This window comes from Hydrotalea sp. (assembly GCF_049968455.1).
Taxonomy (GTDB): Bacteria; Bacteroidota; Bacteroidia; order Chitinophagales; family Chitinophagaceae; genus Hydrotalea.
Window position 1 is genome coordinate 1 of record NZ_JBMFQT010000014.1, and the last position, 57,671, is coordinate 57,671.

The 57,671-nt window shown below is 36.0% G+C and carries 42 protein-coding genes (1 of these 42 running past the window's edge); 27 read left to right on the forward strand and 15 right to left on the reverse strand.

Annotated elements, in window-relative coordinates; all coding sequences use genetic code 11:
* The 3 genes from ACP5P5_RS10490 to ACP5P5_RS10500 form a co-directional block, all read left to right on the forward strand.
* Positions 1-277: phosphatase PAP2 family protein (locus ACP5P5_RS10490; RefSeq protein ID WP_428286062.1), on the forward strand; the 277-nt coding region annotated here is incomplete at its 5' end.
* A 126-nt stretch (positions 278-403) separates the two neighbouring features.
* Positions 404-2,632 (forward strand): TonB-dependent receptor family protein, encoded by a 2,229-nt coding sequence (locus ACP5P5_RS10495; RefSeq protein WP_428286063.1) that lies wholly within the window; start codon positions 404-406, stop codon positions 2,630-2,632.
* A gap of 11 nt (positions 2,633-2,643) precedes the next feature.
* Positions 2,644-3,105, forward strand: coding sequence for a hypothetical protein (locus ACP5P5_RS10500; RefSeq protein WP_428286064.1), 462 nt, complete (start codon positions 2,644-2,646; stop codon positions 3,103-3,105).
* Positions 3,106-3,124: 19 nt separating this feature from the next.
* Here ACP5P5_RS10500 and ACP5P5_RS10505 read toward each other — a convergent pair whose 3' ends face one another.
* The 3 genes from ACP5P5_RS10505 to ACP5P5_RS10515 all read right to left on the reverse strand — a co-directional run bounded on the left by ACP5P5_RS10505 (position 3,125) and on the right by ACP5P5_RS10515 (position 7,462).
* Positions 3,125-5,077, reverse strand: coding sequence for an alpha-amylase family glycosyl hydrolase (locus ACP5P5_RS10505; protein ID WP_428286065.1), 1,953 nt, complete (start codon positions 5,075-5,077; stop codon positions 3,125-3,127).
* Positions 5,078-5,105: 28 nt separating this feature from the next.
* On the reverse strand, positions 5,106-6,062 hold the full coding sequence (locus tag ACP5P5_RS10510; RefSeq protein WP_428286066.1) for a carbohydrate kinase family protein: 957 nt from the start codon (positions 6,060-6,062) through the stop codon (positions 5,106-5,108).
* Between the two features lie 86 nt (positions 6,063-6,148).
* Complete coding sequence (locus tag ACP5P5_RS10515; RefSeq protein WP_428286067.1) at positions 6,149-7,462, reverse strand: MFS transporter; 1,314 nt, start codon at positions 7,460-7,462, stop codon at positions 6,149-6,151.
* Positions 7,463-7,796: 334 nt separating this feature from the next.
* Between ACP5P5_RS10515 and ACP5P5_RS10520 the strand changes: the two genes are divergently transcribed.
* The 9 genes from ACP5P5_RS10520 to ACP5P5_RS10560 all read left to right on the forward strand — a co-directional run bounded on the left by ACP5P5_RS10520 (position 7,797) and on the right by ACP5P5_RS10560 (position 21,046).
* Positions 7,797-10,715: an alpha-amylase family glycosyl hydrolase gene (locus ACP5P5_RS10520; RefSeq protein WP_428286068.1), complete on the forward strand. Its 2,919-nt coding sequence runs from the start codon at positions 7,797-7,799 to the stop codon at positions 10,713-10,715.
* A 36-nt stretch (positions 10,716-10,751) separates the two neighbouring features.
* Positions 10,752-13,748 carry a SusC/RagA family TonB-linked outer membrane protein gene (locus ACP5P5_RS10525; protein WP_428286069.1) on the forward strand — a complete coding sequence of 999 codons (2,997 nt, stop codon included), beginning with the start codon at positions 10,752-10,754 and terminating at the stop codon, positions 13,746-13,748.
* A gap of 33 nt (positions 13,749-13,781) precedes the next feature.
* Complete coding sequence (locus ACP5P5_RS10530) at positions 13,782-15,392, forward strand: RagB/SusD family nutrient uptake outer membrane protein (RefSeq protein WP_428286070.1); 1,611 nt, start codon at positions 13,782-13,784, stop codon at positions 15,390-15,392.
* Positions 15,393-15,504: 112 nt separating this feature from the next.
* Positions 15,505-16,359, forward strand: a complete 855-nt coding sequence (locus ACP5P5_RS10535) for a SusE domain-containing protein (RefSeq protein ID WP_428286071.1) — start codon at positions 15,505-15,507, stop codon at positions 16,357-16,359.
* 43 nt (positions 16,360-16,402) lie between these two features.
* The gene (locus tag ACP5P5_RS10540) at positions 16,403-17,779 is read left to right on the forward strand and encodes a SusE domain-containing protein (RefSeq protein ID WP_428286072.1); all 1,377 of its coding nucleotides are present in this window, start codon (positions 16,403-16,405) and stop codon (positions 17,777-17,779) included.
* A gap of 157 nt (positions 17,780-17,936) precedes the next feature.
* Positions 17,937-18,815: a YicC/YloC family endoribonuclease gene (locus tag ACP5P5_RS10545; protein WP_428286073.1), complete on the forward strand. Its 879-nt coding sequence runs from the start codon at positions 17,937-17,939 to the stop codon at positions 18,813-18,815.
* Between the two features lie 58 nt (positions 18,816-18,873).
* On the forward strand, positions 18,874-19,335 hold the full coding sequence (locus ACP5P5_RS10550; RefSeq protein WP_428286074.1) for a gliding motility lipoprotein GldH: 462 nt from the start codon (positions 18,874-18,876) through the stop codon (positions 19,333-19,335).
* Positions 19,332-20,309, forward strand: coding sequence for a sensor histidine kinase (locus ACP5P5_RS10555; protein ID WP_428286075.1), 978 nt, complete (start codon positions 19,332-19,334; stop codon positions 20,307-20,309). The genes ACP5P5_RS10550 and ACP5P5_RS10555 overlap by 4 nt, the downstream gene beginning before the upstream one ends.
* A gap of 29 nt (positions 20,310-20,338) precedes the next feature.
* Positions 20,339-21,046 carry a response regulator transcription factor gene (locus tag ACP5P5_RS10560; RefSeq protein ID WP_428286076.1) on the forward strand — a complete coding sequence of 236 codons (708 nt, stop codon included), beginning with the start codon at positions 20,339-20,341 and terminating at the stop codon, positions 21,044-21,046.
* Here ACP5P5_RS10560 and ACP5P5_RS10565 read toward each other — a convergent pair.
* Entirely contained in the window at positions 21,030-22,775 is a 1,746-nt protein-coding gene (locus tag ACP5P5_RS10565; RefSeq protein ID WP_428286077.1) for a BatD family protein, read from the reverse strand. The two genes, ACP5P5_RS10560 and ACP5P5_RS10565, sit on opposite strands and share 17 nt — an antisense overlap.
* Positions 22,776-22,883: 108 nt before the next feature.
* On the opposite strand from ACP5P5_RS10565, the gene ACP5P5_RS10570 reads away from it, so the two are divergent.
* From ACP5P5_RS10570 to ACP5P5_RS10580, 3 genes are all read left to right on the forward strand, one after another.
* Positions 22,884-24,020 (forward strand): formimidoylglutamase, encoded by a 1,137-nt coding sequence (locus ACP5P5_RS10570; protein ID WP_428286078.1) that lies wholly within the window; start codon positions 22,884-22,886, stop codon positions 24,018-24,020.
* A gap of 28 nt (positions 24,021-24,048) precedes the next feature.
* Positions 24,049-25,398, forward strand: a complete 1,350-nt coding sequence (locus ACP5P5_RS10575) for a D-alanyl-D-alanine carboxypeptidase/D-alanyl-D-alanine-endopeptidase (protein WP_428286079.1) — start codon at positions 24,049-24,051, stop codon at positions 25,396-25,398.
* A 235-nt stretch (positions 25,399-25,633) separates the two neighbouring features.
* Positions 25,634-26,233: a CPBP family intramembrane glutamic endopeptidase gene (locus tag ACP5P5_RS10580; protein ID WP_428286080.1), complete on the forward strand. Its 600-nt coding sequence runs from the start codon at positions 25,634-25,636 to the stop codon at positions 26,231-26,233.
* Between the two features lie 78 nt (positions 26,234-26,311).
* Here ACP5P5_RS10580 and mutL read toward each other — a convergent pair whose 3' ends face one another.
* Positions 26,312-28,156, reverse strand: coding sequence for a DNA mismatch repair endonuclease MutL (gene mutL, locus ACP5P5_RS10585; protein WP_428286081.1), 1,845 nt, complete (start codon positions 28,154-28,156; stop codon positions 26,312-26,314).
* 148 nt (positions 28,157-28,304) lie between these two features.
* Here mutL and ACP5P5_RS10590 point away from each other — a divergent pair, with 148 nt between their 5' ends.
* A complete protein-coding gene (locus ACP5P5_RS10590) occupies positions 28,305-30,035 on the forward strand; it encodes a M3 family oligoendopeptidase (RefSeq protein ID WP_428286082.1) in 1,731 nt (576 codons plus the stop codon).
* Positions 30,036-30,109: 74 nt separating this feature from the next.
* On the opposite strand, the gene ACP5P5_RS10595 is transcribed toward ACP5P5_RS10590, so the two are convergent.
* From ACP5P5_RS10595 to radA, 5 genes are all read right to left on the reverse strand, one after another.
* Entirely contained in the window at positions 30,110-31,438 is a 1,329-nt protein-coding gene (locus ACP5P5_RS10595) for a PSP1 domain-containing protein (RefSeq protein WP_428286083.1), read from the reverse strand.
* 308 nt (positions 31,439-31,746) lie between these two features.
* A complete protein-coding gene (locus ACP5P5_RS10600; protein WP_428286084.1) occupies positions 31,747-32,949 on the reverse strand; it encodes an ATP-binding protein in 1,203 nt (400 codons plus the stop codon).
* A 67-nt stretch (positions 32,950-33,016) separates the two neighbouring features.
* Positions 33,017-33,550 carry a glutathione peroxidase gene (locus ACP5P5_RS10605; protein WP_428286085.1) on the reverse strand — a complete coding sequence of 178 codons (534 nt, stop codon included), beginning with the start codon at positions 33,548-33,550 and terminating at the stop codon, positions 33,017-33,019.
* A 92-nt stretch (positions 33,551-33,642) separates the two neighbouring features.
* A complete protein-coding gene (locus tag ACP5P5_RS10610; protein WP_428286086.1) occupies positions 33,643-34,344 on the reverse strand; it encodes a ComF family protein in 702 nt (233 codons plus the stop codon).
* A 65-nt stretch (positions 34,345-34,409) separates the two neighbouring features.
* Complete coding sequence (gene radA / locus ACP5P5_RS10615; RefSeq protein WP_428286087.1) at positions 34,410-35,783, reverse strand: DNA repair protein RadA; 1,374 nt, start codon at positions 35,781-35,783, stop codon at positions 34,410-34,412.
* Positions 35,784-36,444: 661 nt separating this feature from the next.
* Here radA and ACP5P5_RS10620 point away from each other — a divergent pair.
* The 5 genes from ACP5P5_RS10620 to ACP5P5_RS10640 all read left to right on the forward strand — a co-directional run bounded on the left by ACP5P5_RS10620 (position 36,445) and on the right by ACP5P5_RS10640 (position 47,043).
* Positions 36,445-39,615: a SusC/RagA family TonB-linked outer membrane protein gene (locus ACP5P5_RS10620; RefSeq protein WP_428286088.1), complete on the forward strand. Its 3,171-nt coding sequence runs from the start codon at positions 36,445-36,447 to the stop codon at positions 39,613-39,615.
* A 23-nt stretch (positions 39,616-39,638) separates the two neighbouring features.
* A complete protein-coding gene (locus ACP5P5_RS10625) occupies positions 39,639-41,360 on the forward strand; it encodes a SusD/RagB family nutrient-binding outer membrane lipoprotein (protein WP_428286089.1) in 1,722 nt (573 codons plus the stop codon).
* 18 nt (positions 41,361-41,378) lie between these two features.
* A complete protein-coding gene (locus ACP5P5_RS10630; RefSeq protein WP_428286090.1) occupies positions 41,379-42,314 on the forward strand; it encodes a hypothetical protein in 936 nt (311 codons plus the stop codon).
* Between the two features lie 216 nt (positions 42,315-42,530).
* Positions 42,531-45,641 (forward strand): SusC/RagA family TonB-linked outer membrane protein, encoded by a 3,111-nt coding sequence (locus tag ACP5P5_RS10635; RefSeq protein WP_428286091.1) that lies wholly within the window; start codon positions 42,531-42,533, stop codon positions 45,639-45,641.
* Between the two features lie 40 nt (positions 45,642-45,681).
* Positions 45,682-47,043 carry a RagB/SusD family nutrient uptake outer membrane protein gene (locus tag ACP5P5_RS10640; protein ID WP_428286092.1) on the forward strand — a complete coding sequence of 454 codons (1,362 nt, stop codon included), beginning with the start codon at positions 45,682-45,684 and terminating at the stop codon, positions 47,041-47,043.
* An 82-nt stretch (positions 47,044-47,125) separates the two neighbouring features.
* Here the strand turns inward: ACP5P5_RS10640 and ACP5P5_RS10645 are convergent, their stop codons facing one another.
* The 4 genes from ACP5P5_RS10645 to ACP5P5_RS10660 all read right to left on the reverse strand — a co-directional run bounded on the left by ACP5P5_RS10645 (position 47,126) and on the right by ACP5P5_RS10660 (position 52,432).
* A complete protein-coding gene (locus ACP5P5_RS10645) occupies positions 47,126-47,446 on the reverse strand; it encodes a hypothetical protein (protein WP_428286093.1) in 321 nt (106 codons plus the stop codon).
* Positions 47,447-47,685: 239 nt separating this feature from the next.
* Complete coding sequence (locus tag ACP5P5_RS10650; RefSeq protein WP_428286094.1) at positions 47,686-48,333, reverse strand: flavin reductase family protein; 648 nt, start codon at positions 48,331-48,333, stop codon at positions 47,686-47,688.
* A 34-nt stretch (positions 48,334-48,367) separates the two neighbouring features.
* On the reverse strand, positions 48,368-48,952 hold the full coding sequence (locus ACP5P5_RS10655; RefSeq protein ID WP_428286095.1) for an FG-GAP repeat protein: 585 nt from the start codon (positions 48,950-48,952) through the stop codon (positions 48,368-48,370).
* A 99-nt stretch (positions 48,953-49,051) separates the two neighbouring features.
* Positions 49,052-52,432: a methylmalonyl-CoA mutase family protein gene (locus ACP5P5_RS10660; protein WP_428286096.1), complete on the reverse strand. Its 3,381-nt coding sequence runs from the start codon at positions 52,430-52,432 to the stop codon at positions 49,052-49,054.
* Positions 52,433-52,540: 108 nt separating this feature from the next.
* Here ACP5P5_RS10660 and ACP5P5_RS10665 point away from each other — a divergent pair, with 108 nt between their 5' ends.
* Entirely contained in the window at positions 52,541-53,482 is a 942-nt protein-coding gene (locus ACP5P5_RS10665) for an aldose 1-epimerase (protein ID WP_428286097.1), read from the forward strand.
* A gap of 1 nt (position 53,483) precedes the next feature.
* The gene (gene galK, locus ACP5P5_RS10670) at positions 53,484-54,650 is read left to right on the forward strand and encodes a galactokinase (protein WP_428286098.1); all 1,167 of its coding nucleotides are present in this window, start codon (positions 53,484-53,486) and stop codon (positions 54,648-54,650) included.
* On the opposite strand, the gene ACP5P5_RS10675 is transcribed toward galK, so the two are convergent.
* Positions 54,634-55,020 (reverse strand): RidA family protein, encoded by a 387-nt coding sequence (locus ACP5P5_RS10675; RefSeq protein WP_428286099.1) that lies wholly within the window; start codon positions 55,018-55,020, stop codon positions 54,634-54,636. The two genes, galK and ACP5P5_RS10675, sit on opposite strands and share 17 nt — an antisense overlap.
* A 79-nt stretch (positions 55,021-55,099) precedes the next feature.
* Between ACP5P5_RS10675 and ACP5P5_RS10680 the strand changes: the two genes are divergently transcribed.
* The 4 genes from ACP5P5_RS10680 to ACP5P5_RS10695 all read left to right on the forward strand — a co-directional run.
* Positions 55,100-55,714, forward strand: coding sequence for a 3-hydroxyacyl-CoA dehydrogenase family protein (locus tag ACP5P5_RS10680; protein WP_428286100.1), 615 nt, complete (start codon positions 55,100-55,102; stop codon positions 55,712-55,714).
* Positions 55,715-55,726: 12 nt separating this feature from the next.
* Positions 55,727-56,428, forward strand: coding sequence for a tRNA (adenosine(37)-N6)-threonylcarbamoyltransferase complex dimerization subunit type 1 TsaB (gene tsaB / locus ACP5P5_RS10685; RefSeq protein WP_428286101.1), 702 nt, complete (start codon positions 55,727-55,729; stop codon positions 56,426-56,428).
* An 81-nt stretch (positions 56,429-56,509) separates the two neighbouring features.
* Entirely contained in the window at positions 56,510-56,845 is a 336-nt protein-coding gene (locus tag ACP5P5_RS10690; protein WP_111295435.1) for an ArsR/SmtB family transcription factor, read from the forward strand.
* A gap of 150 nt (positions 56,846-56,995) precedes the next feature.
* Positions 56,996-57,671, forward strand: the 5' portion of a protein-coding gene (locus ACP5P5_RS10695; protein WP_428286102.1) for a rhodanese-like domain-containing protein. 14 nt of this gene lie beyond the right edge of the window; the window shows 676 of its 690 coding nt (coding positions 1-676); its start codon is at positions 56,996-56,998; the stop codon falls past the right edge of the window.

A 57,671-nucleotide genomic window follows, 5' to 3' on the forward strand; every position in this document is an offset into this window, starting at 1 on the left:
CACACAAATGAATCCTGCCATTAAAACATTAACAGGCATACCTAATTTTCCATCTTATATCTCCGGCCATTCTACATTTAGCGGTGCTGCTGCCACTATTTTGGCACATATTGTACCTGAACAGGCCGACAAATATTGGGCAATGGCCAATCAGGCTTCCATGTCAAGATTAGAAGGAGGTATTCATTATAAAGTGGATTGTGATACCGGATTAGTAGTGGGTAGTAAAGTAGGCAATTATGCTGTTTTGCGTGCAAAACAAGATGGAGCCGAATAAAAATATTAAATTTTTTCGATTAAGTTCATCTAGCGTACCCCCTGTGTTTCTACACGGGGGCTTTTAAAATTATTACTTAAAAATAAACTTTTTTTTGATAGTTCACTTTTAATATTTTGAATGGATATGAAAATTTTACGGTTTACGGTATTTTGTTTCTTTTTTGTAAGGATAAGTAGTTCTGTCACATTTGCTCAGGAAAATCTTCAAAATGCCAATAAAAAACTGGAATCCGATACTATTCCGGTAAATGTATTGCAGGAGGTTATTGTGAACACTACACTCCGCGATTCCATTCAATATTTACCCGAGGTAAAAGGGGTGTATGTTTTTGCAGGGAAAAAAACCAATATTGTAATCCCAAATTCAGCACAAGCCAATTTAGCTCAAAATAATGTTCGACAAATATTTGCAAAAGTACCCGGCGTTACTACTTGGGATATGGATGGTGCAGGAACCCAATTAAACATAGGTTCCCGAGCAGTTGATTCGCATAGAAGTATAGAAATGAATATGCGCCAAAACGGCTATGTCACCAATAGTGATATTTTTGGATATCCGGAAAACCACTATACGTTGCCATTAGAAGCCGTACAGGAAATTCAATATGTACGTGGTTCGGCAGCCTTGCAATATGGTAGTCAATATGGTGGTATGATGAATTTTATTATTAAGCAAGGTGATAGCACAAAACCTATTGCTGTTGAAAGTAATCAAACTGCAGGAAGTAATGGTTTTTTTAATTCCTATAATGCAGTTGGTGGAACAGTAGGGAAAATTAATTATTATGCTTATTACGATAATCGACATGGTAACGGTTGGCGTCCTTCACAAGCCTTCGACTATCAGGCTTACTATGCCAACATTGAATATCGGTTCAATAATAATGGAAGCATTGCTTTACAGTTTTCTCGCATGAATTATGTTCAACAAATTGCCGGAGGATTAACTGATGCACAATTTGATCAAAACCCCCGCCAATCTTTGAGAAATAGAAACTTTTTTAATCCCGAAATAAATATTCCCGCTCTTATATTTAAATATGCATTTTCACCTAATACTAAATTACAGGTAACTACAAATGCATTGTTTGGTCAACGCAATAGTGTTCAATACATCAATACACCCAATATTCCTGATACAGTTAATTTACAGTTGGGTACTTACAATCCACGACAAGTAGATAGAGATTATTATAGCAGCTTCAATACAGAAGCCAGATTGTTACATACCTATAAAATCGGGAAAACAACCAACTCGTTAGCTGCAGGTTTCCGCTTGTCATCAGAGGTTACTCGTCGCGATCAATTAGGAGTAGGTACAACAGGTAGCAATTTCGATTTATCATTAGTAGCGCCTTATGGCACAGTATTGCGTTTCCATACCAATAATGCTGCTGTATTTGCCGAAAATGTTTTCCAAATTACACCCAAATTTTCTATTACTCCCGGTTTTCGTTATGAACTCATTCAGTCTGATTATACGGGTTTAATTTCCCATGCAACTGTTCCTGTAGCTTATAATGGTAACAGAAGCTTCCCTCTATTTGGTACAGGTTTGCAGTATCAGCTTACCAAATCAACTCAATTGTATGGTAACATTTCGCAGGAATACAGACCTTATTTGTATTCGCAAATTACACCTGCGGATAGAGTAGATATTATTGATCCCAATTTAAAAGATAGCAAAGGTTATGATATTAGTGTAGGTTATCGTGGGAATATTAAAAATATACTACAGTTTGATGTGGATGTATTTCGTGTATTTTTTGGAAATAGGGTTGGATTAATTACTCAAAAAGATGCGAACAATAATCCTTATTTATTTACTACTAACATTGGAAATGCAGTAGCAAAAGGGGTTGAAGCATATGGTGAAGTTTCATTGGTTGCGCTGTTTAATGGCAATAATAAATTGAAAGATGTTAGGTTGTTTAATTCGTTAGCCTATACCCATGCCCAATATACAAGTGGGGAATTAAATGCAAATGGAAACAATATAAATTTAATTGGAAATTATGTAGAACATGTGCCGCAGTGGGTAGACAGAGCCGGTTTAACATTACTCTTCAGACAATTTACTACTACACTTCAATTTAGCTATACTGACAAAAGTTATAATGATGCTTTAAATACCATAACTAGTGCAAATGGAGTTACAGGAGTTATTCCATCATATGCATTGTGGGATTGGTCTATGGGATATGCTTTCTCAAAAAAGTATCGTATTACCGGTGGAATCAACAACCTGATGAACTTAAATTATTTTAGCCAGCGTATAACTTTTTATCCGGGACCTGGTATACTTCCAGCCGATGGCAGAACTTTTTATGTAACTTTTTCTATAAAAATGTAAACTATATTATTATGCAACAGCCAACTCTTTCTCCCAATTACTCAGCCAATAATTTCTCTTCCACTAAAGCATTGAATATTGTAATTTGGTTAAACCGATTAGCATTGGCCTTAGTTTTTATTTGGTTTGGCTACTTAAAAATTATTCATGTATCACCGGCCGAAGATTTGGTGCAGCATTTACATAATGTAACAATTGTTCACTATATTCCTATTAATGTTTTTATAACTTTATTAGGGATGATAGAAGTAGCAGTTGGTATTTTGTGGTTATTCCCTAAACTTACCAAGCTGGCATTTTTGTGTTTTATTGCACACATGTTCACAACATTTTTACCCCTGTTTTTTTTACCGGGCGATACTTGGCAGCATGCTTTTGTATTAACCTTAACAGGTCAGTACATTGTAAAAAATGTTGTATTAATTGCTAGTGCTGTTACTATATGGTTTATCAAAAGCAGTAGTTTGGCTTAAACATAACTACTGCTCTATGTTATACTGATAATGGTTCCATTATGGCAAACTCATAAGGGGCCAGTATTAAATATTCATAATCGGCACCAACGGTATACACCTGACTATTTACATGATTTATTAATTGTTTAGGAGTATCGCCATTTTCTTTAAAGGCATACCAAGTTAAATAGGCTGCTTTGTTGCTATAATTAAACAAAGCGAAAATTCGTTGATGAGCATTGTAACGTATAAAACCTGCCACATGAATATTGTGTGGAGTTAACCAAATAATATTGCTATAATCACTTAATACGGGTAATTGTTTGCGAAGTTGTAATAATTGTTTTGTCTTAGAGAAGATTTGTTGCTCTACACTTCCAACAATATTTCTTTTTTCATTTTTATTCCAATCAATTAATGGACGGTGCATCCACCTATTGTCATAACTTTTGGAAGCATCAGTTAAGTAAGTATAATCGTTGGTATAACCTACTTCATCACCATAAAACAACATGGGTAATCCACCAATAAAAAAAGAATGTGCTTGCATTAAAATAATTTTTGCAATGGATTCCTGAATTGCTACTTCATTTTGAATACTTTCTGCCATTTCTAATCCACATAGTGAAGCTAATGTGCCGCTTATACGAGCATCTTGTGTTTTAGGGTTTACTGAAAACAAGGCACCACGAGCAGGTGATCCCTCTGTATTTCCGGAGTAATAATTTTTTAAAAATCGTCTATGATCTAGTGGATTATAACCAGCTTTTTGTATGCTTGCATCTTCATAACCCAAGCCAATGTCGTCATGGCAACGTGTGTAGGTTATCCAACTAGTGCCAATAGGTTTTTTTATTAAATCCTCCTGTGCAGCTAACATTACTCTAATATCTTGTGTTGCTAAAGCATCCCATTGTAATGCCATTTGTGTAGCATTATAAGCAAAATCGCATTCGTGTGCAGTGTATAAGCCATTACCAAAGTATTGCATAATTTTTTTAGGTGCTACAATTGCTTCACCTAATAAAGCCATGCCCGGAGCTGCAACTTCTACACAGCATTTAATTAATTGTAATAGTGTATGTGCTTGTGGTAAATTTTGGCAGGTTGTTCCTAATTGTTTCCAAATAAAGGCAGGTGCATCAATGCGTAAAATATCAACGCCCAGATTGGCATAAAAGTATATATTATCCAACATGGCTAAAAATACTTCGGGATTGGTATAGTTCAAATCCCATTGGTATTGATGAAAAACAGTCATTACCCACTTGTTACATTCGGGAATGAATGTGAAATTACCTGGAGCAGATTCCGGAAAAATATCAGGCATTGTTTCATCATAACGGTCAGGCATTTGTCTATCGTTATACATGTAATAAAACTGCTGGTAATGCGCATCGCCTTGTTTTGCTTTTAAAGCCCATTCATGTTGGTTTGAGGTGTGGTTTAAAACAATATCCAACATTAAATACATGTTCTGCTGCTGCATATTTTGTTGCAACTGTTGCAACTGCTCTAGATTCCCAAAGCGCTTATCTATTTTTCTAAAATTTGATACCGCATAACCACCGTCACTTTCGTTTTCAGGGCTTTCAAACAAAGGCATTAAATGCAAAACATTTACTCCTAATTCAGCGAAGTAGGGTAGGTGATTATTCAAGTTTTCAATGTTGCCACAAAATCGGTTCACATATAAACTCATACCCGCTAATTCATTACTTACATACCAATAATCATCTTGCATTTTTTTGCTGTCTTTCTTTAATAAGTTGTTAGGCCTTTCTTGGTGGGTTTTAATAATAAGCTGTAACAGATTATTCCATACTATTAATGTATTTGGATGATTACCATATAATTGCTGATACAGTGATTCAATAGCAGTAGCATTGGCAATAAACCTTGTAAAAAATGCTTGATTTTCGGGAGTATTGTCCTTGAATTGTCGTTGTAATAATTCACTTATATGGTTGTGTAATTCTTTTTTAAACACGCCTCAAAAATTTTATTTGTTCAAAAAATTATGATTGAAAAATTTGGTTGCTTAAATGTTTAAATGCCTCCATAGCACCCATGTAAGTACAGGTTTTTGCGCCTGCTTTGTTGGCATTAAGCACCATTTGCTGCCATTCTTCAAACTTTAACTGGTTAAGCCGTTCAAAAGGTAGGCTGCTTAATTGGTAGAGTAACGCACCAACAAATGCATCGCCGGCCCCGGTTGTGTCCACCACATTAACAGGTATACTGGCAATTGTAATTTGTTGTTGTTTATAACTTAATAACGTACCCTCCTTGCCTAAAGTAATACAAAAGGTTGCTTGTGATTGTTGTGATAACCAATTGGCTGCTTCTGCAACTGTTGGCATACCCGAAATTAAAAGTGCTTCTTCATCACTTACTTTAAAAAAATGGCAGTGTTGTATAAACTGAATTGATTGTTTTATGAAGCTCTGTTGCTGGTGTGCAAATAATAAATGCCGGTAATTAGGGTCGAAGCTGATAAAATAATTTTTTTCTTTTGCTTCACTTAATAAGCTATGATAGGTTTGCTGTAAGTGACCGGGTAAAAAAGCTGTAGCCGAACCAAAGTGCACAATTCCGATACCGCTATGCAATAAATTTTTGGTTTCATCTATAGTTAAAAAACCATCTGCCCCACGGTTAAATACAAAATCGCGTTCTCCATCTTCTTTCAATGATACAAAAGCAAAAGTGGTAAACTGTTCTTTACTCGTAATCATAAATTTAGTATCGACACCAAATTCTTGCATGGTATGTATGAGCTGCATGCCAAAAGGATCGTTACCCACTTTGGCTGCAAGTTCAACTTTACCTCCCAGTGCAGCAATTGCAGCAGCAACATTAGTTGGGGCACCGCCGGTTTTTTTCAAAAAATGTTCACCTGCCTCTAATGTTTTGCCTTTATCGGTACAAATCATATCAATAAGGGCTTCTCCAATACAAGTTATTTTTTGCATAATGTGTTATTTTGTTATAAGCTGTTGTATTTCATGGCATCGCCTGTTGTGTCACTCACTGCATCGTTCCGAACAGAGCTGGACATTTAATGTCCTGCTGCTGCTAATGGTACACTGGTGTCATCAGTATTTGTTTTTGATGGTTTAATAAAGGTTGTGGCAAATGCTGCCAATAGCAATAATATACCCGCAAAGCCAATAGCGCTAGTAGGCTTACTATTTAATAGCCAGTGATATAAAAATCCAAACGTTGTAGTTTGTAAAATCATAGGAATAACAATCATCATATTAATAATGCCCATGTAAACACCATACCGTTCTTTGGGGATGCTTCCAACCACTATAATATATGGAACACCCATCATGCTGGCCCAAGCAATGCCAAAGCCTATCATTGGAACAAACAATAATTCTTTTTGGACAATATGCGGAAATATTAATAATCCTGCACCAGCCATTAGTAAACACAAAATATGTACATATTTTGCTCCAATTTTTTTTGCCAACCAAACCAATAAAAATGCAGATAAGAAAGTTACAATATTATAAAAGCCATTTACTTTTCCTGCCCAAACAACCGCCTGCTCATATAACCCCGGGTTGCTATCGGGTGTTGTATGGAAAATGGAATCTGCAATACTTAATGATACGAATTGCCAATAACAAAACATGGCATACCACTGAAAAAGATAGATGAGTGCTAACACCCACATTATTTTCGGCATATCTGCAATAGCAGCTAATATTTCTTTAATCGATGCGCCAAATCCGGTTTGTTTAGCTTTTAATTCAGCTAATTCCTCTTGTGTAGGTGGAATTTCAGGAGTGGTACTAACCGACCATACTACACTAACAATTGAACAAATAGCTCCAACAAAAAACGAACCAAACACCCAATAAGGAATACCCGAGCGCCCATCACTCGTAGTGCTTTCTCCTGTAATAATGTTCTTAAAAAAGCCTAATGATAAATTAGCTAATGTAATGCCTAAGCCGGTAAAAAAGCTTTGGGTTAAAAAGCCCATGGCTCTTTGTTTTTCGGGTAATTTATCGGCAATAAAAGCTCGGTATGGCTCCATGGCAGTATTGTTAGCGGCATCTAAAATCCACAATAATCCGGCTGCCATCCATAGGCTTTTACTGAATGGAAATGCAAAAAGGGTAAGGCTGCAAAAAATTGCGCCAATTAAAAAATAAGGTTTTCGCCTTCCCCATCGTGGATGCCAGGTTCTATCACTCATGGCACCAATTAATGGTTGAATTAATAAACCGGTCATGGGTCCTGCTAAATTCAGCAATGGCAACTCCTCCGGTTTGGCATGCAAAAAAGTATAAAGTGGGTTAATAGCAGTTTGCTGCAAACCAAAACTGTATTGAATGCCGAAAAAGCCAACATTCATGTTTATGATTTGCCAAAAGCTTAAAGTTGGTTTTGTAAAACGCATGGTAGGGCTTTAGATTTTTTTTGAGTTAAGCAGCAGCAATTTTTAAATCCATCAAGTATTTAAAGATAGTATTTACCGGGCTATGAAAAATTTGTGCCAAGAAACGCAATCGTTTGATGTTTACATTTTATGATTTGACCAGGAGGTTGCCTCGGTTTCTTCAAATTTTCTGTTTATTTAAAAAATTGTCTCAAAAAATTTTTGTATTGTGTAAAAAATACACAAATTTGTATAGAAATGTGTTTTTTATACACATTACCGCAAACGATTGCAGCTCAACTTTGACTATATGAAAAAATTTCTACTTGTACCTTTTTTATTTTTGGGCATTGTGGTGGCACATGCGCAGCTTTTAAGTTGGTCGCCCGCTTTTATACAAGATACAAGCAATAAAGTAGTAATAACTTGTGACGCTACTAAGGGCAATAAAGGCTTGTTGAATTATACCCCTGTAACAAATGTATACGTGCATATTGGAGTTATAACAACTGCCAGTACTTCATCAAGCGATTGGAAATATGTGCCTTTTACTTGGGGTACTACAAATCCAGCAGCTAATGCTTCATCCGTTGGGCAAAATTTGTGGCAATACACTATTAACGGCGGTTTGCGTAACTTTTTTAATATTACCAATCCAAGCGAAAAAATTTTAAAAATTGCTATCTTATTTCGTAATGGAAATGGTTCATTAAAGCAAGCAAATTCGGATGGATCGGACATGTACATACCCGTTTACGATAATGGATTGTATGCCAGAATTGATACACCTCTAAAACAGCCTACCTATCTACCCATACTTGAACCTTTTACTAAGAACGTTGGTGACACCTTGATAATAAATGCTAAAGCTAGTCAACCTTCTCGTCTAACCGTTTATTACAACGGTAATGCCATTGTGCAAGATAGTCCCTCGGTTGCATTGTCAGTTAGGCCTGTTATTGCAGCCGCCGGCACGCAAACAATAATAGCCGAAGCGTATAACGGTACTGTTTTTTCACGAGATACTGTTAGTTTTTTAGTTTCAGGTGGCACTAATATTGCAGCACTGCCTAATGGTGTAACCGATGGAATAAATTATGAACCCGGCGATACATCTGCAACACTAGTATTATATGCGCCACATAAAAATAAAATTATTGTTCTGGGCGATTTTAATAATTGGACTCCTTCGTTGAATTACCAAATGAATTTAACTCCGGATAGTTTACGGTTTTGGATTCGTATTACAGGATTAACGCCAGGAGTAGAATACGCCTATCAATATCAAATTGATGGCAGTTTATATGTTGCTGATTATAATACAGAAAAAGTGTTAGATAAAAATGTAGATCCGCAAATCCCATCTACTACCTATCCTAATTTAAAACCTTTCCCTGCAGGTGCTGTAGGTTCATTAGTAAGCGTGCTGCAAACTGCTAAACCGGCTTATAACTGGCAGGTAACGAACTTCAATCGCCCGGATAAGCGCAACTTATTAATATATGAGTTATTAATACGCGACTTTACTGCCACGCAAAACTGGAAAGGCTTACAAGACACATTAACCTATTTGAAACGATTAGGTGTAAATGCCATTGAAGTAATGCCTTTCAATAATTTTGAAGGATACAGTAGCTGGGGCTATAATCCTAACTTTTATTTTGCTCCCGATAAAGTTTATGGTACTGAAACAGCTGTAAAACAATTTATTGATGCTTGCCATCAGCAAGGTATTGCCGTTATTATGGATATGGTAATGAACCATTCTTTTGGTTCTTCTCCAATGGTACAAATGTATTGGGATCCTGTTAACAATATTCCAGCAGCCAATAGTCCATGGTTTAACCAATATCCTACCCATGCTTACAATGTGGGATATCAGTTTAATCATCAAAGTCAAGCTACAATCGATTTTCGTAATCGGGTAATCACCTACTGGTTAACCAAATATAAAATTGATGGGTTTAGGTGGGACTTGGCAAAAGGCTTTACACAGAAAAACACTTGTGATGCTTATGGCAATAATTGTAATGTAGCAGCTTGGGGTAATTATGATAGCGGTAGAGTGGCTACCTGGAAAAATATTTATGATAAAATACAATCCGTTTCAACAGGGGCCTATTGTATTTTGGAAATGTTTGCTGATAATTCAGAAGAATTGGTGGAAGCCAATTATGGTATGATGTTATGGGGAAATTTAAACGGCAACTTTAATCAGGCTACTATGGGGTATAGTAATCCATCATGGGATATCAGTTATGGCGTTTACACCAACAGAGGTTATAGTCAACCCAATTTAATTACGTATATGGAAAGCCATGACGAGGAGCGATTGATGTATAAAAATGAGCAATATGGCAACAGTAATGGAAGTTATAATATAAAAGACACGGCAACCGGATTAAAGCGAAATGCCATGGCTACTGCATTATGGGCAATGATACCCGGCCCCAAAATGTTGTGGCAATTTGGAGAACTAGGGTATGATTACAGTATTAATTATTGTATGTCAACGAACACAGTTGATCCTACAGGTACCTGCAGAACAGATCCCAAACCATTACGATGGGATTATTTAACCCAACCCAACCGTTTGGCATTGTATAATGTATATGCCCAACTGTTTAAGTTGCGTACTAATCCGGTATATAGTTCAACTTTTGCTTCGCCCAAAAATATCAGCTATAACTTAGGCAATGCCTTTAAACAACTAATTGTAACCGGCGATTCATTAAGTGTTGTGTTTGTTGGGAATTTTGATGTTAATCAGCAATCCACTACCGTTACCTTCCCCACTGCCGGTACTTGGTATAGTTATTTAACTTCTAAAACCATTACTGCATCGGGTGGTGCTGATAATATTACTTTACAACCGGGTGAATATTATGTTTATACTAATAAGAATGTCAATAATACTGTTGTAACAGCTATTCCGCCTATTACCAATCCATTAGAGAATATGCAACTTCAGGTAATGCCCAATCCTGCAGGAGCTAATGCAACAGTACAGTTTCAATTGCCAGTGAGCGGTAATGTAAGGATAGATGTGTACAATATTGAAGGTCAATACATGGCCAATATTTGGAATGGCTTTAAACCAAAGGGAATACAAACTATTTCGCTTTACACCAATAATTTTACAAATGCTGCTTTACCGAACGGATTGTATTTTATTGTGTTGGAACAAAATGGAAACAGAAAAGTGCAAAAATTTTTATTAGCAAAATAAATTTTTTACTACTTAAACAACAGAAAACATACAACTATGAATTTAAAACGACTGCTTGTTGCTGTAACGTTGGCTATGTTTGCCTTTAGTGTGCCTGCGTTAGCACAAAACAAGGAGGTTACCGGAAAAGTAACCGATGTAAAGGATGGAAGTCCTTTAGCAGGTGTAACCATTGCTGTTGCCGGAACTCAGATAGCGACTGCTACTGATGCCAATGGCATGTTTCACTTAAAAGTTCCTGCCAATGCTAAAAAACTTACTATTTCCAGTATTGGCTATGCTACCCGCGAAGTAGATATTGAAACAGGTGAAATGAGTATTGCATTATCACCGGTGAGTACTTTATTAAATGAGGTAGTAGTAATTGGTTATGGTACCAGCCGGAAAAAAGATTTAACAGGCTCAGTAATAAACCTTACTGCCAAAGATTTTAACAAGGGAAGTATTACAACACCCGAACAATTAATTATGGGTAAAGCGGCCGGTGTTCAAATTACCTCAAATGGCGGTGCGCCCGGCGCCGGAAGTACCATTCGTATTCGTGGTGGTGCTTCATTAAATGCAAGTAATGATCCGTTAATTGTAATTGACGGAGTACCCTTGTCGAACAATCAAATTTCAGGTCAAGCCAATCCATTGTCATTAATTAATCCTGATGACATTGCCAGTTTTACTGTATTAAAAGATGCATCGGCTACTGCTATTTATGGTGCAAGGGGTTCAAATGGTGTAATTATTATTACTACTAAAACCGGTTCAACGGGAAAGCCTAAGTTTAGTTTTACTTCTCAATTACAGGTTTACACACCAACGAAAGAAGTGCCTGTGCTAAGTCCATCGCAGTTTAGATCATATGTAAATGCCAATGGTACACCGGCTCAAATTGCTTTAATGGGAAATGCGAATACCGATTGGCAGAAACAAATTTACCACACTGCTTTGGGGCAGAATAATGAATTGAGTGTATCAGGTGCTTTAAAGAATATGCCTTACCGGATTTCTGCAGGCTTTTTAAATCAAGATGGTATTTTGAAAACTGATAATTTAAAAAGAACCTCTTTAAGCATCAACCTTAATCCGCATTTATTCGATAACCATTTGAATATTCAGTTTAGTGTTTTAGGTACTTACAGCCAAAGCCGCTTTGCTAACCAAGGTGCTATAGGTGCTGCTGTAAATTTCGACCCAACACAACCTGTTTATTCCGGTAGTAATCGGTTTGGTGGTTATTGGGAATGGTTAGATCCTACTTCAATAAGCGGATTAAAAGGGTTAGCACCTCGCAACCCCATGGGCTTATTAATGATGCGTGATGATAAAAGCACTGTACAAAGAAGTATTGGAAGTGCACAGTTCGATTATAAAGTACACTTCTTGCCCGATTTGCATGCCAAGTTAAACTTGAGTTATGACATTTCACAAGGAGAAGGTACAATATATGTGCCTGACAGTGCTGCATCCAGCTATAAAAGATTTGTAGATGCTAATGGTGTTTATCATAGTGGTGTAAACGACCAATACAAGCAAACCAATGCTAATACATTTTTGCAGTTTTATTTGAATTATGTAAAAGACTTAAAAAACATACGCAGCCGTATTGACGTAATGGGCGGTTATGAATATAATGACTATTTAACCACCAATTATTATTATGCTGATTATTCTGCCAATGGTGTAAAAGCACCTAATTCCGATCCAACTTATCCATTTGATAAACCTGAGAATACCATTATTTCTTTCTTTGGTCGCTTAAATTATACTTATGCCGATAAGTATTTATTAACTGCAACATTTCGTCGCGATGGTTCGTCTCGATTCAGTCCCAACAACCGCTGGGGAAATTTCCCATCAGTTGCATTGGCATGGAAAATTAATCAAGAAAATTTCCTGAAGAATGTAAGGGCATTATCCGACCTTAAATTAAGAGCCAGTTATGGTATTACCGGACAACAAGATGGCATAGGCAATTATGATTATATTTCTTATTACAGCTTAAGTAATGCTACGGCTGAATATCAGTTTGGTAATACTTATTATCAAATGTTCCGTCCGGGTGGTTATTATGCTAATAGAAAATGGGAACAAACCGCCACTACAAACGTGGCACTTGATTATGGATTCTTTAATAATCGTATTACCGGTAGTATTGAGTATTATTATAGAAAAACTACCAACTTGCTAAATTTAATTAACCAACCTGCCGGTACCAATTTCTCCAACCAAATAGTTGCGAATGTTGGAGACATGCAAAACCAAGGTGTTGAATTTAGCATTAATGGAACACCTATTCGTACCAAAGATTTGGAATGGAATGTTGGGTTTAATATTACTTACAACCAAAATAAAATCACAAAACTTACTATTTCTAATGACCCCAACTATCCGGGTAACTTGTTTGGAGGGATTTCTGGTGGAACCGGCAATACTATCTTAATTAACTCGGTCGGTTATCCACGTGGATCCTTTTATGTATATAAACAGATTTATGATAAAAATGGCAAACCCATCGAGAATTTGTTTGCTGATTTAAACCGTGATGGAATTATTACTGCAAGCGATTTGTATCGATACAAATATGCTGATCCTAAAGTATTCCTGGGTTTTAACTCTAACCTGAATTATAAAAAATGGAATGGAGGTTTTTCATTACGTGCTAACATTGGCAACTACTTGTATAACAACGTAGCATCCAGCACCGGTACTATGAAAAACATTTTAAATCCGTTAGGTTATTTAAGCAATGGTTCAGTTGATATATTAAATACCAATTTTACCGGAACCGGTACTAACTACTACTTATCCGATTACTATGTACAAAATGCCTCTTTCTTAAGAATGGATAACATTTTTGTAGGATACAATTTTGGGAAGGTAATTAACAAGAAAGTGGGATTACGTTTAGGTGCAAGCGTGCAGAATGTTTTTGTAATTACTGATTACAAAGGCACTGATCCGGAAATTTCAGGTGGTATAGATAATAACTTTTACATCAGACCAAGAACCTTTGTGTTAAACCTGAATTTAGATTTTTAATTCCATTCAAAATATTTTTAAATATTGTTTAATATGAAAACGAATTTATTCAAAATAACAATGGTAGGGTTACTGGCAGCAGGTATAATAACTTCCTGTACCAAGAAGCTAGACCTTACCCCCACCAATGGTATTACTGCCAATAAGGTATTTAGTACCACACAGGGATATCTTGAAGCGGCTGCTAAAGTATATGGTAGTTTTGCCTTAACCGGAAATCAGGGCCCTGCCGGTAGTGGCGATATACAAGGCATTGATGAAGGTACTTCCGATTTCTTTCGCTTGTATTGGAATGCACAAGAGTTAAGTACTGATGAAGCTGTTGTAGCTTGGGGTGATCCGGGCGTTCAAGACTTTCATTTAATGAATTGGACCTCTAACAACCCTATGTTACAGGGTTTATACTACCGTTCATTTTATCAAATTACTTTATGTAATAACTTCATTAATCAGGCATCCGATGCTAATTTGGCGGCCAGAGGTATTACAGGTAATGACGCCAGCAACATTCGTAACTTTAGAACGGAAGCACGCTTCTTACGTGCCTATCAGTATAGTGTGTTAATGGATTTATTTGGTAATCCACCTTTTGCAACGGAAAATGATCAAATTGGTTCATTTTTACCAAAGCAAATAAAACGTGCTGATTTGTTTAATTATGTAGAGTCAGAATTAAAAGCTTGTGATTCATTATTGCCACAAACCAATGATTACGGTCGTGTAAACAAAGCTACAGCTGAAGCATTGCTTGCTCGTATTTATTTGAATGCACAAGTTTATACCGGAACAGCTCGTTATACTGATGCTATTACTTATGCTACTAAAGTAATTAATGCAGGTTATAGTTTAGTATCTGACTATCGTTGGTTAATGCGTGCCGACAATAATTTAAATACCAGTGAATTTATTTTCACCATTAATTACGATGGATTAAAAACACAAAACTATGGTGGGTCAACCTTCTTATGTCATGGTTCTCTGGGTGGTAGTATGAATGCCGGTGATTACGGCTTAGATGCTGCTTGGGCAGGTATGCGCACTACTAAAGCATTGGTAAACCTTTTCTCCGACCCAAGTGGTAATACCGATCAAAGGGCAGAGTTTTATACTAATGGTCAGAATTTAGACATTAATTCATTAACTACTTTCACTGATGGCTACGCTATTCAAAAGTTTATTAATAAAACTCGTCCCACTACCCCTAATGTATTAACATCAGGTAATAATGGTTCTAATCCCACTTTTGCAGATGTGGATATTCCCTTGTTCCGCTTGCCGGAAATGTATTTAATATATGCTGAGGCAGTGTTGCGTGGTGGAACCGGAGGTAGCATATCACAGGCATTAACTTACATTAACCAATTACGTACACGTGCTTACGGTGGAAGCACAGCCGGAAATATTGGTACACCTGATTTAACACTCGACTTTATTTTAGCTGAACGTGGACGGGAATTGTATTGGGAAGGTTTTAGAAGAACGGATTTGATACGTTATGGCTATTTCACTACATCGAATTATTTATGGCCTTGGAAAGGTGGCGTGCCAACAGGAACATCTGTAGGCAGTTTCAGAAACCTTTATCCATTGCCTTCTTCCGATGTTTCATCTAATACCAATTTAGTGCAAAATCCAGGATATTAATTTTTAGATGTTTAACATTCAACAAAATGTTAGTTGATTGTAAAAAACACAGAAATTAATCTTGAAAATAAAAGGTACGATAATAGTTACAAACTTTTTAAAACATAAAAAAATGAAAACAATATTTGCCAAACTCTTACTATTCGGTATAGCAGTGGCCTTGTTTGCATCTTGTAAAAAAGATGATGCCATTGATACCTTTCAGGGAGGCACAGCACCTGTGTTAACCGCATCGGTAACAGGTAATATTCCATTAAGTTATGCAACTGCTAATAATACAGCATTCACACTTAACTGGACAAATCCCAACTATATGTTCACTTCGGGCATTAGTTCACAAAATGTAAGTTATTTAATAGAAATTGATACTACGGGCTCTAATTTCACGAATCCTAATCGTCAAATGCTATCCGTTAGTCCGGATTTGAGTATTACTTTCACTCAAAGCCAATTCAATGATTATTTATTAAATCAGTTGGGCTTGGCTGCAGGCGTACAACACAATATTGAAATAAGGGTAACTTCTTCTATCAATTCAGTAAAAGCCACCAATTTAGTTTCTAATGTATTGAAATTTACGGCTACTCCTTATGCCATTCCACCTAAAGTACAACCGCCTACTTCGGGTCAACTTTATTTAATTGGGGGCGATCCTAAATTAAATGCATGGGGTAATCCTGTTCCTACACCGGGTTTGCAATTTACTCAAGTAACACCTACTTTGTATACTATTACAGTGCAAATGAGTGGGGGAGATAATACAAATCCTAATAACCAATACTTATTTATACCGGTTAATGGTAGTTGGTCACATAAATATGCTACTAATTCCTCTTTAAATCCTACTGAAACCGGTGGGGGTTTTGGGTTTGATTTAAGTGACAACTTCCCCGGTCCTTCACAACCCGGAACTTACACCATTACTGTTGATTTTCAAAAAGGAAAATATACAGTAGTTAAACAATAAATATTTTTTCTAAAGTTAATTATTAATACGAAAAAATTTAAATATGAAATCAATTTTCAAACTCAGTTTTCTGGCCATGTTGCTGGTAGTAGTGTTTACTGCTTGCGATAAGGTTGGGGCCTTAAAAGTATATGCTCCCGGTACGCCCGTTACACTAAGCGTATCCTCTACTAACATTGCCCCTGCCATTGCGGATTCCAATAAAGTAGTATTGACATTAAATTGGACAAATCCCAATTATTCTGTTGATACCTCTAATGTGAAATATATCATAGAGATAGATTCATCAGGTCGTAATTTTGCCAAAGAAGTTACACGAGTTGTAAATGTTAGTCGCACCTATTCATTTACTGCGAAAGATTTGAATAATATCTTATTAAGCTTGGGCTTTGCTTATAATACCAAGTACCCTGTTGATATTCGCATTACCTCATCTTTTGCCAATAATAATGAGCAATTAAAGTCTAATGTGGTAACCATTAATTTTACTACTTATGTGGTGCCTCCCAAAGTAACACCGCCTGCTTCAAAAACCTTATTCTTGGTAGGTAGTGCCACAGCAGGGGCTTGGGGAAATCCGGTACCTGTTCCGGCACAACAATTTAAAATGTTAGATTCTGTAACTTATCAAGGCAACTTTTATTTAAATGGAGGACAAGAATATTTACTATTACCGGTAAATGGAGATTGGAGTAACAAATACTCAGTGGCCGATAAAACTGTTCCGGGGTTAAGTGCTGGAGGCAGTTTTGGTTTAAACTTAAGCGACAATATACCCGGACCCACCAATACTGGTATATATACTATTACTGTTGATTTTCAGCATGGTACTTTCTCGGTATCATTGGTTCAACAATTTGGCCTATTATGGGTTCCTGGCGACTATCAGGGTTGGACACCTGCAACAGCTCCAAATTTAGGTTCTCCTAAAAATGATGGTAATTACGATGGTTATATTAATATTCCTGCCGGAGGTACTTATGAATTTAAATTAACTACTACACCCGATTGGAGTAATGCTTTGGGTGATGGTGGTGGCGATAAGCTTAGCCCCAGTGGAGGTAATTTATTTGTTCCAGGCCCCGGTTATTATCATATTGTAGCCAACACCAATAATAATACTTGGTCAGCAACTGCAACTACCTGGAGCGTAATAGGAAGCTTTGCTGGAAGTGGATGGAGTAAAGATATTCCACTTACGTACAATGCAGGTAGTAATACCTGGAGTGCTACAATTACTGCAGCTGCAGGCGATCAATTTAAATTCCGTGCCAATAACGACTGGACCTTGAATTACGGTGATACAGGTGCAGATGGAAGCCTTGATCCGGGAGGTGATAATATTAACCTTACCGCGGGTTCACATAAAATTATTTTATACTTAACTGGTGCAGGTTATTATACCTATACCATTCAATAGTTATTCTTTGTTAAATCAAAATAAGGCCGGGTTGATTAGAACCCGGCTTTTTTATGCCTAAAACAAATTAAATAGCTTATTTATAGCAAAACATTTTATTCTTGTTGTATACACGGCAATTAAACATTGCTTACATTGCAAATATTAAATAAATACTATGCTGTATTCAATGACCGGTTATGGAAGAGTAGAACAAACAATTGGAGATAAAACTTTTATTGTAGAATTACGCTCTTTAAATGGTAAGCAGTTTGATTTGCGTTTACAAATGCCTGCTATGCTCAAACCTTTTGAGTTTGACATTAGAAGTTTATTAAGTGAAACACTTGAGCGCGGAAGCATTGAATGCATCATTAATTTAAAACAGAATGGCGGCGCTAAACCTGTAACCATTAATACAGACCTGCTGAAAGTTTATTACACCTCAGTAGTGCAAATTGCACACGAATTGAATGCAGAAGCCGATCATTTATTGGCTGCAGTTTTACGTTTACCGGAAGTGGTGGTAAATACAACAGAAGTAATGACCGAAGCAGAGTGGCTGCATTTCAAAAAAATTTTAGAAGCAGCCATTCAACAATTAAAAAAACATCGTTTGCAAGAAGGTCAATCTATTGAAAAAGACCTACTGCTCCGACTTAGTAATATTGAAGCACAGCAACATATTATTGCCGAGTTAGAACCGCATCGTCGAAAAAAAATCAAAGACAATATTGTAAAATTGTTGGAAGAAGCAGTGGGCAAGGATAATTATGATGCTAATAGGTTAGAACAGGAGTTGATTTATTATATTGAAAAAATTGATATTAGTGAAGAGCAGGTCCGCCTGCAAAATCATTGCCACTATTTTAGAAGCATTATTGAAAGTAAAGAAGAAAGTAGTAAGGGCAAAAAACTTTCTTTCTTATTGCAGGAATTTGGAAGAGAAATTAATACAACCGGTTCAAAAGCCAATGATGCAGCCATTCAAAAATGTGTGGTATTAATGAAAGACGAGTTGGAAAAGGCAAAGGAACAAGTATTAAATGTGTTGTAATAATTTTTTGTATGAATTTAAGTTAATGTGCCTTCCATAATAAATTTTTTAAAAAACCATGAAGCAACGTTACATATTTCTTTTTATTGGTTTATTGGTATTTTGGGCCTGCACTTCCATAAACGTTTTTGAAAAATCAGTGCCATTTCCTAATCATGCTTGGAGTAGTACCGATACGCCTTCTTTTCATTTCAATATCACAGACACCAATGCCTTTTATAATCTATATGTAGTGTTTAGGCATGAGGATGCCTATCAATACAAAAATGTTTGGTTGCATATTACTGTTCACGATCCCGATTCCACTTATAGCTTTACTCGCGAATTTACCTTGGCCAACAGTGTAGGGTGGTTAGGTACTTCTATGGATGATATTGTAGACCATAGATTACCATTTAATGCTGTGCCTGCAAAACTAAAAAAAGGAGAATATGCTTTTACCTTACAACAAATAATGCGTGAAGATCCTTTACAACACGTGCTTAATGCCGGCATTCGAATTGTAAAAATTGCACCATGAAGCTTAACTTCAAAAAAAGGCTACTAATAGTAAGTATTGTATACTGGGTATTATTATTGTACATTCTATCTGCTTTGTTGTGGTGGTTCATAGCATTGAATCATCAAAACGATGCAATGACAACACTTAAACTGCAAGAAGTAAATACTACCGAACAAAATTACTTAAATAAAACTGCGGATATTTTACGCGAGAAGCAAAGGAAAACAGCACAATATATTGGTGAAGGATTAACATTTCTGGCTATTATTTTAATTGGTGCAGGCTATGTTTATAGGGCCACTCGCCGACAAATTAAATTGGCGCAACAACAACAAAATTTTATGATGGCAGTTACGCACGAATTAAAAACACCTATAGCTGTTGCCCAATTGAATTTAGAAACATTGCAAAAAAGAAAATTAGATCCATCAATACAAGAAAAGTTAGTCAGTAATACCCTGCAAGAAACCAATAGGCTGAATACCTTATGTAATAATATTTTATTTACCTCACAATTAGAAAGTGGGCATTATCATGCTAGCCCTCAAAACATAAACTTTTCAGCGTTAGTGCAAAATGCCGTTAAAGAGGCAACGGTAAGATTCGCAGGAAGAACAATTATTACCAATATAACTGAAGGAATTAACATAATGGGCGAGCCTTTGTTATTACAAATACTTATGAATAATTTAATAGAAAATGCGTTAAAATATTCCCCAAAACACGCATTGGTAACTGTACAACTAAAACAACAAAATCAACATGCCGTAGTTGCAGTAATAGATGAAGGAATTGGAATTTCGGCAGACGAAAAGAAAAAAATATTTAGAAAATTTTATAGAACCGGCGATGAGAATGTACGTAGCACAAAGGGTACCGGGTTAGGTTTATATCTATGTAAGAAAATTGCACAACAACATCATGCTACCATTCAGGTGTTGGATAATTTGCCCAATGGTAGTATTTTTAAAGTAATTTTTGCTATTGCATAAAATGAAATCATTCAAATAACTTTTTTTCAATGCCCACAAAAGCAAGCATATTATTGGTAGATGATGAAGAAAATTTGCATGAGGCTTTAAAATTGAACTTGGAAATAGAAGGTTACACCGTAACCTCGGCTTTTAATGGTAGTGATGCTTTAAAAGCTATTGCTAACGAATACTTCGATTTAATTATTCTCGATGTAATGATGCCTGAAGTAGATGGCATAAGCGTTGCAGAAACTGTTAGGGTAAACAATAATGATGTGCCAATTTTAATGTTAAGTGCTAAAAATACCGGCGCTGATCGTGTATTGGGTTTAAAAAAAGGGGCAGATGATTACTTAACCAAACCCTTTAATTTAGAAGAATTACTGCTGCGTATTGAAAAGCTTATTGAAAAAAGCAAAAAATTACAAGTAAAAGAAACAGTAGCAGATGTGTATGAGTTTGGGCAAAACAAAATTGACTTTAAAGCACAGGAAGCGATTACAGCAAATGGTAGCAAAGTTGATTTAAGTAAGAAAGAAGCAATGTTATTGAAACTGTTAATTGAAAATAAAGGCGAAGTGGTATCAAGAGAAAAAATATTGCAGGTAGTTTGGGGTTATAATGTGTATCCTACTACGCGTACTATTGATAATTTCATACTTAATTTTAGGAAATATTTTGAAACAGATAGTAAAAATCCAAAATATTTTCATTCCGTTCGTGGAGCCGGGTATAAGTTTACGCCGGATGAATAAATAAAATTTTTAATTGTTCTGCTACATCATACCGATTGGCATTACTTTGCGGAGCATATAAAGCACTATTGCATACTGCAAATAATTGTCGCAGCGCTTCTTTTCTGCCGTTGTCTTTTTCAATACTTATTTCCTTTTCTAGCATACTAATTACTGCCTTAAAAAAAGCAATATCATCCGGAATAGTTAGCAATTCGTAAATACTTTCGGGTTTGGCAGGTTCTATTAAGTTGTTGGGTACAACTGTATCAGCCTGTTGAATATCAGTTTTAATATTAATCACATTATTGTTGCTGATTAGATTTGGTGTAGTATTTTTTTCTTTTTTGTAAAAAATCCACCAGCCTATGGCTAATATCAGTCCAATGCCGGGTATAATCCAAATGTATCGGCTATTGGTGTTTCCCTCTGAATATAGATCCGGATTAATAAAGTTTTTTAAAGGTGGATTCACTTTTATTTCAATAGGGGTAGTTTCAATAGTCGTGTAACTGCCAGTTTCTGTATTGTAAAAATTATAATGAATGGCAGGTATAACGGTAGTGCCTTGTTGTTTGCAAGTAAAAGGGATACTGAAAGTTTTACTGCCTGCAGCAGGATATACTAGTTTGTTTACGTCGGTTTCTTCTGAGCTATTAAAGTGCTCAACTCCTTTAGGCCAATGTACTTGGGGTAAAGTAACGGATGAAAAATTGCCTGACCCTGTTACTTCAATAATCAATTTATTAACATCACCGGCCGTATCAATTTTTTTATCCACTCTTGCATTAATAGTAAAATGACCAATGGCACCACTAAAATTGGCAGTTCCTTTATAGGTAGGCAGATTTGTTACATTAATTTGGGCAGGTTCGCTACTACAAATGCTACTATATTCAAATGTTTTTTGAATAGTATTGTTATTTACCCTATATAAATTAACCGTGTTTTCCACTTTTGCAGTTCCTAAATTAATGGTGCCGGCTGTTAGTGGAATTAACTGTACTTTTCGAATAATGTAAGTGCTATACTTTTTACCATTCAATAATTTTGTTTCCTCATGTAAATCTTGTGTAGTCATTTCATAAACAGTGCATCCGTTAAAAACGGGTTGCTGTATTAATTTTGAAGATGTACGTAAACGGCTATACAAAGTGTATGTTACTAAAATAGGCTCGCCTACTACACAATTTTTTTTACTGGCTTCAACACGAATAAAAATATTATCCTTCATTTTTTTTGCTACATCTTCTCCGGGTAATACAATGGCATTGCGTTCCATTTCATTTGGCTCATCTAAAACATCGCTTTCAAAAAAACCACCGGGCATTTGTAAACCCGCTTGTTGTTGCCTTCCGGTAGGAAGATTTCTTTGCACTAAAATAGTAACGGGTTTACAACGGATACTAATTGACGAAAGGTGTAGTTCACCGGCTGGAATTTCAATACTTCCTGTTTTTAAAGGTTGTATTTCATAGCTAATAATGGTTTCTGTTTTTTGAACGCCATTTATGGAAACTTGTTGTAATTGAAAAAATGGACCGGAAATAATACGCCAATTTTTGAAAACCGGCGCTATCCAATTGTTCATGCTTGCTTCGCCTTTATATGTATAACTTACCTGCAGCGTTTCTTGCAGGCCAATGGTGTTATAACTCGTATTAATTTCAAACTTACTTTGAGCCAACAACGAAACCGGTAAGAGTAAAATTAATACAATAGGCAAACGATATTTATATACATAACGCATAAGTGCCAAACAAATATAAAACCTTAGCCTTGGGTTTTTGCAACCTGTGGGTTAATATGGGGTTAAAACATAACGCACAATAATGTATGTTTGTTAAAAATATAGGCTATGAATTTGGAAAGTTTATTAGAATTTTTAGAACCTGTACCCATACATGTCATTGCCAACGAACAATCATTTGCTGAAACCCAAATGGGCGGTCAAATTGATATGTATATTGCTGATGGCACTTTGCCGGAAATTGAAAATGCAGATTTAGTTATTATTGGTTGTAATGACATGCGTGGTGCCGGTATTCATAGTAATCGTTCAAGTGCAGACGCAATTAGAGAAGCATTTTATCCTTTATTTTATTGGCATAAAGAGGTAAGGTTGGCCGATTTGGGTAACGTTAAAATTGGTGCAACATTGGCCGATTCTTATGCAGCTTTAAAAACTGTTGTGAAGGAAATGATTGCTGCCGGGAAAAAAGTTGTAGTAATAGGTGGCTCTCACGACCAAACTCTTGGCTTATATCATGCTTATGCCGAAACTGAAACCATTATTGAAGCAGTTTGTGTTGATGCGGTAATTGATTTAAACATGGATTCTGCTGCACCGGCAGATCACTTCCTCATTCAAATGCTAACAGAAGAGCCTAATTATTTAAAACATTATAGCCATATAGGTTTTCAAAGCTATTTAACACATCCTAACATGCTTCAAACCATTGATAAGCTAAGGTTTGATTGTGTGCGGGTAGGTAAGAGTAAAGAGGATTTGAGTGAAATGGAACCCATTATACGCACAGCAGAACTATTTACGTTCGATGTTTCTGCTATTCAATATGCGCATGCCCCAGCCAATTGGCTTACACCAAACGGATTTACCGGAGAAGAGGCTTGTAGCTTGATGCAATTTGCAGGAATGAGCAATTCTGTTAAAGTAGTAGGTGTTTTTGGATATAATGTTGCTAATGATATTCATAATTTAACAGCCAAACAAATTGCACACATGTTGTGGTATTTATTAGATGGCCTATTGAAAAGCAGGCATGAAGCTGATTTCAATGACTCTGAAAACTTTAAAAAATACCACTTAGCTTTTGCTGAATTTGATACAGTCTTCCTGCAAAGCAAAAAAACAGGTCGTTGGTGGATGCAAACCTATGATGGTAAGTTTATTCCTTGCAGTAAAACCGATTATATTTTAGCATGCACCGATGAAATACCTGAACGTTGGTTGCGTTATGCCGAAAGAATGTAACATAATTCATTACCCAATTTTTTATACAATGCAAAAGGTTAAAACATTTATTACACTCAGTTTTGCTACCATTATTTTTTTTGCATGTGTAACACATAAAAAAATTCAGACAAAATCGGTTAGCCCGTTAATTAGTAAGTCAACCAATGAAGACAATCCGGCTTTTACTATTGATTCTTTATTAAACAATGCCTCCTTAAAAGGAGCTCAAGTGGGTATTTGCATAGCTGATGCATCAAACGGCAATAATTTAGTGCAATACCAGGCCGATAAATACTTTATTCCTGCAAGTAATATGAAATTATTAACCTGCTATGCAGCCATGCGTTACTTGGGTGATAGTTTAACTGCATTTCGATATGTAAACAAAGGAAACGATACAATTGAGTTGGAACCGAATGGTGATCCTACTTTTTTGTTAGCTGATTTTCCTATTCAACCTGCATTTAATTTTTTAAAGCAACAGAAACAAATTATTATAACTACACAAAATTGGAAGGATGCTGCTTTAGGTGCCGGTTGGGCATGGGACGATTATACAGAAGATTATATGGCTGAACGTTCCTGTATGCCAATTTATGGTAACGTGGCCACATTTGCGTATAAAAAAGTAATGCCGGCTTATTTTCAAAATAATATTTCAAATCCTTACCATATCAATTCTCGTTTTTATACCATTAAACGTGGCATTGGCAATAATAGCTTTGAAATGCTTCCTTCTGATAAAGAAATAAAGGATTTGCAAGTGCCATTTTTTACCCAACAAAAAAATTTATTGTCGCAACTATTATCCGATACTTTACATGTATCTGTTAGTGAAGCTAATTTTAAATTGAATCGTTTACCGGATGTGCAAACAGTAAAATCGCAGGCTACCGATAGTATGCTAAAAATTATGATGCACCGCAGTGATAATTTCTTTGCTGAACAAAGCCTATTAATGGTAAGCAATGAGTTATTAGGTGAAATGAATGATAAAAAAATTATTGCGAAATTATTAGAAACTGATTTTGCTGCTTTGCCTCAAAAACCCAAATGGGTTGATGGCAGTGGCTTAAGCCGATATAATTTAATAACCCCTGCCGATTTGGTGGCCGTTTTGCAACAAATGAAAACCAACTTTGGTATGGTCCGTATTGCTGCTATTTTGCCAACGGCTAATGCGGGAACACTTAGTGGTCATTATAAAAATTTTGCAGGTAACTTATTGGCTAAAACTGGAACATTAAGTAATCATGTTTCAATTAGCGGCTTTGTAAATACTGCAAGTGGGAAGCCTATTATATTCTCCGTTTTGGTCAACAACCATCTAAGCAGTGCTAGAGCAGTTAGAAATGTAGTTGAAAAATATTTAACTGCGTACATTCAATCTAATTAATACATTTTTCATTCATTTTTTTTCGTTGTAGAAAATTTGAATAGAAAGAATGCCAGCCAAATATTACAAACATAAATTTTCAAAAAAAGTGCATGACGCTTAAATCATTTTTTTAATTTGCTGCAGGGTTTGTTGTGCTGTTTTTTTATACCATTTTCCTGAATTCTTTAATTCCTTTTGGATTTTAGCTGTTTTTAAAACACTGGTATTAGTAGCTGCATATATTATTGCTCGTATGCAAGGATGGAAGGGATGGGACGGGTATGGATTGGGTAAAATAAAATATCGTTGGTTGTTTTTGGTGGGAGGGTTATGCATTGGTATTTTATTTTTTAGTTTATCGTGGTTGGCATCCATACTGTTTCAATTTGAAACAATAACGAAAGTGCAGGTATGGCAACAATGGATGATGCAACTGCCTCAAATCATGCTCATTACTTTTATTCCTTCTTTAGCAGAAGATATATTAACTAGTGGTTATTGGTATGCCCATTTTTCATTTTTAAAGTCTTGGCATTGGGTATTGCTTTCGGCAATTGTTTTTGTGCTGAATCATATTTGGAGGTTGAATGATGGTTGGGCTGTTTTGACTTATCTTTTTTTGTTAGGAATTGCTCTGGCCATTACCATCAGGCTTTCACATTCATTATGGCTGGCATTAGGTATACATTGGGGAGCCAATTTGGCTTATCAGGCAATAGTTAGTTTCATTACCACTGAAAGTAAGGTACAAGATGCAAGTAGCAATTGGTTACTGGCAGCCGCTTGGGCTTTGTTAGTTGTTGTATTATTATTGATGATGCAGAAAAAAGTATTTAAAAAAAAGTTTTCATGAAACCACTGTTTCATAACACATTTTTCAAGGAAGCAGTTAGATATTTTCACTGCTGCTAATTTTCCAAAAATGATGTAATTAATTTTTCCCAAACATTCTGTCTAAGTAGTCTTCTTTAAATTCTAAAAAAGTGGGACTGCCATTAATGGTATAGTTAGGTGTTGCACACTGTAACAAGTCGTTAATAAGTTGCTTCATTTCACTTTGTGATAAATTTTTACCCGCTTTAATGGCTTGTTGGCGACTCATACAACGAATTAATTTTTCTCGCTTACTGAATTTTACATCGTTGCTAAAATGTTTAAATTGTTCAATCAATAATTCAATGGCTAATTTTTCATTTCCTTGTACTACATCGGCAGGTGTTCCTTGTATTACAAAAGTATTATTGCCAAAAGCTTCTAAGTGGTAACCAATTTTCAGCAACTCGGGTATTAATTCGCTTAAAAGGGAAGTATCGGCTGCCGATAGTTCAATTGTTGAAGGAAACATACTTTGCTGCACCGGTATAGGGTTTAGGTGCATAGCTGTTTGAAATTTTTCGTACAATATGCGTTCATGTGCCAGTTGTTGGTGCAATAGTACAAAACCACTTTCTGTAGGAACAATAATATAGGTTTGATGCAATTGTACTAATGTTGCTTCGGGCAAAGGATTAAAGATGTGTTTTTTTTCAGTTGCCGGTTGCCATAAAGTGGTATCTGCGCCACTAATATCAATAGGCAAAGCCTCAGTCGTTTCAAAAAATGATCGCCAGTTTTTTAATTCACTGTTATTGTCCTTCTCAATAAAATGTGCCTGATGTTTTTGAGTAAAGGTTTTGTATAAGTTAGAAGCTTGGGTTTGTTGTTTTTGCTCTTGTGTCATTGGCTTACTAACGGCATCCAATTGCTGTATGTCTGCATTTAAAGAAAAGTCTAATGAAGGTGCAATACTAAATTGTGCCAATGCATGTTTCACTGCTGCTTGCACAAAAGCATAAATAATTTTTTCATCCTCAAACTTAATTTCCTGTTTTGTGGGGTGTACATTAATATCAACTTGCGATGGGTCTACATCAATATACAATACATAAGTTGGATAACTATCTTTCGCAATTAAATTTTCAAATGCAGCACTTACAGCATGATTTAAATAGGCGCTTTTAATAAAGCGGTTATTTACAAAAAAATATTGATCGCCACGCGTTTTTTTGGCTGTATCCGGTTTTCCCACAAAGCCATATACGTTAAGATAGTCCGTTTCTTCTTTAACAGCAACTAATTTGGCATTGTATTGATTACCCAAAACCTGCACTATACGTTGTTTTAACGAACCCGCTTCTAAATGAAAAACCTCCTGACCATTATGAGTTAAACTAAAAAATATTTGCGGAAAGGCCATTGCCACACGAATAAATTCATCAATAATATGCCGCATTTCTGCAGCATTACTTTTTAAAAAGTTTCTTCTGGCAGGCACATTAAAAAACAAGTTCTTCATGCTAATGCTAGTGCCCGAATTACAAGCACAAGGTTCTTGCTGTAACACTTTACTGTTTTCTATACACAGATAAGTGCCAAATTCACTTTCGGGTTGGCGGCTTTTAATTTCAACTTGAGCTACAGCGGCTATGGAGGCCAATGCTTCGCCTCTAAAACCCATTGTTTTTATATGAAATAAATCATCAATAGCTTTAATTTTACTGGTGGCATGTCGTTCAAAGGCCATTCGGGCATCGGTTTCGCTCATGCCGCTGCCATTGTCAATTACCTGAATTAAACTTTTGCCGGCATCTTGTACAATCAATTGAATTTTTGTTGCATGGGCATCTACTGCATTTTCTAACAATTCTTTTACGGCACTGCCGGGTCTTTGAATTACTTCACCGGCAGCTATTTGATTAGCAATATTATCGGGTAACAATTGTATTTTGTCGCTCACGGCACTTCAACGTTTTGAAACGGTAAAATTAAACTTTATTTAGCAGCCATCATCCATGTTTTTGGTACCTTTGTGCACCTTTTTATTAACAAATAAATTTTTTTATAAAGTACTCTGTTATCTATTTCATCATTAAAAAAAATTATGTATGCAGGAAACGATAGTTGCCAATGCAAATATTGAAAAGTTACCCCGCCATTTTTTACCTGCCGATTTTACGGTAACTACTTGGGAGTTGTTAGAACCATATTTTATGAACCTGAAAGAACGTTCCATTAATAATGTTGCCGAGTTGGAGGATTGGCTTCGCGATATTAGTGAATTAGAAGCAGTAGTGAGTGAAGATGCTTGCTGGCGACAAATTAAAATGACCTGCGATACTACCAATCCTGCATTGGAAGAGGCATACAATTTTTTTGTAATGGAAATTCAGCCCAAAATTCAGCCCTATGCAGATGCGTTGAATAAAAAATTAATTAATTCACCCTTTGTTAAAGAGTTAGATCAAAAGCAATATTTCACCTACTTACGTTCCGTAAAAAAAAATATTGAATTGTTTCGCGAAGCCAATATTCCCATTCAGGCTGAATTAGGTGTATTGCAACAACAATATGGGGTTATTGCCGGAAAAATGACGGTAGAAGTTGATGGCCGTGAATATACTTTGCAACAAGCAGCTCAGTTTTTAGAAAGCAGTGATCGTTCGGTAAGAGAATCTATTTATCGAAAAATTCAAGAAAGAAGGTTACAGGATAAAGAAGCCATGCATCAGTTATATAGTCAACTGATTCAAAAACGCCATCAAGTGGCACTCAATGCCGGGTTTGCCAATTACCGCGATTATAAATTTGTTGAATTAGGTCGATTTGACTATACAAAAGAAGATTGTTTTCAGTTTCACGAAGCAGTGAAATTACATGTGTTGCCTATTGTTAATAAAATTTATGAAAAGAAAAGGCAACAATTGGGTTTAGATACTTTACGCCCTTGGGATACAGAAGCAGAACCGGCTGGCACCCAACCTTTACGACCATTTAAAACCGGAAAAGAATTATTGGAAAAAACAGAAGCCTGTTTTCGTAAAATGAATCCCTTTTTTGCTGATTGCCTTGTAAAAATGGATCAATTACACCACTTTGACTTGGAAAGCCGCAAAGGCAAAGCACCGGGTGGTTATAATTGTCCTTTAGCTGAAAGTGGCGCACCTTTTATTTTTATGAATGCTGCCGGACAAATGAGTGATGTTACTACTATGGTTCATGAGGGTGGGCATGCCATTCATTCCTTTTTAGCACACCATTTACCTTTGTCTGCTTTTAAAGAATACCCTATGGAAATTGCAGAAGTGGCTAGTATGAGCATGGAACTATTTTCAATGAGCCATTGGGACACTTTCTTTGATAACGATACCGATTTAAAACGTGCAAAAGCACATCAGTTAGAACGTACCATTACTATTTTCCCTTGGATTGCTATTATTGATAAATTTCAACATTGGGTATATGAAAATCCAAGTCATACTGTTGAAGATCGCACCGATAATTGGATGCGTATATTAAAAGAATTTTCAACTGATGCCATTGATTATACAGGTTTAGATGCTTACCGTGCTATTGGTTGGCAAAGGCAATTACATTTGTTTGAAGTGCCATTTTATTATATTGAATATGGTATTGCTCAATTGGGTGCTATTGGTTTATGGATGCAATACATACAAAACCCTCAGCAGGCTTTACAAAATTATATGCGTGCTTTAAGCTTAGGCGGCACCCAAACTTTACCTGAGCTATATGCAGCTGCAGGTTTACAATTTAATTTGTCGCCGGCGCATATTAAAACATTAATGGAGTTTGTTGATGCACAAATGGAGGCATTGTAGTATTCAACTATTTGTAAAATAAAAAAAAGAGGCAGCGTGAAAAACGTACCTCTTTTTTATTTTAAAATATCAATCTATGCATTATCCTTTCCTTTAGGCAAATTAGGTTTATTAACGGGCTTGCCTTGCTGTTGAGGTCTGTTGCGATTATCGTTTTTATTATTGTTATTATTACGTTGTCTATTATCGTTACGGTTGTTATTATTGTTGCCCCTATTTCTGTTATCGTTGTTATTGGGTTGCCGCTGTTCATTGCTGCGGTTATCGCGATTATCACGATTGTCGCGACGTTGTTCACCTTTGTTACGCTTATTGGTTTTTTCTAAGCTCTTTAAAGTAATTTGTCCAACAACATCTACAAATTGTGGTTCTATAGCTTTCGGTTTTCCGCTAACTACATCAACCGGTTCTAAATCATCAGGTAAAATATTTTGCGCATTCATGCGCTTTATTTCTTTTACCCGCTCAATGGTAAGTGGATAGTATTTACTTCCCCCTTCCATCATATACCACATCAAATTTTTAAAAATATCTTTTTTAATTAAAACGGCATTGCCTTTAGTGGTTTGCAGTGTGTCAACATTTTCCGGAAAATGTTGTAATGCATCCAAATACGTATCCAATTCATAATTCAAACAGCATTTTAAACGACCACACTGACCGCTTAATTTGGTTTGATTAATAGATAAGTTTTGGTAACGTGCAGCAGTTGTATTCACACTTTTAAAATCTTGCAACCAGGTACTGCAACAAAGTTCGCGGCCGCAACTGCCAATACCGCCCACTTTTGCAGCCTCTTGGCGAATACCTATTTGCCGCATTTCAACTTTTAGTTTAAACTCGGCGGCATATAATTTAATTAGTTCTCTAAAATCAACCCTATCTTCTGCAGTATAAAAAAAAGTAGCTTTTTTACCATCGGCTTGTATTTCTACTTCGCTCAATTTCATTTGTAAATTCAATTTCCGAGCCAATTCGCGGCTGCGAGCTTGCACTGCAGGTTCACGATCTTTTTGATAGTGATAGCTTTCTAAATCGCGTTCCGAGCTGCGGCGAAGTACTTTTTTTATATCGGGGTTCATTTCATCAACCCCTTTCTTTTTTAATTGCAGGCGCACTAATTCGCCGGTAAGGCTAACTTCACCCACATCAAAACCGGTAACGCCTTCAACAGTTACATATTCACCCTTTTCAAATTGCTGAAGGGAAGTATTTCTAAAAAATTCTTTTCTGCTGCCTTGTTTAAAGCTTACTTCAATTATTTTACAATCAGCATCGCTAAAAGTTAATGGCAGGTTTTGAAGCCAGTCATACACATTTAACCGATTGCAACCGCCGGTACTGCAACCGCCGTTACTTTTGCAACCGCCGGGTTTTTTGGTGCCACATGATCCACATCCCATTATGTCGTTTTCATTTTAAAGTTCAACTAAATAAAAATACTGTAGAAAACTGAGTGTAGGAGGGGTATGTTACCAACAGCAGTTCCCTGTTCAACGCCTGTTGTGTCACTCACTTCAACGTTCAGAACAATAGTGCGCTATGGCGTTCCTATACATTGGTAAGGCCTGATAAAATTATATAAGTACATCAAATACATCAGGTACAAATGCTATTTCCCCTTCACACCTATTCACACAGGAAAAAAGGTACAACCCCACAATTTTCAGTTCTACAAATTCAAAAATAGGAAATTTATTGGCAATAGTGTTTAAACATGTAGGGTTACCTTGTTTTGAATAATAAATTGAAGCTTTATGGTTAGGGCCATAAACAACATTTTGGCATTGGCATTTCTTTCAATATAGTAAATGGCATTATCTAATTCATTTACAATGGCCTGCTGTTGGCTAACGGAAGCAATTTTATTAAGCCTTTGTGCAAAATCGGCTTCGGCAGGTAAGTAATGCAGAGCTTCTGTTCCCAATAACCTTATGTGTAAGCTTTCTTCCAATAAGTGAATGAAATATCGTAAAAACTGTTTTTGTTTTTCCCGCCCCGCCTTGGCAATTTCTTCCACAAACTTTAATTGCATACTTGGGCCGGCTTTTAAGGTGGCATTCAACCATTCTCTAAGCAAACTTTGCCAATCTGCGGCAGTATCTTGTATCATTTGTAAAGCCTCACGATAATTGCCTTCGCAAACTGCCGCAATTTGTGCTGCAGTGGTTTGCGCTAAGCCGGCTTTTTGTACCAATGCATTTTCTATGTCATGCTTGTCTATCATGGGTACCCGAATTACCTGACAACGGCTAACAATGGTAGGTAATACGCCATCTTCTTGTTCGGCTACTAAAATAAACAATGTGTTGGCGGGTGGTTCTTCTATTAATTTTAATAATTTATTGCCTTCTTTGCCTAAGTATTCGGGCATCCACAACACCAAAACCTTGTATGCGCTTTCAAAACTTTTTAAATTTAGTTTACGCATAATATCGTTACACTCTTCAGCAGTTATATTGCCTTGCTTATTTTCTGCACCAATAAATTGTAACCAATCATACACATTTCCATACGGATATAATTTTACAAATTCTTTCCACTCAGTAAAATAATCGGTGCTAATTGGTTTGTCGCCACTTTTTTTGGGTATTACCGGGTAGGAAAAATGTAAATCGGGGTGCATGAATTGAATAGCTCTATGAAAGGCCGGCAATGTTGTAATTTCATCCGGACTAATCCAGTTATTGTTACTGCTTGGAGGGGCAGTTTCTCCAAATAAATCTATTCCATTGCTGTGGGCGTTTTGTACAGGTTGACTCACTACCCATTGTGCAAATGCAATAGCTAAAGGTAGGGCACCTGTTCCTTCTTTACCAACCATTAATAATGCATGGCCCAGCCTATTTTGCTGCACCATAGTTATGAGTTGTTGCTTTAAATCTGATTGTCCAATTACATCTTTCAGTTCCATGATGGGTACAAAATAAAAGGAAGATGCTTAAACAACATCTTCCTTTACAAAATATTTCCGGGTGGTGTTAATTTAGGTACTTTAAAATTTCAGGACTATCGGGTGTAACAGTACTCGGGAAATAAGCCAATAATTTACCATGCTCATCAATTAGAAACTTGTTGAAGTTCCAGGTAATGGTGGCATCTAATACCCCGTTTTCTGATTTATTGCATAACCATTTATAGATAGGTGAAATATTGGGGCCTTTCACATCAATTTTTTCTGCTAAAGGAAAAGTAACGCCATAATTTTTTTTGCAGAATTGAACGATTTCATCGCTGCTACCAGGTTCCTGATTGCCAAACTGATTGCAGGGGAATCCCACTATCACTAATTTGTCTTTGTATTTTTCATAGAGTTTTTCCAAAGCTTCATACTGTGGAGTAAATCCACACTTAGATGCGGTATTCACTATTAAAATTTTTTTGCCTTCATATTTGGCAAAATCAATGGTGCCAACGTTAATAGAAGGAACTTTGAATTGATAAATGGTGTTACTTTTCATTGTTGTAAATGAGGTTAAAGCAACTATTGCTGCAATGGTGAACAAATACTTCATGGTTAAAAGTTTTTGGTTTTAGATAATGCAAAAAACAATAACGGAAATTACTAACAATTGTTGGGGTTGAATGTTTAATTTTTTAATAAAACCTATAAAAGTGTATAGGCTACTGTAGCAATTTGCACGGACGCTACCGGAACCGATAAAAGAGCATTACTACAAGCCTCTAATGTTGCACCGGTTGTAATTACATCATCCACCAACAAAATATTCTGTTGTTTTAATATTGCAGGTTCAATAATAGTAAAAGCGTCATTCATGTTTTCCCAACGCTGAACCCTGTTTTTTTGCGTTTGTGTCTGTGTAAACTTTTTACGAACAATGACATTTGTATAAACCGGTTTTTGTAAAACTTCAGCTATACCTTTGGCAATGCAAGTTGATTGATTGTAACCTCGTAATTTTTCTTTTTTAGGATGCAAGGGTAATGGAATAATGGCATCAATAGGTTTAAAACGTTTGGAAATATTAAGTTGATGGCCTATTTGTTGCCCCAGCCAAACACCAACGTCTTGCCGACCTTTATATTTTAATTGAAACAATAATTGTTGTACAAGTGATTGTTTGGTAAAATAAAATGCAGCTGCTGCTGCATCAATAGTTACTCTGCCATAAAAGCTTTGTTCAACGGGATTGTCGGCTGCTTCAAAAAAACCGGTACGGGGTAATTGCATTAAGCATTGGGTACATAAAAATTGTTCAGGCATAATATCAGTATTACATCCTGTACAAGTATGCGGAAAAAATAAATGAACAAAATTTGTCCAATAATCTTTTACAATCGCCAACATGCTTTAAAAATAAAACAAATATGCTTTAAGTTAAGCAAATTGTTTTTTTTTGATAAAAGTGTTGATTAAAAAATTTGTTGATAAAGTTCTTGCACTTCGCTTAGAGCCACAATTTTAATAGTATATTTTTTTACCTGAATAGCTTTTTGATTGTAGCGTGAAATGAAGATTTTTTCAAATCCCAATTTTTCAGCTTCGGCAATACGTTGCTCAATGCGGTTTACTGCTCTTATTTCACCGTTCAATCCTACTTCTCCTGCAAAACAAATATGTGTCGGTAAAGGAATATCTTCATACGAGGATAGTAAAGCAGCAATTAAAGCTAAATCAATAGAGGGGTCTTCAACTTTTAATCCGCCTGCAATGTTGATGAATACATCTTTAGTGCCGAATAAAAAACCGCCTCTTTTTTCTAATACAGCTAGCAATAATTGTAATCGTCTTAAATCAAATCCACTAACAGTTCTTTGTGGTGTACCATAAACGCTTTGTGTAACCAAAGCCTGCACTTCAATTAATAAAGGCCTTATGCCTTCAACGGTTGCAGCTATGGCACTTCCGCTTAATGTAAGTTCGCGTTGTGTTAATAAAATTTCAGAAGGATTGGATACTTCTTTCATGCCGTCTCCAGTCATTTCATAAATACCCAATTCAGAAGTACTGCCAAAACGATTTTTCAGTGTGCGCAATATGCGATAAGTATAGTGGCGGTCGCCTTCAAATTGTAAAACAGCATCAACAATATGTTCTAAAATTTTGGGTCCTGCAATGGTGCCGTCTTTCGTAATATGACCAATTAAAAATACAGGTGTGTTGGTTTCTTTTGCAAAGCGTTGAAATTCGGCAGTGCATTCCCGTATTTGCGATATACTACCCGCACCTGCATCAATTAAATTTGATTGTAAGGTTTGAACTGAATCGACAATAACTAATTGCGGTTGCAATTTTTTTATTTCATTGAATATGGATTGCGTAGTTGTTTCTGTTAATAAGTAAAAGGAAGGATGTTTTAACTGAATACGGTTGGCACGCATTTTAATTTGTTGCTCACTTTCTTCTCCACTAATATATAAAACTGTTAAGTTTTGTAATGATAAACCAATTTGTAAAAACAAAGTGCTTTTGCCAATGCCCGGTTCGCCGGCTACTAATACTATGCTTCCGGGTACGATACCACCCCCCAAAACTCTATTTAGTTCATTGTTAGCGGTAATAATGCGTTCTTGTTCATTCGCATTAACTTCATCTAACGCTATTGCCTTGTTGTTGATAGTTTGTTTGCTACCGTAATTTTGCCAATTTAGTTCAGGTTGATTATTTTTTTGAATTACTTCCTCAATAAAGGTATTCCAATTATTGCAACTGGGACATTTGCCTAACCATTTCGCGCTTTCATAACCACAGTTGCTACAAAAAAATGCTGTTTTTATTTTACTCATCTTATTTCAAAGTTAATGGGCTGTAATTATTTGCTGCAATAAAATGTAGCAATGTTTAACAAATGCATACGTATTTAAAACGTCAATAGGTTACTTCATTCTGATTTATTGCATTTGAAATTTTAAGTCAAGTACAAATTTTAAGTAGCAATATATTTTTTTGATAGAAAGATGGTTGTTAGCATGTTTGCTTAATGCATTTTTTTTCGATAGCATTTAATAAAATAGATGCAGATGACTTTACCAATTTATATGGTATATTAACGCAAAAGGGCCAGCAATAAAGCCGACCCTTTTACTTACTAACCCATTAAATTCCACCACTAAATTACAATAATGGGGCAGATGGCAAAATATTTTTTGATGAAAAAGCCCTAAAACTTACCCACATAGGGAAAAGGAGTGCGCCGGTGCAATTTTGGCATAAATCCAAAATGTAATACGACATAATGACTTTTTAATAAAAAAATTAAAAAGGATTGAATGTGGTTTGATTGATATCTATAATTGGTTGTTAAGCATTGCAATTACACGCAAAAAGAAATGATTATGAGATTTTTAAAAAATAATTGTTAATTTTTTTGGTTGAAAATTAACAAATAGCTAATTTGAACGGCAATATACCGTGATAAACGGATTAATTCACCAAAACTACACCAACATGAGAAAAAAATTATTGATGGTTTTCTCTACCCTTTTGCTACTTTTTGCGGGTGTTCATGCCCAAACAGTAACAATTTCGGGTAAAGTATTAGACGATAAAGGCAAGCCAATTGATGGTGCCTCTATTGTTGACAAAAAAACAAAGCAAGGCACTTCTACTGATGCCGAAGGTAATTTTAAGCTGAACATTAAGGCGGGTTCATTAATTCAAGTTTCTAGTATTGGCTTCGCTAAGAGGGAAATAACTGTACATGGTAATGAAACTTTGAACATTACCTTGGTGCCGGAAAACGAGGATTTAAGTGAAGTGGTAGTTACCGCCTTGGGTATTAAACGCGAAAAGAAAGCGTTAGGTTATGCGGTTTCTACAGTTGGGAGTAAGGATTTGGAAGCTAGACCTGAGGGTGATATAGCTAGGGTATTAAATGGTAAAGCCCCAGGAGTAAGCATAGTGAATACAAGTGGATTGAGTGGTAGTGGTACAAACATTAATATTAGAGGTATTAGCACAATTACAGGAAATTCTCAACCTTTATGGGTTGTAGATGGAGTTCCTTTTGATGGTGGTACAAATAATGAGTCTACAAATTTTACTTACGGTAACCAAACTTCTAGCAGGTTTCTTGATTTAGATCCTAATAATATTGCCAGCATAAGTGTGTTAAAAGGCTTAAGCGCTACAACCCTTTATGGTTCTGCTGGTAGAAATGGTGTTATATTAGTAACAACAAAAAATGGTTCAACAAGTACAGTAAGAAAAAAGCAAGAAGTATCTGTAACCCAATCTTATTTTCAAACCAAAGCAATTTTACCCGATTATAATCAGGAATATGGCGGTGGTTTTGATTTAAGTTTAGGAATAGCCTTTTATAGTAACTGGGGTGCAAAATTTACTAATCCTCCTGCTATAGTAAAACATCCTTACGATAGAGCTGCACTGAACAGTGTTTTCCCTCAATTTGTTGGTGCACCTTATGCCTACAAATTCTATAATAGTGTACATAACTTTTTCCAAACCGGAAACACAAGTACAACTTCAATTAATGTATCGGGTACTTCAGGTAAGTTAAATTATAACATGAATTATGGTTACACCGGTGATGCAGGTTATATTCCAATGAATAGTATGTTCAAAAATACTTTTGGAGTAGGTGGTACTGCCAAACTAACCAATAATTTAACTATAAGTGGTACACTAAACTATGTATCTAACGATGTTAAATCACCTCCTACCAGTAACAGTTATGGTAACAACCCAACAAATGCCTCTATTTTTGGTAACGTTATGTATACCCCAACTGCCGTGGATTTAATGGGTTTGCCTTATGAAAATCCGTTTGACCACTCTTCTGTTTACTATAGGGCTAGTAATGACATCCAAAATCCTCGTTGGACACTATACAATGCATTTACTGATGATAAGGTAAGTAGGGTTTTTGGTCAGATGAGAATTGGTTTAGATTTGGCTAAAGGTATTAACTTGTCATACCATGTGGGTATAGATAATTATACAGAATCCCAAATGTATGCACAAAACAAAGGAGGTATTTTTACCCCAACTGGTATACTTCGCACCTCTACTGCATTAAATACAATCATGGATCACACAGTTTTGTTGAATTTCAACAGAAATTTGAATAGCAATTTTAATTTGAATTTAGATGCGGGATTCAATGCCAGGAAATACAATTTTTCACAAACTGGTATGACTAGCACTCAACAGTTAGTGTATGGTTTAATGAATCATGGTAACTTTATTACGCATGACATTTATAGTGAAGCAGGTGCTCCTTTAAATTATAACACTGAAAAAATATTAATGGGCGCTTTTGCACAAGGTCAATTAGGGTATAAAGATTATGCTTTTTTAAACTTTGGTGGACGGAACGACTGGGCCTCTACTGTTGAAAAAAGCAATCGTAGTTTGTTTTATCCAAACATAGGCGTGTCATTTATACCTACTAGCGTGGTGAACTGGCTGCAAGGAAATAAGCAAATAAATTATTTGAAATTCAGATTAGGTTATTCAACAAGTGCTAATTTCCCGGATCCATATAGTACAAGGCCTTCTTTAAACATTGGTACTCGCTCCTTTATTACCGGAGGTGGCACTGCAATCAATGTGAATTCATTACAATCACAGTTGCCTAATCCCGATTTAAAACCAGAGTTGTTAAAAGAAGCTGAAGCTGGAGTAGAAGGTAGATTTTTAGATAATAGGTTAACCTTAGACCTGTCATTTTACAGAAGAATTGCCAGCAATCAAATATTAAATAGATTCCTAGATCCTTCAACCGGTTATACTTTCCAACAAATTAATGCCGGCACTGTAAGAAATAAAGGTATTGAAATGGCCTTAGGATATGATGTTATTAGAGGTAAAAAATGGAAATGGCATTTAGATGGATTATGGTCATTGAACAGAAGTAACGTTAGCGATTTACCAAGTTACATCACAAGAATTAATACTTCTGGATATTCAAATCAGGGAACTTTCGCAATGAATGGTCAACCCCTAGGTATTATTATGGGAAGCTATATTCAGCGTGATCCTAAAACCGGACAACGTTTAGTAGGCGTTGACGGTAACTATGTAGCAGCTAATGATATAGGTATCATCGGCGATCCAAATCCAAAATATAAACTAACCGGTATTAGTGAATTAAGTTATAAAGCCTTCTCATTTAGAATGCAATGGGATTTCACTGCCGGGGGCGATTTATATTCAGGAACTTCCGGTGCATTATTAGGACGCGGTGTTACAAAAGATACACAGTTTGATAGAGCTGCTCCATACATTTTACCCGGAGTATTAGCTAATGGTCAACCCAATAACATTCAAATTTCAGCTACTCAGGCTTTTTATGGTAATAGTATAACAAATGGTGCACCTGATGAGACAGCGATATATGATGCTACTTGTATCAGATTAAGAGAGGCATCTTTATCTTATCAGTTACCTGCAAAACTGTTAAATAATTTGCCTTTTGGAAGTATTTCAATTTCACTTTCCGGTAGCAATCTTTGGTATTATGCACCTAATTTCCCTAAGTATATTCATTTTGATCCGGATGTTAACGGATTAGGTGTTGGAAATGGAAGAGGAATGGAATTTTTAACTGGTCCATCAGCTCGTAGATACGGTGCCAGCATTAGGGTAACATTCTAATTTTTAAATTAAAAATGTGTAAAATGAATTATAAAAAATTATTTATCGGATTGGGGATTTTTCTGACCCTTGTATCCTGTAACAAACAACTGGATTATAATTTGAATAATCCAAACTATCCCAGCTTAGCTACGGCTGACGTGGATTTGTACCTTAATCAGATAGAACTAAGTTTTAATAACTTTTGGACTACAGCATCAGATTACGGTGCACAATTAAGTAGACAACAAAACTGGGTTGGGCCATTGTATAAAAATGCATACCAACCCGCTAGTTTTGATGGAATGTGGACTACTGCTTATTCCAGTATGCTTGTAAATGCTACTGCAATGTTACCATTGGCAGTTCAGCAACAAAAATTCATACATTCTGGTATAGCCCGCACATTAATGGCATTTACCTATGGAACTTTGGTAGATGACTTTGGTGATGTTCCTTATTCACAAGCAGTTTTAGGAGCTGCCAATACCAATCCAAAAGTTGATGGTGGTGCATCAATCTATGCAGCTGTTCAAACTATGTTAGATAGCGCTATTTTAGATTTCCAAAAAACAGCAATAGCAAAGCCGGCAAACGATTTATTTTATAATGGTGATGCAACTAAATGGATTACGTTTGCCAAAACTTTGAAGCTCAAATTTTATATGCAAGCCCGCCTTGTAGATAATACTGTTGGCCCCAAAATTCAGGCGTTACTCACTGAAAATAATTTAATTAATAGCCCTTCTCAAGATTTCGTATTTCAATATGGTACAAACTTAACAGCACCCGATAGCAGGCATGAGCATTATGGTATTGATTATGTGAATAGTGGCGGTGTAGGGGAGTATTTAAGCAATTATTTTATTTGGGATGTAACTGCTGCTAAATACAATGGTATTGTAAATATTGCCAATAACTCAGCAAGCAATGCTGACCCAAGAGCTAGGTACTATTTCTATCGTCAGGTAACTAACTATAGTTGGGCGAATCAACAATCAGCCCCTTGTTTTGGTAACTCCTTTTACGGCAGTTCTAATTTCCCCGCTTGGTATCCAAGTGTTCCGGATCAAACCCCTTATTGTGTAGTGGGTAAAGGTTACTTAGGTCGTGATCATGGCGACAATAGTGGTTCGCCACCAGATGGAGGTTATAGAACAGCATGGGGTGTATATCCAGCAGGAGGTGAATTTGATTATGATCAGGCTGCATCAGTAACATTAGGAATGGGTGCCGGCGGTGCAGGTATTAATCCAATTTGGTTATCTTCTTATACTGCATTTTTAGAAGCAGAGGCTGCTTTAACATTAGGCATAACTACTCAAGGTTCTGCAAGGTCATTGTTGCAAAGTGGTGTAACTGCTTCAATAAATAAAGTGATAGGTTTCCCAGCAGCAATTGGTTATAATGGTGTACCTAGTGCACAGGTTCCAACAACTTCACAAATTAATAATTATATTAATTTAGTTTTAAGTATTTATGATGCAGCACCAAATACTGATGCTCAACTGAATACGGTTATGAATGAATATTATATTGCTTTGTGGGGTAATGGTGTAGAAGCCTATAATAATTTACGCAGAACGGGTAAACCATCAAACGTACAATTAGCAGTAACTACTCCATCTCCAGGTTTCTTTATGCGTTCGTTCTTTTATCCTTCTGTTTTTGTTAACAGAAACTCAAATGCGCCGGCACAGAAAACTCCTGGCGATGCAGTAAACAAAGTATTTTGGGATAATAACCCCGATAACTTTATTAAATAAATGTTTAAATTCATGAACATGAAGAAGCTATTATATATATTATCCGTTGTCTGTTTAATAACAGTAGTAAACTCCTGTAAAAAATCGGGAGGGGATATAAATCCATTAAGTAGTTATAAAAATTTTGGAATAGGTTCTTATTTAGTATTAGATAGTACTATAAGCCAGAATTTGAACTATGCCTCTTTATCAACTTCATCAGTTGGTTTTATCGTGCATCAATATCCTAATGGTGAAGCCATTACAAGTATTACGGTTTTTGCTGTTGCAGGAACTTCATACGATACTACCAAATGGAAAAAGGTAAAGACTATTAATTACTCAAGCCCACAAACTACTATTACCGTAACCGGAGCTGAATTAGCTACTGCTTTAGGTGGTGCATCTGCAATACAACCTGGTGCTAACTATACTTTTTACAACCGTATCACTACTAAAAGCGGTAAAACATATGATGTAAATAATACCGGAAACAATAGTGGTAGTGGACTAGTAACCGGTTTCTATTACCATAGTGCGTTTTCATTTAGTGCATATGTAGTTTGTCCGTTTGTTGCTCCAATTGCAGGCACTTATAAAGTAATTAGAGATGACTGGGCAGACTGGAATCCGGGTGATTTAGTACAGGTAACCGATGGACCTGGGCCCAATCAAGTAAACTTAAGTCAGGTGTATCCTAATCCAGCTTCTGGTACAGTAGTTGATCCGCTTATTGTTTATGTAGACCCTGCTACCGGTACCGCAACTGTTCCTAAAACCAATTTTGGAAATTATGGTGGTGGTTATAATATGACTGCTGTTGGTACAGGTGCAAAAACTTCTACTGGGAATATAGCCGGATATGTATTTTCCTGTACCGGTTATATTACTTTAACCATGGAATTAAAGGCAGATGGTCCGGGAGGTAATGGTTACGATAAAGGACCTACCAAATTAATACTTCAGAAACAATAAATTTTTATCATTTTTTTTGCTTTTTTCTCTCGTGTTTTAATTTTCTATTCAATTGCGGGCGGTATTCTTATCGCCCGTTTTTTTTGTTGCTATTAAGCCATTCTTACCTAATTTAAACCGTTTTTAAATTTTAATTAAACAAATTAACACTTATTAAATGTTTTTGTTTAGTTTGCCTACCTTGACAAGAAATTTTAGATAACTAAACCAAAATTTATGAGAAAAAAGCTGCTGCTCATTTTGAGTACTATGTTGCTGCTCATGGCACAACTAAAAGCCCAAAACACAGTTACTGTTACGGGTACTATTACTGACCAGCAAGATGGAAAACCGCTTTCCGGAGTAACTATTAAAGCTAAAGGCACCAATGATGTCACTTCTACGAATGCTGAAGGACAATTTAAAATTGTGGTTCCTAAATCTGCAACTATTTTAGAAATTAGTTATGTGGGCTACCGCGATATGGCCATACACATAACCGGCCAACATTTAACCATTAAAATGGCTGAAGCCGATAAAAGCTTAAATGAAATTGTAGTAGTTGGATATGGAACAAAATTAAAAAAAGATGTATTGGGTTCTGTATCTACTGTGACTGCAAAAGAAATGGCAAATACACCAGCCACTAGTTTTGAAAGTGCAATACAGGGAAGAGCTGCCGGTGTGTTAGTTTCTCAACAAAACGGAAAATTAGGCCAGGCAATTAACGTGAAAATTCGTGGAGCTTCTTCTGTTTCAGCAGGTAATGAACCGTTATATGTGGTAGATGGTATTCCTATTACTACAACCGATTTATCAAGTACTACAGCTGCTACTAATGCTTTGGCCGATTTGAATATGAATGATATTGAATCTATTCAAATTTTAAAAGACGCTTCTTCAACAGCAATATACGGTGCTAGTGCTTCCAATGGTGTAGTCTTAATTACTACTAAAAAAGGGAAAATGGGTACTTCACGTATCGATTTTAACTATTATACCGGTAACCAAGAGCCTACAGGGAAACGCCAATTTTTGAATGCTAAACAATATGTAGATTATTTTACACAGGCTGCTTTAGGTGCTGCTAACCAAGATTACTTGGCCGGCTACTATTCAACTTTACAAGCGGCTCAACAAGATTATTTAGATTATGTGGATAGCCGATTCACCCGTTATTCTGCTGGAAATAATGATTGGCAAACAGCCAAAGTAAATACTAATTGGCAAGATCAGGCGTTTCAAAATGCTCCTATTTCTGAATACGATTTGAATATTTCAGGTGGTGATGCCAAAACCAAATTTTATGTTTCCGGACAATATTTAGACCAAACAGGTATTTTGGTTCGCAATAGTTATAAGCGTTATTCCGGAAGGGCTAATTTGGAACATAAAGTGAAAGACTGGTTAACTGCAGGTATTAATTTGGCCTTTGCTCGATCATTAAATAGTCGTGTATCTAATGATAATGCTTTTTCTACGCCTTTACAAATAGTAGCATTATCACCCATTACTCCTTTAATTGATCCACGTACCGGTTTAATTAGTGGTGCTTTAGATCCTAATACCGGCGCACCTAACACCAACTTTCCTGTTTACTACAACCCCTTGTTAAGTGTAATTGATGGGTTTTATAACACATTGGTAAATAGAACATTTGGAACATTTTACGCAACTGCTAACTTGGCCAAAGGATTAAATTTTCATACTGATTTTGGTGTTGACCAATTGAATCAATTTGAAGAAAATTATTATGGTCGCCTTACTGCTCGCAATATTGGAGTGCCAAATGGTAGTGGTTTTTATGGTACAACTCAGGTTTTAAATTTAACCACTAATAACTACTTTAACTATCATGCAAACTTTAAGCAAAAACATGATTTAGATGTTATCTTGGGTACGAGCTATACAGATCGTACATATGATTTTAGTAGTGCCGCAGGTGAACAATTCCCTAGTGATGCTTATAAAAAATTATCAAGTGCTGCTTCTAAAACTGATGCTAGTTCATCTTCAACCTCCAGCACACTTATTTCTTATTTTTCACGTGTCAACTACAAATTCAATAATAAATATTTATTGTCTGTTACCGGTCGTTATGATGGGTCATCTCGCTTTGGTGTGAATAATCGTTATGGCTTATTCTTAGGAGCTTCTGCAGGATGGGTATTAACCGAAGAAGACTTTTTAAAAGATGTAAAATGGTTGAGTTTCTTGAAATTGAAAGCGGGTTATGCGGGTAATGGTAATGATCGTATTCCCGATTTTGCTGCTCGTGGGTTGTATTCTGGCAATGCACCTTATGGTGGTCAACCCGGTCAGCACCCTACTCAAATTGCTAACCCCAATTTAAAATGGGAAACTACCTATGGAACGGATATTGGTATTGAAGCCAGTTTGTTTAATAACCGCCTAAGTGTGGAAATAGATTATTATAGCCGCGATACTCGTGATTTATTATTAAATCAGGAAGTGCCCGGTACCAGCGGTTTTGCTACACAATTAAGGAATATTGGTCGCTTAAAAAACACAGGTATTGAATTTACGATTAATACTACGAATATCTCTACTAAAAACTTTAGATGGACTACCTCAATGAATTTTGGTGCTAATAAGAATGTGGTTACCAACTTAGGTGGGCAACTGTTAGGAACCGGTGTAAATAAAGCGATGGAAGGGCAACCTTTAGGCGTTTTTGTAGCTCGTGAATTTGCAGGAGCTGACCCAAATAACGGAGATGCATTATACGTTAAAAATACAGTTAAACAAGATGGTAGTTTAGATAAAACCACTACAAACGATTATAATGAAGCTACAGATGTAGTAATCGGAAGTCCTATTCCTAAGTTTATTTATGGATTTGGAAACACCTTTACTTTCAAAGGATTTGATGTAGATATTTTATTACAAGGAGTGTATGGTAATAAAATTTATAATGGTGGTGGCCAATATATGTCTGCCAGTGGAAGTAATGGTTTCGATAACCAAACAGTTGATCAGCTAGCTGCTTGGAAACAACCCGGTGATAAAACAATGGTGCCTGAAGCAAGATTATTCTATGCCAACGGAACTGATCCTTCCAGCCGTTATATTTCTGATGGATCTTATTTAAGAGTAAAAGCCGTTACAATTGGCTATAATCTTCCTGCACAATTAATCCGGAAAATCAAACTAGAAAGATTAAGAGTATATGTTCGTGCGCAAAACCTATTTACCATTACTAAATACAAAGGTTGGGATCCTGAAGTTACAGCCGATTATTTAGCCAGTAACATCAATCAGGGTATTGATTTTTACTCTGCTCCTCAATTAAAAACTTTGGTATTTGGAGTAAATATTGGTTTGTAAAAAATGATGGTAATTCATTAATAAAATGAAAAAAAAGATTATGAAACAGTTTTTATATAAAAGTTTGCTGCTGTTAGGAGTTGTTTATGGAACAGCTTGTAACAAAATGCTGAATACACAGCCTACCCAAAGTATTGATCAAACAGTAGCGCTAAACACAAGTAGTGATGTGTTGGTTGCTTTAACGGGTGCATATGCCGATATGGGCGTTGAAAATGCTTATGGTGGATTAACCTTTGTAGCTCCCGATTTATTAGGAAATTTTGCTGAATTAAACTGGAGTGGTACTTATCAGGGAATGACGCAAATTTATAATAAAACCATTCCCATTGATAATAACTTCACCACCCAAAACTGGTTAACCAGCTATAAGGCTATTAATGATGTAAATAATGTATTAAGTGCATTGAATGTTGTTACAGCCGATAAAAAAGCTAGTGTTGAAGGACAGGCTAAATTCATTCGTGGTTCATTATATTTTGACTTAGTTCGTTTGTTTGCACGTGCATGGAATGATGGTGACCCAACTGCAAATGACGGTGTACCCTTGGTGTTAACACCAACAGGTGGTATTACCGATGCTAATAAAGTAAGTCGCAACAAAGTGTCTGAGGTATATGCACAGGTAATTAGCGATTTAACCGATGCAGAATCTTTATTACCAGCTACCAATGGTTTTTATGCTAATAAAGCTGCTGCAAGTGCCATGTTAGCAAGGGTATATCTGCAAAAGGGCGATTATCCAAATGCAGCTGCTGCAGCCAATAGAGCAATTACAACGGCTACAGCTAATGGATTTGCTTTAACCAATACCTATGCTGCAGCTTTCCCTGCACCTTATCCACCTGCTGCAGTTGCTAATACCAGCGAAGATTTATTTGCTATGCAAGTAACACCAACTTCAGGGTTCAACACATTTAATGAATATTATTCACCTTATAGCCGTGGTGATATTCAAATTAATCAGGCACATTTAAATTTATATGAGCCCGGCGATGCTCGTTTAGGTTTATTTTATAATTCTGGCGGATCAATCTATACAGCAAAATTTGATAATGTTTATGGTAATGTACACATTATTCGTTTGGCAGAAATGTATTTAACCCGTGCTGAAGCAAACTTTAGAATGGGTACACAAGTGGGTGATTCACCGGTGAATGATATCAATAAGATTAGACAGAGAGTAAACTTATTGCCCTACACTGCAGGTACGCTTACTTTAGCAGCTATTCTGAAAGAAAGAAAATTGGAATTGGCTTTTGAAGGATTTACTTTACACGATGTTAAACGTACACAAGGCACAGTGGGTAATTTAAATTACAATTCATCTAAATTGGTATTCCCAATACCTAAACGGGAAATTATTGTAAACCCTAATTTAACTCAAAATGCCGGTTATTAATAGAGTAATATTAATGTAGTTTAAATAATAAATGCCGCTTAATTTTAAGCGGCATTTTGTTTTATAGGGTAACGCCAAAAAGTTAATCACGATCCCATCTTCCGTGGCCTCTTCCATGTTCCCTGCCACGACCAGGGCCATCATAATATCTTCTGTCTCTGTCATAATAACGATCTCGTGCATATACATTATAGTATCCATAACGAGGGCGTGCAGGTACTACAACAACAGGTCGGGGTGCACATACAGGATAATCATCATCATATACGACAACCGGATGTGGGGCTGGATAATATACAGGTGCACCTATACCAAGATTTACATTTACTCTTACTTGTGCTTGTGCATGTTCAACAAATCCCAACGCGGCAATTATTCCGAGTGTCATCATCAGCTTTTTCATAACTAAAGGTTTTAATGGTTAACAATTGCGAAGTTTAGTAAGGTGATTGGTAACTTATCTAAACGCTTCTATTCATTATAAAACCAATTATGTGCCAGTTTTTTAAAGCTGCTAGCATACAATATAAAATCTACCACAACTTTAAAAGTAAATTATTTCGTAAAAGCCAATGTTTTCAAGGAATTTAGCTTTTAAAATAAAAAATATTAAATGTGTTTATTAAAAAAAACAGCCACCTATTAACAAATATTTTGTAAAATTGATTGAGTTGGTTCATTCGGTTTGGCATAATGGTATCGTTGAATAAGATGGCCATTATAATAGGCATCAGCACCTAAACAAGCCATTGAGCCGGCTTTTTCAATAGCAATAAATCCGTCTGCTTCCGGTGTTATTGTTTTTAGAATAATATCTGTTATGTTTCCAATCACCAAAAATGTTTGATTATGCTTTATAGGCACTATTTCAATTAACTGCAGTGCATATTGAATATTGCTTTCTTTTACAAATGGAGCTTTTATTCCATCAATAAATTCCATTGTTAATCCTGTAGCTGTAAACTCATTAACATTAGCAGCATATTTGGCACTTGTTTGATGTGCTTTGTCAGAAAAATTAGTGGTTACATGATTGATGGTATAAACACCGGTAGCTTCTATATTAGCTAAGGTATGAGGGGCTGCTGTAATGGGGCGGTTAATATAACCTACCAAAGCAGGATTGGAACCTAAATGAACTACACTGCTAAATATAGCTACATTAGGTACACCTTCTGCATTAACAGTACCGATTAAATTGGCGGGTTTAAAACCTGTAATGCATTGCAGTATATTGGCACGATAAAATCTTTCCCAGCTTTGAATGGTTGTTTGTGTATAATGTATCATTCCATTTTAACAACCATTTTTGCAAATGGTTTTATTAATTCATAGTGGGAGCTGCAACTTCATAAACATGCATAGGTTTAAAACTCATTCTATCGCCTTCCTCTTTTACTAATTGATATTGAATGAATCTTTTTTTCCCGGTATAAGTGGCAGTTGAATCGTTAGAGGAGTATAATGGATAACTACGCATTAATAAACCTTGCATAATTTGAAAATGATCATTTCCCTTATATCCAACTCTTAATTTGGGATCATTTAAAATATCGGGGAAACCGGCAACGGATATGGATTTGTTTTCACTCGATATTAGAGTAATTACATTTCCGTATTGTTCATTGGGCCCGTTGTAAACATTAATCATCAGATCGGGATAACCATCATTATTAAAATCGTCAATCGCAATTTGTTTGATAACGCCTTTCACAAAAAACTCAGGATCGCGGGCTCCGCTAAAACCAATTAATTTAATACTGGCCAAATTGTTATTAGCATCTTTGTTATTACAACGCACCCGGTAACCCACTTTGCCATAAAGCACTGTTGAATCGAACTTAACACCTTGTGCCATTGCAAATAATGGCAGCATCATTATTGCTATTAGCAATTCCTTTTTATGCATGGTTGTTTTTTTATGCAATTGAGTTAATAAAAAACTTCATCTTCACATTGGGTAAAGATGAAATTTTTTAGTTGTTTTTATCATTAAAATTTGTTCAAATTACATATTGCGTCTGTATTGACCTCCTGCTTCATAAAGAGCATTGGTAATTTGTCCTAAACTGCAGTAAGGTGCTACTTCCATAATGGCTTCAAAAATATTTCCGTTTTGTTTAGCTACTTGTTTTAACCAAGCTAGTTTTTCTTTTGTTAAAACTGCATTCCTTTGTTGAAATGCTTTTAAGTTTTGAATTTGTTGTTCTTTTTCTTCAGTAGTTGAACGTATTACTTCGCCGGGTATTACTGTTGGGCTGCCATTTTTATTTAAGAACGTATTAACACCAACAATGGGTAGTTCTCCGGTATGTTTTAAGGTTTCATAATGTAAACTCTCTTCCTGAATTTTATTACGTTGGTACATACGTTCCATAGCACCTAATACACCTCCACGTTCATTAATACGGTCAAATTCAGCTAAAACAGCTTCTTCTACTATATCTGTTAATGTTTCTATAGCAAAGCTGCCTTGCATAAAGTTTTCAATTTGTGCAGTGCCCAATTCTCTATTTATGATTAACTGAATAGCCATAGCTCTGCGTACACTTTCTTCGGTAGGTGTAGTAATGGCTTCATCATATGCATTGGTGTGTAAGGAATTACAATTGTCGTAAATGGCATATAATGCTTGCAAAGTGGTTCTTATATCATTAAAATCAATTTCCTGGGCATGCAAACTTCTGCCGGATGTTTGTATGTGGTATTTTAATTTTTGTGAACGTTCATTTCCATTGTATTTATATTTCATGGCTTTGGCCCAAATGCGTCGCGCTACTCTTCCAATTACACTGTATTCAGGGTCCATTCCATTGCTAAAGAAGAAAGAAAGATTAGGTGCAAAATCATCAATATGCATGCCTCTGCTTAAATAGTATTCAACATACGTAAACCCATTGGCTAAAGTAAAAGCTAATTGTGTAATGGGGTTGGCACCCGCTTCGGCAATATGATATCCACTAATGCTAACGCTATAAAAATTGCGCACCTTGTGGTCAATAAAATATTGTTGTACATCGCCCATTAATTTTAAAGCAAACTCCGTTGAAAAAATACAAGTGTTTTGCGCCTGATCTTCTTTCAAAATATCGGCTTGTACAGTTCCACGGACTTGCGATAATGCATTGGCCTTAATAGATTGATAAACGTCTGCCGGCAACACTTCACTTCCATCTAAACCCAACAACTTCAGTCCAAGACCATTATGTCCTTCCGGTAATCTTTCCGGTGCTAATGGATTATAATAAATGGGCTTATGTAATGTTTTATATTTTTTGTTAGCACATGCTTCTACTTCAGGCCATAAATTATGCTGATCAATATATTTTTCGCACTGTTGATCAATGGCTGCGTGTAGAAAAAATGCCAAAATAATAGGTGCAGGTCCGTTAATGGTCATGCTGACCGATGTTTTAGGGTCACATAAATCAAAGCCGCTATATAATTTTTTGGCATCATCAACGGTGGCAATGCTAACACCGCTATTTCCAATTTTGCCATAAATATCTGGACGTTTTGCCGGGTCTTCGCCATACAATGTAACACTATCAAATGCAGTAGAAAGCCTTATGGCAGGTTGCCCAAATGAAACATAATGAAAACGTTTATTGGTGCGTTCAGGGCCGCCTTCTCCTGCAAACATGCGGGTAGGGTCTTCACCGGTACGTTTCAATTCAAATACACCAGCGGTGTAAGGAAATTTACCCGGTACATTTTCTTGCAATTGCCATTGTAAAATATCACCCCAATCTTTATACTTTGGTAAAACAATTTTATGAATTTGTGTACCGCTTAAGGATGTAACGGTTATGGATTGTTGTAATACTTTTCCCCTCACTTCATAATTTAAAAAGGGTGCATTGTATTGTTTAACAAGTTTGGGCCAATTTTCAATCAATTCATAACACTGAGTTTCCAGTTGTTGTTTCGCTTGATTGTATGCTGTTTGAATTGCTTCATTTTCTTGAAGATTTTTAATGCTAAGTACACCATTTAATTGGTAAAGTTTTGAAGCAATTTGGCTTTGCTGTTCAACCCACGCATTGTATTCTTTAATGCGCTCTGTTATTTCAGAAAGGTAGCGAACTTTTTTTGCGGGAATTATTGAGGGTTTTTGACTATGAATCGTTAATTCTTCATTGCTTAATGGTGCATTTGGCCATTGCAATTGTAGTTTTTCATTTGTTTTACTCATTAATAAATGAAAAAGTGTATTCATGCCCGGATCGTTGAACTGAGCAGCAATGGTACCTATTATTGGTAATTCAGTGGCTTTTGCTTCAAATAATTGATGATTGCGTTTGTATTGCTTTTGTACATCTGCCAAAGCATCTAAGGCGCCTGCTTTATCAAACTTGTTAATGGCAATTAAATCAGCATAGTCAAGCATGTTAATTTTTTCTAATTGGGTAGCTGCGCCATATTCCGGAGTCATTACATAAAGGCTAACATTGCTGCAATGTAAAATGGATGCATCACTTTGGCCAACGCCTGCACTTTCAATAATAATACAATCAAAACCTGCTGCTTTGCAAATGGCAATGGCATCTTCTGCATGTGCACTAATAGCGGTATTATCTTCACGGGTAGCTAAGCTGCGCATATAAGTGCGTGGCCCGGCAATGGCGTTCATTCTAATTCTATCGCCCAATAAGGCACCGCCGGTTTTTTTCTTTGAAGGGTCAATACTAATAACAGCTATGGTTTTATCGGGATATTGATGTAAGAATCTACGCACCAATTCATCCGTTACAGAGCTTTTTCCTGCACCACCGGTACCCGTAATGCCAATTACCGGAATTTTATCTTTAGGTGCATGGGTTTGGTTCAGATAATCTAGTATTGACTGGTAAGAAGTTTTATTTTCTGCCAGCGTAATAGCTCTGGCTATGGCAACAATATCTTTTTGTTCCTGTAGCGCAAACGATTTTTTTTCTTTATTCAACTCAAGCGAAGGAAAAATAACGGTACTGCATTTTTGTAGCACATCTTCAATCATTCCTTCTAAACCCATATGGCGTCCATCATCGGGTGAATAAATACGGCTAATGCCATATTGATGTAAAATTTCAATTTCTTCGGGTAAAATGGTTCCTCCGCCACCACCAAAAATTTTAATATGCCCGCAACCATTTTCATCCAAAAGATCTTTCATGTATTTAAAAAACTCAACATGTCCGCCTTGGTACGAGGTAATGGCAATACCATGTACATCTTCTTCAATGGCTGCCTCTACAATTTCATGTACACTTCTATTATGACCTAAGTGAATGACTTCAGCACCCTTGCTTTGTAATATTCTGCGCATAATATTAATAGCTGCATCATGTCCATCAAACAAACTGGCAGCAGTTATTAATCGTATCTTCAAATCGTTATTTGGTTTCATAATCACTAATTACTGGTAGCCTGCAAAATTAATGTATTGATATTAACAGTTGTTAGTTTTTGTTGATACAGAAATTTTATTTTTACATTGTGCAGTAAAAAAACAGGTATGCGGTTCAATAGCTCAATTATTTCTAAGCAACCTTTTGAGGTTATACAATTAAAAGATGAACAAACAGGCACAGCAGTTGAAATTTATGCCATGGGTGCATTGTTAAATAGCTTTAAGGTGCCGGTAAAAGACGGATATCAAAATGTTATAGATGGTTTTGCCAATGCTGAAGCAGCTTTACAAGAAATTACTTATGGATTTAAAAGCGCTAAACTATCGCCTTTTGTTTGTCGTATGGCCAATGGCCAATTTACAATTAATGCACATACATATACGGTAGGTAAATTTTATTTGGGCAATCATGCAATTCATGGGTTGGTTTATGATGCCATTTTTGAAGTAGTAAACTTACATGCAAATGATTATGGATGTACGGTCGGGTTGCACTATCAGTATAAGGGCGATGATAAGGGATACCCTTTTCCGTTTGAATTATTAATTAATTGGAAGTTGCAAGCCAATCAAACTGTATCTGTTACCACTTCAGTAAAACACCATGGCAACAGCCCCATTCCATACAGCGATGGATGGCATCCTTATTTCGCTTTAGGAACGGCTATTGACGAATGCACCTTACAATTTAGCAGCAATAAAAAGGTTGAATTTGATGAGCGTTTATTGCCTACCGGCGTTTTGATAGATGATAATCGTTTCGAACAGGGCATGTTGTTAAAAGACGTGAATCTCGATAATTGTTTTGTTTTAAATAGTCAACAGCCTGCAAAATGTGTTTTAAAAAATCAATTATTGGAATTGCGCATAACTCCCGATAAAGCATATCCTTATTTGCAAGTTTATATTCCACCTCATCGTAAAAGCATGGCTATTGAAAATTTAAGTAGTGCTCCCGATGCATTTAATAACGATATGGGATTGCTGTTATTACAGCCGGATCAGTATTATATATTCAGTACAACTTATTCCGTAAAAGCTTTGTAAAATGGCTGAAAATGCAAACACTATATTGCAATTGTTTCATCAACAATTTGCTGTAGAACCACAGTTATTTTTTTCGCCTGGACGAATGAATTTAATTGGCGAGCATATTGATTATAATGATGGATTTGTTTTGCCTGCTGCCATAGATAAAGGCATTTGGATTGCTATTGCTCCTAATCAAACAAATTTAATTCATTGCATTGCGGCAGATATCAACGATTCACTTATAGTCGATGTTAATAATATTACAAAACAGCAGGGCTGGAAAAATTATATATTAGGCGTTTTGCATGTGTTGCAGCAGGAAAACAAAAATATTCAAGGTTTTAATTGTGTATTTGGAGGGAATTTATCCCATGGTGCCGGTCTTTCCTCCTCTGCAGCTATTGAGGCGGGATTTTTATTTTCGCTTAACCATATTTTTTCTTTGCAATTAAACTTGCTGCAAATAGCTTTATTAGCACAGCAAGCGGAACATAGTTATCCCGGTGTGCAATGTGGTATTATGGATATGTATGCTAACTTGTTTGGAAAAAATGAACATGCCATATTGTTAGATTGTGTTAGCCTACAACACAAATGGGTACCATTGTTATTGTCACAGCATGAAATTGTATTAATCAATTCAGCAGTGCATCATAGTTTAGCATCGGGTGAATACAACAAGCGAAGAGCCGAATGTAAGGATGGGTTAAGTTTATTATCTGCCATTCCGGGTTATGGTAATAGTTTCCGAAATATTACGCCGCAAATGGTGAAGCAACAGCAAGCATTACTTCCCAAAATTATTTATAAACGATGTTTATATGTAGTAGAAGAAATGGAACGGGTGCAATTGGCGGCAGATTATTTGCAACAGAATAATATAGCGGCATTCGGATCTTTGTTGTATGAAACCCACCATGGCTTGCAGCAATTGTATGAAGTAAGTTGCCCTGAAATTGATTATTTGGTAGAACAGGCTAAACAACACAAAGCCGTTATTGGGGCAAGACTAATGGGGGGTGGGTTTGGTGGTACTGTTATTTGCATTATTGAAAAGCAGGCAGCACAAAATATTGTGCAAGAAATTGTCAATAATTATCGGCAAAAATTTAATATTCAGGCCGAGGCCTATTTTGTGCAACCCGCTTTCGGAACACATGTAGTGACTATAAATGCTGAATAGCAATCATGCTAATTTCTACATGCACATTTCTGGGTAATGTTTTTACGGCTACAGTTTCACGTGCCGGATAATCGCCGGAAAAATAGCTGCCATATATTTCATTCACTTTGGCAAATAAATCCATATCACTTAAAAATATGGTTGTTTTTATCACATGCTCAAATGAAATTCTGCAAGTATCTAAAATTGCTTTTATATTTTGCATTACCTGATGCGTTTCAACTTCAATATCGTGTGTCATTAATTCACCTGTTGTAGGGTGCAATGCAATTTGCCCGCTTAAATAAATGGTGTCACCGGCTTTTACCGCTTGGTTATACGGGCCAATTGGAGCTGGTGCATTTTCAGTTTTAATAATTTGCTTCGTCATAAAAAACTAGTTTTACTATGGCAAGTAAATGCTTTTTGGGTTACAAACCAACCTATTTTTGTGCTTTAAATTGGGTATTATGACCATTTTGGTGAATGCTAACGAACAACAAATGCAGGTTTTTTTACAAAAACCTATTTCTGAAACAATGCAAGTACTACAATATAACGGATCAGGTATTTTAAATGCTGATGCTTATTTCGATTTTTTGTTTGAAGAAGAAGGGCCTGTTTTTTCAACTGTAACAAATGCACCTGTTTTTGTAAATGCAGTTATTACCCCCACGCAAAAAATGCCCAAAAACTTTATCCGATTTAACGGGTGGCCTTATTTTTTAGAACGAAATGTATGGGAATTAACCAATATTCATTCCGATATACAAAAGACTGCGGAATTGATTTTGCAGCAAATGTCTATTAAACCTATATGGTGTGCCGATATTCCGGGTTTTATTGCTGCACGTAGTATTGCCGCTATTATTAATGAAGCTTATTTTGCTTTAGGCGAATCGGTAAGTACAGTTGAAGATATAAATACGGCCATGCGTTTAGGTACAAATTATCCTTTAGGCCCATTTGAATGGGTGAATATTATTGGCCAAAAACGCATTGTACAATTAATGTATGCTATGCAACAACAAAATCAACAATATCAAATTGCTCCTTTGTTATTAACTTCATCTGCTAATAAATAAATCACATATCTATTGGCACTTATATTAAATATTGATACCGCTACAGAATTGGCTTCGGTGTGTTTATGTTATAACACTGAAATATTATCTATTCACTTTAGCAGTGAACAAAAAAATCATGCTGCTTTTATCCAACCTGCTATTCAACAAATCATGCAGGAATTAAACCAAAATCTTGAAAATATTGATGCAATTGCCGTTACCGGCGGCCCCGGCAGTTACACCGGTCTACGTGTTGGATTAGCTACTGCTAAAGGCATTGCCTATGCATTAAATAAACCTTTAATTATTGAAAATACTTTAAAAGTAATGGCTCAGGCAGCATTACAAGAATGTGCTGAGTTAGCACAATTACATACCATTAAGCCATGGTTAATAGCACCAATGATTGAGGCCCGAAGAATGGAAGTATTTACAGCCGTATTTACCCCTGTTTTACATACCATAATGGAACCTACTGCTGAAGTTTTAACTGAAAACAGTTTTAATAACCTGTTAAAAGACAATTATATATTATTTTTTGGAAGTGGTAGTTTAAAGTGGAAAGAAATGGTACAAAATTCATCGGCCTTCTTTTCAGAAATCAACTATAATGCTGGCCATTTGGGCATTTTGGCTTATCAGTCCTTTCAAAACAATCGGTTCGAAAATATTGCTTACAGCACACCTTTTTATTTGAAAGAATTTTATAATCCAAAAAAAATTATCAAATAACCCTTTTTTGGTATACACTGTATTTAAAAAGTATTTAACTTTAGCCTCATATTGTAATTTTTTAATCCCCAATCACTAAACATGAGTAGTTCACAAAACACACTAACCTTAAGCAATGGCAGGCCCAGTGTTAAGGTTGATCTGATTCAGTCAAAGAAGGCGGCTCTTATTTTAAGAGCGTTGAACCACAAGCTTCGTCAGCAAATGTTAAAGTTGTTAGATGAAAACAAAAAAATGACTGTTACTGAGTTGTACGTAAAGTTGCGTTTAGAGCAATCCGTTGCTTCACAGCACTTGGCTATTTTGCGCCGTGCTGAACTGGTGAATACCCAGCGCAATGGTAAATTTATTTTCTACACACCCAACTATGCACGTATTAATGAAGTAATGAAATTTGTTACTGAATTAGTTGGTTAAACACCATTTTTTGTAAACCCTATCAATCCACTGCTTCCACAAGCAGTGGATTTTTTTTGTTTATTAAAACTAGCTGTGTAAATAGGTTAGTTAACACTACTTAATGATCCATACCCATTAACTTTGTATTTCTAATTGTGAAAAGATATTATGACTGACATTCAAGGACAACCACTTGCATTCACTGTTGCCGATGTTTTACAGCGTTGTGCACAACAAGACGATATAATTTTATTTGACATTCGTTCTGTGGAAAGTTTTGAATCAGGATTCATCACTGGTAGTATTGCTATTTGTATGGAAGATAATATAGCTGAATGTTTACAAGAATTACAACTACAAGCGCGGCCAGTTATTTTAATTGCTAATGATAATGAAGCAACCTATATATCGCAATTACAACAGAATGGATATCAAGTAATCGGCTATTTAAAAAACGGTTTTGCTAACTGGCAAATGCTTAATGCACCCATTGATGTATTAATAGCCGTTGAGCCCGATGAGTTGGCAATGGATATTAAATTTGATGAGAAGTTAGTACTGATTGATGTTCGTACAGAGGAAGCGTATGATACCATCCATTTAAATGAATCAGCCAATATTCCTTTTTCCAACTTAAACGATCCCGGCAGTATGGCTAATTTCGAAGAATTCCAAAATATTTATATTTATGGAAGCAATGCTTATCGAGGTATTACTGCTTGTACGCTCATTAAAAAACAAGGCATTCATAATCTGCGCCATTTGAAAGGTGGATGGCCCGCTATTGAAAGCATGCCTGCATTATTCAATATTACCAAAGCTGCGTCTAATAAAAAATCATCGG

Bases quoted from the DNA above. Each gene is read 5' to 3' on its own strand.
- ACP5P5_RS10495 (WP_428286063.1), top strand. From the start codon at position 404: ATGAAAATTTTACGGTTTACGGTATTTTGTTTCTTTTTTGTAAGGATA.
- ACP5P5_RS10500 (WP_428286064.1), top strand. From the start codon at position 2,644: ATGCAACAGCCAACTCTTTCTCCCAATTACTCAGCCAATAATTTCTCT.
- ACP5P5_RS10510 (WP_428286066.1), bottom strand. From the start codon at position 6,062: ATGCAAAAAATAACTTGTATTGGAGAAGCCCTTATTGATATGATTTGT.
- ACP5P5_RS10515 (WP_428286067.1), bottom strand. From the start codon at position 7,462: ATGAATGTTGGCTTTTTCGGCATTCAATACAGTTTTGGTTTGCAGCAA.
- ACP5P5_RS10520 (WP_428286068.1), top strand. From the start codon at position 7,797: ATGAAAAAATTTCTACTTGTACCTTTTTTATTTTTGGGCATTGTGGTG.
- ACP5P5_RS10525 (WP_428286069.1), top strand. From the start codon at position 10,752: ATGAATTTAAAACGACTGCTTGTTGCTGTAACGTTGGCTATGTTTGCC.
- ACP5P5_RS10530 (WP_428286070.1), top strand. From the start codon at position 13,782: ATGAAAACGAATTTATTCAAAATAACAATGGTAGGGTTACTGGCAGCA.
- ACP5P5_RS10535 (WP_428286071.1), top strand. From the start codon at position 15,505: ATGAAAACAATATTTGCCAAACTCTTACTATTCGGTATAGCAGTGGCC.
- ACP5P5_RS10540 (WP_428286072.1), top strand. From the start codon at position 16,403: ATGAAATCAATTTTCAAACTCAGTTTTCTGGCCATGTTGCTGGTAGTA.
- ACP5P5_RS10545 (WP_428286073.1), top strand. From the start codon at position 17,937: ATGCTGTATTCAATGACCGGTTATGGAAGAGTAGAACAAACAATTGGA.
- ACP5P5_RS10550 (WP_428286074.1), top strand. From the start codon at position 18,874: ATGAAGCAACGTTACATATTTCTTTTTATTGGTTTATTGGTATTTTGG.
- ACP5P5_RS10555 (WP_428286075.1), top strand. From the start codon at position 19,332: ATGAAGCTTAACTTCAAAAAAAGGCTACTAATAGTAAGTATTGTATAC.
- ACP5P5_RS10560 (WP_428286076.1), top strand. From the start codon at position 20,339: ATGCCCACAAAAGCAAGCATATTATTGGTAGATGATGAAGAAAATTTG.
- ACP5P5_RS10565 (WP_428286077.1), bottom strand. From the start codon at position 22,775: ATGCGTTATGTATATAAATATCGTTTGCCTATTGTATTAATTTTACTC.
- ACP5P5_RS10570 (WP_428286078.1), top strand. From the start codon at position 22,884: ATGAATTTGGAAAGTTTATTAGAATTTTTAGAACCTGTACCCATACAT.
- ACP5P5_RS10575 (WP_428286079.1), top strand. From the start codon at position 24,049: ATGCAAAAGGTTAAAACATTTATTACACTCAGTTTTGCTACCATTATT.
- ACP5P5_RS10580 (WP_428286080.1), top strand. From the start codon at position 25,634: ATGCAAGGATGGAAGGGATGGGACGGGTATGGATTGGGTAAAATAAAA.
- ACP5P5_RS10590 (WP_428286082.1), top strand. From the start codon at position 28,305: ATGCAGGAAACGATAGTTGCCAATGCAAATATTGAAAAGTTACCCCGC.
- ACP5P5_RS10595 (WP_428286083.1), bottom strand. From the start codon at position 31,438: ATGGGATGTGGATCATGTGGCACCAAAAAACCCGGCGGTTGCAAAAGT.
- ACP5P5_RS10600 (WP_428286084.1), bottom strand. From the start codon at position 32,949: ATGGAACTGAAAGATGTAATTGGACAATCAGATTTAAAGCAACAACTC.
- ACP5P5_RS10605 (WP_428286085.1), bottom strand. From the start codon at position 33,550: ATGAAGTATTTGTTCACCATTGCAGCAATAGTTGCTTTAACCTCATTT.
- ACP5P5_RS10610 (WP_428286086.1), bottom strand. From the start codon at position 34,344: ATGTTGGCGATTGTAAAAGATTATTGGACAAATTTTGTTCATTTATTT.
- radA (WP_428286087.1), bottom strand. From the start codon at position 35,783: ATGAGTAAAATAAAAACAGCATTTTTTTGTAGCAACTGTGGTTATGAA.
- ACP5P5_RS10620 (WP_428286088.1), top strand. From the start codon at position 36,445: ATGAGAAAAAAATTATTGATGGTTTTCTCTACCCTTTTGCTACTTTTT.
- ACP5P5_RS10625 (WP_428286089.1), top strand. From the start codon at position 39,639: ATGAATTATAAAAAATTATTTATCGGATTGGGGATTTTTCTGACCCTT.
- ACP5P5_RS10630 (WP_428286090.1), top strand. From the start codon at position 41,379: ATGAAGAAGCTATTATATATATTATCCGTTGTCTGTTTAATAACAGTA.
- ACP5P5_RS10635 (WP_428286091.1), top strand. From the start codon at position 42,531: ATGAGAAAAAAGCTGCTGCTCATTTTGAGTACTATGTTGCTGCTCATG.
- ACP5P5_RS10640 (WP_428286092.1), top strand. From the start codon at position 45,682: ATGAAACAGTTTTTATATAAAAGTTTGCTGCTGTTAGGAGTTGTTTAT.
- ACP5P5_RS10645 (WP_428286093.1), bottom strand. From the start codon at position 47,446: ATGAAAAAGCTGATGATGACACTCGGAATAATTGCCGCGTTGGGATTT.
- ACP5P5_RS10650 (WP_428286094.1), bottom strand. From the start codon at position 48,333: ATGATACATTATACACAAACAACCATTCAAAGCTGGGAAAGATTTTAT.
- ACP5P5_RS10655 (WP_428286095.1), bottom strand. From the start codon at position 48,952: ATGCATAAAAAGGAATTGCTAATAGCAATAATGATGCTGCCATTATTT.
- ACP5P5_RS10660 (WP_428286096.1), bottom strand. From the start codon at position 52,432: ATGAAACCAAATAACGATTTGAAGATACGATTAATAACTGCTGCCAGT.
- ACP5P5_RS10665 (WP_428286097.1), top strand. From the start codon at position 52,541: ATGCGGTTCAATAGCTCAATTATTTCTAAGCAACCTTTTGAGGTTATA.
- galK (WP_428286098.1), top strand. From the start codon at position 53,484: ATGGCTGAAAATGCAAACACTATATTGCAATTGTTTCATCAACAATTT.
- ACP5P5_RS10675 (WP_428286099.1), bottom strand. From the start codon at position 55,020: ATGACGAAGCAAATTATTAAAACTGAAAATGCACCAGCTCCAATTGGC.
- ACP5P5_RS10680 (WP_428286100.1), top strand. From the start codon at position 55,100: ATGACCATTTTGGTGAATGCTAACGAACAACAAATGCAGGTTTTTTTA.
- ACP5P5_RS10690 (WP_111295435.1), top strand. From the start codon at position 56,510: ATGAGTAGTTCACAAAACACACTAACCTTAAGCAATGGCAGGCCCAGT.